Annotated in this window: 45 protein-coding genes (2 of these 45 running past the window's edge); 10 read left to right on the forward strand and 35 right to left on the reverse strand. The window is 50.2% G+C overall.

The genetic code is table 11. The features are described from left to right. The 5 genes from KXJ70_RS05015 to KXJ70_RS05035 form a co-directional block, all read right to left on the reverse strand. A protein-coding gene (locus tag KXJ70_RS05015; protein WP_219042344.1) for a glutathione S-transferase family protein crosses the window boundary here: on the reverse strand, nucleotides 1–621 show its 5' portion. The gene continues 303 nt to the left of window position 1, outside the view; the window shows 621 of its 924 coding nt (coding positions 1–621); it begins with the start codon at nucleotides 619–621; its stop codon lies beyond the left edge, outside the window. A gap of 608 nt (nucleotides 622–1,229) precedes the next feature. Further along, nucleotides 1,230–2,501 (reverse strand): serine hydrolase domain-containing protein, encoded by a 1,272-nt coding sequence (locus tag KXJ70_RS05020; protein WP_219042345.1) that lies wholly within the window; start codon nucleotides 2,499–2,501, stop codon nucleotides 1,230–1,232. A gap of 8 nt (nucleotides 2,502–2,509) precedes the next feature. After that, nucleotides 2,510–4,078, reverse strand: coding sequence for a carboxylesterase family protein (locus tag KXJ70_RS05025; RefSeq protein ID WP_219042346.1), 1,569 nt, complete (start codon nucleotides 4,076–4,078; stop codon nucleotides 2,510–2,512). 1 nt (nucleotide 4,079) lies between these two features. Further along, entirely contained in the window at nucleotides 4,080–6,419 is a 2,340-nt protein-coding gene (locus tag KXJ70_RS05030) for a TonB-dependent receptor (RefSeq protein WP_219042347.1), read from the reverse strand. Nucleotides 6,420–6,458: 39 nt separating this feature from the next. Beyond that, nucleotides 6,459–7,232 carry a TetR/AcrR family transcriptional regulator gene (locus tag KXJ70_RS05035; RefSeq protein WP_219042348.1) on the reverse strand — a complete coding sequence of 258 codons (774 nt, stop codon included), beginning with the start codon at nucleotides 7,230–7,232 and terminating at the stop codon, nucleotides 6,459–6,461. Nucleotides 7,233–7,869: 637 nt separating this feature from the next. On the opposite strand from KXJ70_RS05035, the gene ybiA reads away from it, so the two are divergent. The 3 genes from ybiA (at nucleotide 7,870) to KXJ70_RS05050 (ending at nucleotide 9,358) form a co-directional block, all read left to right on the forward strand. Then, the gene (ybiA, locus tag KXJ70_RS05040) at nucleotides 7,870–8,337 is read left to right on the forward strand and encodes a riboflavin biosynthesis intermediates N-glycosidase (protein WP_219042349.1); all 468 of its coding nucleotides are present in this window, start codon (nucleotides 7,870–7,872) and stop codon (nucleotides 8,335–8,337) included. Nucleotides 8,338–8,414: 77 nt separating this feature from the next. Next, a complete protein-coding gene (locus KXJ70_RS05045; RefSeq protein WP_219042350.1) occupies nucleotides 8,415–8,846 on the forward strand; it encodes a PACE efflux transporter in 432 nt (143 codons plus the stop codon). Further along, on the forward strand, nucleotides 8,843–9,358 hold the full coding sequence (locus tag KXJ70_RS05050) for a M48 metallopeptidase family protein (protein WP_219042351.1): 516 nt from the start codon (nucleotides 8,843–8,845) through the stop codon (nucleotides 9,356–9,358). The genes KXJ70_RS05045 and KXJ70_RS05050 overlap by 4 nt, the downstream gene beginning before the upstream one ends. Before the next feature lie 20 nt (nucleotides 9,359–9,378). Here the strand turns inward: KXJ70_RS05050 and KXJ70_RS05055 are convergent, their stop codons facing one another. From KXJ70_RS05055 to KXJ70_RS05120, 14 genes are all read right to left on the reverse strand, one after another. Further along, the gene (locus KXJ70_RS05055; protein WP_219042352.1) at nucleotides 9,379–10,581 is read right to left on the reverse strand and encodes an acetyl-CoA C-acyltransferase; all 1,203 of its coding nucleotides are present in this window, start codon (nucleotides 10,579–10,581) and stop codon (nucleotides 9,379–9,381) included. 143 nt (nucleotides 10,582–10,724) lie between these two features. Next, a complete protein-coding gene (locus KXJ70_RS05060) occupies nucleotides 10,725–11,513 on the reverse strand; it encodes an SDR family oxidoreductase (RefSeq protein ID WP_219042353.1) in 789 nt (262 codons plus the stop codon). A gap of 226 nt (nucleotides 11,514–11,739) precedes the next feature. After that, a complete protein-coding gene (locus KXJ70_RS05065; RefSeq protein ID WP_219042354.1) occupies nucleotides 11,740–12,930 on the reverse strand; it encodes an acyl-CoA dehydrogenase family protein in 1,191 nt (396 codons plus the stop codon). A gap of 161 nt (nucleotides 12,931–13,091) precedes the next feature. Then, nucleotides 13,092–14,246: an acyl-CoA dehydrogenase family protein gene (locus KXJ70_RS05070; RefSeq protein ID WP_219042355.1), complete on the reverse strand. Its 1,155-nt coding sequence runs from the start codon at nucleotides 14,244–14,246 to the stop codon at nucleotides 13,092–13,094. 77 nt (nucleotides 14,247–14,323) lie between these two features. Further along, complete coding sequence (locus KXJ70_RS05075; RefSeq protein ID WP_219042356.1) at nucleotides 14,324–14,866, reverse strand: YfaZ family outer membrane protein; 543 nt, start codon at nucleotides 14,864–14,866, stop codon at nucleotides 14,324–14,326. A gap of 38 nt (nucleotides 14,867–14,904) precedes the next feature. Continuing rightward, the gene (locus KXJ70_RS05080; RefSeq protein ID WP_219042357.1) at nucleotides 14,905–15,789 is read right to left on the reverse strand and encodes an SDR family oxidoreductase; all 885 of its coding nucleotides are present in this window, start codon (nucleotides 15,787–15,789) and stop codon (nucleotides 14,905–14,907) included. Between the two features lie 207 nt (nucleotides 15,790–15,996). Continuing rightward, nucleotides 15,997–17,145, reverse strand: coding sequence for an acetyl-CoA C-acetyltransferase (locus tag KXJ70_RS05085; RefSeq protein ID WP_219042358.1), 1,149 nt, complete (start codon nucleotides 17,143–17,145; stop codon nucleotides 15,997–15,999). Between the two features lie 183 nt (nucleotides 17,146–17,328). Further along, on the reverse strand, nucleotides 17,329–18,384 hold the full coding sequence (locus KXJ70_RS05090; RefSeq protein ID WP_219042359.1) for an acyl-CoA dehydrogenase family protein: 1,056 nt from the start codon (nucleotides 18,382–18,384) through the stop codon (nucleotides 17,329–17,331). 302 nt (nucleotides 18,385–18,686) lie between these two features. Further along, nucleotides 18,687–19,859, reverse strand: a complete 1,173-nt coding sequence (locus KXJ70_RS05095; protein WP_219042360.1) for an acyl-CoA dehydrogenase — start codon at nucleotides 19,857–19,859, stop codon at nucleotides 18,687–18,689. Nucleotides 19,860–19,958: 99 nt separating this feature from the next. Further along, nucleotides 19,959–20,711 carry an enoyl-CoA hydratase family protein gene (locus KXJ70_RS05100; RefSeq protein ID WP_219042361.1) on the reverse strand — a complete coding sequence of 251 codons (753 nt, stop codon included), beginning with the start codon at nucleotides 20,709–20,711 and terminating at the stop codon, nucleotides 19,959–19,961. A gap of 2 nt (nucleotides 20,712–20,713) precedes the next feature. After that, entirely contained in the window at nucleotides 20,714–21,841 is a 1,128-nt protein-coding gene (locus KXJ70_RS05105; protein WP_369409760.1) for an NAD(P)H-dependent flavin oxidoreductase, read from the reverse strand. Between the two features lie 40 nt (nucleotides 21,842–21,881). Continuing rightward, entirely contained in the window at nucleotides 21,882–22,685 is an 804-nt protein-coding gene (locus tag KXJ70_RS05110) for a CoA-transferase subunit beta (RefSeq protein ID WP_219042363.1), read from the reverse strand. A gap of 29 nt (nucleotides 22,686–22,714) precedes the next feature. Next, nucleotides 22,715–23,590 carry a CoA transferase subunit A gene (locus KXJ70_RS05115; protein WP_369409748.1) on the reverse strand — a complete coding sequence of 292 codons (876 nt, stop codon included), beginning with the start codon at nucleotides 23,588–23,590 and terminating at the stop codon, nucleotides 22,715–22,717. Nucleotides 23,591–24,597: 1,007 nt separating this feature from the next. Further along, entirely contained in the window at nucleotides 24,598–25,113 is a 516-nt protein-coding gene (locus KXJ70_RS05120) for an RDD family protein (protein WP_219042364.1), read from the reverse strand. Nucleotides 25,114–25,252: 139 nt separating this feature from the next. Here KXJ70_RS05120 and KXJ70_RS05125 point away from each other — a divergent pair, with 139 nt between their 5' ends. Continuing rightward, entirely contained in the window at nucleotides 25,253–26,464 is a 1,212-nt protein-coding gene (locus KXJ70_RS05125; RefSeq protein ID WP_219042365.1) for a hypothetical protein, read from the forward strand. Nucleotides 26,465–26,682: 218 nt separating this feature from the next. Then, nucleotides 26,683–27,636 (forward strand): DUF7064 domain-containing protein, encoded by a 954-nt coding sequence (locus tag KXJ70_RS05130; protein WP_219042366.1) that lies wholly within the window; start codon nucleotides 26,683–26,685, stop codon nucleotides 27,634–27,636. Between the two features lie 137 nt (nucleotides 27,637–27,773). On the opposite strand, the gene KXJ70_RS05135 is transcribed toward KXJ70_RS05130, so the two are convergent. The 9 genes from KXJ70_RS05135 to KXJ70_RS05175 all read right to left on the reverse strand — a co-directional run bounded on the left by KXJ70_RS05135 (nucleotide 27,774) and on the right by KXJ70_RS05175 (nucleotide 38,155). Then, nucleotides 27,774–29,609 carry a hypothetical protein gene (locus tag KXJ70_RS05135; protein ID WP_219042367.1) on the reverse strand — a complete coding sequence of 612 codons (1,836 nt, stop codon included), beginning with the start codon at nucleotides 29,607–29,609 and terminating at the stop codon, nucleotides 27,774–27,776. 156 nt (nucleotides 29,610–29,765) lie between these two features. After that, entirely contained in the window at nucleotides 29,766–29,948 is a 183-nt protein-coding gene (locus KXJ70_RS05140; protein ID WP_219042368.1) for a hypothetical protein, read from the reverse strand. A 128-nt stretch (nucleotides 29,949–30,076) separates the two neighbouring features. Beyond that, on the reverse strand, nucleotides 30,077–31,075 hold the full coding sequence (locus KXJ70_RS05145) for a hypothetical protein (RefSeq protein ID WP_219042369.1): 999 nt from the start codon (nucleotides 31,073–31,075) through the stop codon (nucleotides 30,077–30,079). A gap of 326 nt (nucleotides 31,076–31,401) precedes the next feature. Beyond that, a complete protein-coding gene (locus KXJ70_RS05150; RefSeq protein ID WP_219042370.1) occupies nucleotides 31,402–32,901 on the reverse strand; it encodes a hypothetical protein in 1,500 nt (499 codons plus the stop codon). A 17-nt stretch (nucleotides 32,902–32,918) separates the two neighbouring features. Then, nucleotides 32,919–34,505 carry an LVIVD repeat-containing protein gene (locus KXJ70_RS05155; RefSeq protein WP_219042371.1) on the reverse strand — a complete coding sequence of 529 codons (1,587 nt, stop codon included), beginning with the start codon at nucleotides 34,503–34,505 and terminating at the stop codon, nucleotides 32,919–32,921. Between the two features lie 49 nt (nucleotides 34,506–34,554). Beyond that, nucleotides 34,555–35,025, reverse strand: a complete 471-nt coding sequence (locus KXJ70_RS05160) for an Lrp/AsnC family transcriptional regulator (protein ID WP_219042372.1) — start codon at nucleotides 35,023–35,025, stop codon at nucleotides 34,555–34,557. Nucleotides 35,026–35,051: 26 nt separating this feature from the next. Continuing rightward, complete coding sequence (locus KXJ70_RS05165; protein ID WP_219042373.1) at nucleotides 35,052–35,555, reverse strand: Lrp/AsnC family transcriptional regulator; 504 nt, start codon at nucleotides 35,553–35,555, stop codon at nucleotides 35,052–35,054. A gap of 25 nt (nucleotides 35,556–35,580) precedes the next feature. Continuing rightward, on the reverse strand, nucleotides 35,581–37,185 hold the full coding sequence (locus KXJ70_RS05170) for a FadD3 family acyl-CoA ligase (protein WP_219042374.1): 1,605 nt from the start codon (nucleotides 37,183–37,185) through the stop codon (nucleotides 35,581–35,583). A 124-nt stretch (nucleotides 37,186–37,309) separates the two neighbouring features. Next, nucleotides 37,310–38,155 carry a bifunctional transcriptional activator/DNA repair enzyme AdaA gene (locus KXJ70_RS05175; RefSeq protein ID WP_219042375.1) on the reverse strand — a complete coding sequence of 282 codons (846 nt, stop codon included), beginning with the start codon at nucleotides 38,153–38,155 and terminating at the stop codon, nucleotides 37,310–37,312. 218 nt (nucleotides 38,156–38,373) lie between these two features. On the opposite strand from KXJ70_RS05175, the gene KXJ70_RS05180 reads away from it, so the two are divergent. Further along, nucleotides 38,374–40,755 (forward strand): AsmA family protein, encoded by a 2,382-nt coding sequence (locus KXJ70_RS05180; protein WP_219042376.1) that lies wholly within the window; start codon nucleotides 38,374–38,376, stop codon nucleotides 40,753–40,755. Between the two features lie 715 nt (nucleotides 40,756–41,470). Here KXJ70_RS05180 and ald read toward each other — a convergent pair. Together ald and KXJ70_RS05190 are read right to left on the reverse strand one after the other, a co-directional pair. Beyond that, nucleotides 41,471–42,586, reverse strand: a complete 1,116-nt coding sequence (gene ald / locus KXJ70_RS05185; RefSeq protein WP_219042377.1) for an alanine dehydrogenase — start codon at nucleotides 42,584–42,586, stop codon at nucleotides 41,471–41,473. A gap of 67 nt (nucleotides 42,587–42,653) precedes the next feature. Then, the gene (locus KXJ70_RS05190; RefSeq protein WP_219042378.1) at nucleotides 42,654–43,490 is read right to left on the reverse strand and encodes an MBL fold metallo-hydrolase; all 837 of its coding nucleotides are present in this window, start codon (nucleotides 43,488–43,490) and stop codon (nucleotides 42,654–42,656) included. Nucleotides 43,491–43,696: 206 nt separating this feature from the next. On the opposite strand from KXJ70_RS05190, the gene KXJ70_RS05195 reads away from it, so the two are divergent. Next, nucleotides 43,697–45,040 carry a sterol desaturase family protein gene (locus tag KXJ70_RS05195; RefSeq protein ID WP_219042379.1) on the forward strand — a complete coding sequence of 448 codons (1,344 nt, stop codon included), beginning with the start codon at nucleotides 43,697–43,699 and terminating at the stop codon, nucleotides 45,038–45,040. Here KXJ70_RS05195 and KXJ70_RS05200 read toward each other — a convergent pair. After that, nucleotides 44,976–46,325: an MATE family efflux transporter gene (locus KXJ70_RS05200; protein WP_219042380.1), complete on the reverse strand. Its 1,350-nt coding sequence runs from the start codon at nucleotides 46,323–46,325 to the stop codon at nucleotides 44,976–44,978. The two genes, KXJ70_RS05195 and KXJ70_RS05200, sit on opposite strands and share 65 nt — an antisense overlap. Before the next feature lie 124 nt (nucleotides 46,326–46,449). Then, entirely contained in the window at nucleotides 46,450–47,640 is a 1,191-nt protein-coding gene (gene fabV / locus KXJ70_RS05205; RefSeq protein ID WP_219042381.1) for an enoyl-ACP reductase FabV, read from the reverse strand. Nucleotides 47,641–47,954: 314 nt separating this feature from the next. Between fabV and KXJ70_RS05210 the strand changes: the two genes are divergently transcribed. Then, nucleotides 47,955–49,442 (forward strand): FAD-dependent oxidoreductase, encoded by a 1,488-nt coding sequence (locus KXJ70_RS05210; protein ID WP_219042382.1) that lies wholly within the window; start codon nucleotides 47,955–47,957, stop codon nucleotides 49,440–49,442. A 92-nt stretch (nucleotides 49,443–49,534) separates the two neighbouring features. Here the strand turns inward: KXJ70_RS05210 and KXJ70_RS05215 are convergent, their stop codons facing one another. Then, nucleotides 49,535–52,024: an esterase-like activity of phytase family protein gene (locus KXJ70_RS05215; RefSeq protein WP_219042383.1), complete on the reverse strand. Its 2,490-nt coding sequence runs from the start codon at nucleotides 52,022–52,024 to the stop codon at nucleotides 49,535–49,537. Between the two features lie 198 nt (nucleotides 52,025–52,222). Next, nucleotides 52,223–53,935, reverse strand: coding sequence for an FAD-binding protein (locus KXJ70_RS05220; RefSeq protein WP_219042384.1), 1,713 nt, complete (start codon nucleotides 53,933–53,935; stop codon nucleotides 52,223–52,225). Between the two features lie 215 nt (nucleotides 53,936–54,150). Here KXJ70_RS05220 and KXJ70_RS05225 point away from each other — a divergent pair, with 215 nt between their 5' ends. Both KXJ70_RS05225 and KXJ70_RS05230 read left to right on the forward strand, forming a co-directional pair. Further along, nucleotides 54,151–54,861 (forward strand): DNA-3-methyladenine glycosylase I, encoded by a 711-nt coding sequence (locus KXJ70_RS05225; RefSeq protein ID WP_219042385.1) that lies wholly within the window; start codon nucleotides 54,151–54,153, stop codon nucleotides 54,859–54,861. 91 nt (nucleotides 54,862–54,952) lie between these two features. Then, nucleotides 54,953–56,701, forward strand: a complete 1,749-nt coding sequence (locus KXJ70_RS05230) for a bifunctional diguanylate cyclase/phosphodiesterase (protein WP_219042386.1) — start codon at nucleotides 54,953–54,955, stop codon at nucleotides 56,699–56,701. A 15-nt stretch (nucleotides 56,702–56,716) separates the two neighbouring features. Here KXJ70_RS05230 and KXJ70_RS05235 read toward each other — a convergent pair whose 3' ends face one another. Further along, nucleotides 56,717–57,671: the 3' portion of a DmsC/YnfH family molybdoenzyme membrane anchor subunit gene (locus KXJ70_RS05235; protein ID WP_219042387.1), read on the reverse strand. 893 nt of this gene lie beyond the right edge of the window; the window shows 955 of its 1,848 coding nt (coding positions 894–1,848); its start codon lies beyond the right edge, outside the window; the stop codon is at nucleotides 56,717–56,719.

The following is a 57,671-nucleotide window of genomic DNA, read 5'->3' on the forward strand; positions in this document are numbered from 1 at the left end:
AATTCTTGGGCTGGCGACAAGCGGCTTACGATTACAATTTACATGCAACCACAGCGGGTGAAACACCGCCAAATCTGCCACGGATGGATTATCGCCTCCTACCCACGCGAATCCATCCAGGCGTGCATCCAGGGCGTAAAACAGTGACGCCATTACCACCTTCGCCTTATCACCCTTAGGGGGCCTGCTTGCTCCGCCCTTCAACAGGGAAATCCTGTCCTTTATAAAACGATACGTGCCTATCGGACCAAATCCTTGCAGCATAGTCGTGATAAGACGAAGCGGTGGCACAGTGGCAATAGCGGCAAAAAAGACCTGTCCCTCAGCCTGCTTCATCAGCTCAAGCGCATCGCCATCAACGGCAGTAGGATCAAGCGCAGTACTCGCACTGAGTCTCGCCACTTCCTGCGCAATTAAGGTCGAGTCGCAGAAAATGTCTGCACCAATCTGTGCGACCGGAATTCGTCGATAGCCGCCGGTCAATGGATCGAGATTGGGCCGCGGTGGCCATGCTGGCGAAAGCAGCGATGACCAGGGCATATTGCTCAAGCCAAACATCAGGCGAATTTTTTCGGCATAGGGCGAATTGTCGTAGTGGTGAAGAATAATTGATTCCGTCATTTCTTATGTCTCATTAGTAACAATAGCGAAAGATCTATCTAAAGGGTGTCTTGCTAAGATTAGACTACACCGCCAAGCAGTAAAGAAGGCTTTATTCTTATTAGGTGCCGGTCACCTGGTAAGAGCAGCCATAGGAAAAATGTCAATTTCCCCTCTGAACTTCAGCCGACACTAACGGAACATCCATATAACGCTTGATTATTGTCTACGGTGATGAATTAGCACAGTTAGACACGGATATTTATTTTCAATGCAGGAAAACGCCTTGTCTTAATATTGGCCGTCGAAATCCTAAGTATACAAGTTAGTTTTTGCAGGCAAAGTAGATGGGCAGGGCTATCCAGCGTAGATATGAGAATTGATTTAGACACGCTGGCGATTATTGTTCGTGAGGCAAAAGGATAATAAATAAGGTGTAAGGACTTTAGCGGCGCCTTTTGTGCCTGCACTTAATCGACAGATTGAATTGGCTAGGGCCTGTCTTACCTAGCGGCAGTGCTGCCGTCTAGAATGGCCGCTCCGACGCCCTGTTTGGCGCGCGTCCGTTCTACAGCCATAGTGGGGAGATCTCCCCACGGTAGCAAAAAAATTACGAATGGAGCTCGGCGTTAAAAGGCGGATGCCAGTGGTCGCAAATATTTATACCCCTGTGGGTTGTTTGCTGTCGAAAACATTGCAATAACCACGTCTCGTGAGGGCGAAACATATAGAGCCTGTCCCTGAAAGCCGGACTTAAAGAGGCCACCATCAGCGAATAGCGCCCCCCACTGAGAAGGCGCGCTAACTGGCGGCTCTCCGTGAATACTTGCGTCTATTGCCCGCGCTGTTGGTGCATGGCGGTAATAATCAGTTCGCGCAACGTCACCAATGCGAGCCAACAATTTTTTATTTGCCACCTTTGAGTCGTAGCCACTTGGCGTAAACAACATACCGAAACGAGCTAGGTCTCTGAGGCGCGACGAAAACATTCCGTGAGCAATGGCGCGGCCGTCTGGTGTTAACCCCAACAGGGCATCCCCCTCCGCGCCAATCTGTGACCAGATTCTCTGCTGTATAACATCGCCATAGCGCTGCCCGGTAATATGCTCAATGAGTAAGCCCAGCATATTCGTATTCGCTGAGGAGTATTGATATTTCTTGCCCGGCGGGTTCAAACGCGTCATTTCACGTAAAACCTGATTATGCGTTCCTGTTGCTAATCCTGGGGCTTTAAGCACTCCCTGGGCAAACATTAGCTTACCGATACCAGAATGTGGATCGCCATACGCTTCAGTTGAGTCTACGGCATCGATGCCACTGGCTTGATGAAGAATGTGCGCAACTTTAACACCTTCCCAGACCGTTCCCTTAAATTCCTTGAGGTAGGTGTCGATGGTGGTATTGGGGTCAATCTGCCCCTCCTCAATCAGCATTTCTGTCAGCAGCCCAGCAATGACTTTCGCTACAGACCACCAAAGATGAGAGTCGGTCGGCTGCATACCTGGATACTTCTCGTAGACAACTTTTCCTTTGTGGATGACGACGATGCCCTGAAGCCTACTAAGCGGCGAACTCACAAATTCATCTAGGCTCAAATCGCCAAGAGATGTTTTTACTTTAATACCACCGATGCGCCCATTGGGTTTTTCACGAAGACTTTTTATTTGACCATCTCTGTCAAGCAGCTGGTGAGGATAAAACTCAGCCATATTGAGATAGGTGTAAAGCGCGGCGTTGCCTGCTAGTCCCAATGCAGCACTTTTATAACTTGCCTTCAGATCAGTCGCTTCGTCAGCAGAGAAGCCATTCTTCGCCTCGGAAACTGGCCACACATTCTCACCACCGTAGGTAGACGCTGAACTGAGCAGCACAGATATGGCCAATAGAGTAATATTAATCATGCTCTTATTCATTGTGTTGCCCCATAGTACTGCACGTAGTTTGACGTCGTGCGAGATTTCCAGCTATCTCCCAGTGGCGCAGCGTATTTGGCATCGTCTCCATGTATAAAGTTCTTGATACTGGCTGCTATGACCGCGTGAATATCTTCCCGCTCTTTACGATTTTCCTTTGTCCAAGCAAATCTCATGTAAGAAGGTCGGTCTTCAATATAGTTTCCAAAAAGAATAGGTACATCTAGACCGTGGAATGATCCAAAATCTAGCAGCCATGGATCGGGGAAGTTGTCCCATACAAATTCGTACTGATACAACGCAGGAAGTGATTCAGAATATGTCGCTATACAGCGTTGTAATTTCTTACTGTATTTTCGTTCAAGGTACTGAATAAGAATATTCCGGACCATACCTTTGATTAATCCAAGTTCTTGGCTAACCGTTTTTGTCCTTTCTTCGCCATTAAACAGCGGCCAAAGTTTATTGAACTCTAGGTCATACATCCGAGTTGTGACCAGCGTACTCAGCTCATCACGGGTATTGCCGATCATTAGCGGAACTTTATTGATAAGTTCGCAAGTGACCTCTCGCGAACTTTCTGGCTTGCTTACAACTGTGCCGTCGGCAATAACTTTAGGTAATACCCCTTTTTCAGATGCCTCAGCGAGCTCTGTTTCAGTTTTGCCGCGAAGATAATTACCTAGTTCAGTATCGCTCATCTTGCTGATGATGCTTTCAGCATCGGCCGATGACTCAGCCTTTCCATCCTTGATTAATAGCTGCGCAATAAATTTATCTCCCTGCTCCTTACCTTCTTCGTAAGATGCAGAAAACGGAATACCAGAAAAGCTGATTGCCCGCTGAAACTTACCTTTTGCCGCTGGCGAACGCATTAGGGCGAGAACAAAAACCGCCCCTGCTGACTGCCCAGAAATAGTGATATTGTCAGGATCACAGGATAGCGCCGCGCAATTTTCACGCGCCCAGTCCAGCACCTTAATCATATCGAGGAGTAAGAAATTTCCGGAGTCCTCCTCAGGGTTGCCAGTCTTCAACGCCGGGGATTGAAATGAACCCCAAATACCCAGCCGATAGTTGGCGGTTATCACCACCGCATCTGTCTCCGCCGCTAGCCTAGCGCCGTTGTAGATTTCATGATAAGACCGGCCAAAAATACCAGAACCACCGTGAAAAAATATCAACAGTGGGCGCTTTTTCTTTTCGCTATTGGGTACCCAAACATTCAGAAAAAGACAGTCTTCTGAACCATAGGGCTTGTTGAAACTTTTTTCATCATCGGTGGTAAAAAAATTACCAATTTGAGAGCAGGCACTTCCTGGGGAGCGTGCATCACGCACGCCCTGCCAGGCTTCCATTTCCTGTGGCGCTTTCCAGCGCAGTTGATTAACCGGAGGGGCTGCATAGGGTATGCCCAAGTATTGATAGGTATTGCCTGATTTTTCACCGCGAACATCACCACTTTTGAGTGATACGATTTCACCGGCCAAACTTACTGAAGTCGTGAGCCAAAGCAAGCTGAACAGAAATACTAAAGCTGCTCCGCGAATCTTTACCTTTTGCATTCTAGAACTCCAGGCTGAGTCGGGCGGAAACAGCACGAGGAGCGTTTAAAATAAAAATATTATCTCCATTAATAGCCGGCTTAACAATGCCAACGGGGGTGGTTTCGTTGGTGATATTTAAAACATTGACTCCGAGACTGGGGCGGCCTGTAAACTGGGTTAGTCGCAATTGCACTCCCGCACTATAGGTACCGTAATCATTAACAGTGTCTTCGTCCACTAAGTCATTGTAGGATTTGCCGACATAAGAGTAAGTCACGTGACCAGAAACATTTAACCAACTTTGAGGAGAGTTACTAAATGCCAGTGAGGCCGCGTACTGGTATTCTGCTGAGCCCGGTAGTGGTGTACCAGCCGGAACAAAATCATTTCCAGCGATAAAATCCTCCAAAGTGTGGGCATCTACTGTTCCGCCACTTAAAGAAAACAGAAATCCAGGCACTGGCAGTTGCCAACGCAGATTCACCTCTATGCCGTCGCTCTCTGCACTACCAACATTGTCGTAATAGTTGATCGCAAGCGCATTTTTGAGAACCACTAACGGGTTGTCGAAGTCGATATGAAAGGCGGTTAGATCAAACTCAAGAGTATTATCAAGCCAGCGAGTCCGCATCCCAATTTCATAGTTCATAATAGTGTCTGATTTATAGGTGCCCGGCACATTCTGAAGCTCATCTTCAGGAACGGTCTGGATGCCACCAAACCGGAAGCCCTTATTGACGAGTGCGTACACGGAATGCTCGTCGGTGAATCGATAGGTAACTGAGACTTTTGGGTTCATACCCTCTTCACTGATTTCAGCGGTGTTGTCCAAGGTGTACTCGCCGGTTGCAACTAGATTTAGAAGACTAACGCCCTGCGCTACTATGCCTTCACCAGTGTAACCGCCATCAACACCTGTTTGGTAATATCGGCCTCCGAGCGATAACTCCAAGCTGGCGGTGGGGTACCAGGTGGTATCGAAGAACACTGCCTTTTCTTGTGCATTTGCATTGGTTTGTGCGCAAAGCAGAGACAAGCTGCAGTCGACTCCGTTTGAGTTTCGATCTCGTAAACCAAGTGAATCTAGCAGTGGAATCTGATCTGTCGCCTGCAAAGTCAAAGAAAGAAAATAATCAATGGGAGAGTCAAGATAATATACCCCCACCAACCATTCAAACTTATCGTCTGCCTGAGACTGCAAACGTAACTCCTGCTGAAAGGAACTGGACTTTTGGTTAGTCAAAAATGGTATAGCTAAGCCATCCGGGGCGGCGTTTGAGGGTGTGCCAAATAGGCTAAAATAGCCATCGATAATATTCTTGCGCTCCTTCTCTGTTCGAGATGACGAAGAAACTAATCTTACGCTTTCCCATTCATGTTGAACTTCAAGATTATAAAGTGCGATTCGATGTTCATTTGGCCATTTAATAAATGAGCTTCTAGTTTCCCTAGGTCCAACCGTGTTGTCGGCAATAAAAATATCATTGTCCGCCTGATAATCTTGCGCCAGATAAGTTAATTTAACCGAGGTATTATCCCCCGGCGTCCATGTTGCGCCAAGACGATACTGCTTTCCTTTCGATCCATTTACATCGTTAGCCTCTTGACCCCGGCGGACATCGTCAGTAAATCCCGGATATTCTCGGTCGATATAAGTAAGCCTAAGCCCCAGATTGCCATCGGGGCCAAACACCGGAATATTAAGCATAAAGCCCTGGGTTAGACCACTATCTCCCTCTTCTAGTGAAATGTTCTGGGCAAAGTACGACGCCTGCCATTCATGGGGTACGGCTTCGTTCAAGCGATACCGTAGCACACCGGACAGAGCCGCGCCGCCAAAGAGAGTGCCCTGCGGCCCCTTGAGCACTTCTACCGCTGCCAAGTCAAAAGCGGAAAGGTCGGGTGTGATACTTGCTGCATAAGGTTCGTTGAGGGCCGTATCACCTATAAAAATTCCGACTGGCTGTGGTACAACGCTAGTCGGCGCCGCGCTTGTTGAGATTCCGCGCATTACAATTCGCTGATCACCAGGCCTTGCTGAATTTGCAGTTACGCCGGGTGTCTGTTCAAGTACATCATTGATACTCAGTATGCCTTGCTGCTCAAGGCTATCACCGGAAAACGCAGAAATAGAAGCGGGAATGTCTCGAAGTGACTTCTCTCGCTTGGTAGCCGTAACGATGACCTCTTCTAGAAAATTACGTCGTGTGGCGTAATTGCTATCTTGTTGCTCTTCAACGGACATACTCTTCTTAACACCGGATATTTCCGGCTCTGAAGCCGAAGAATAGCTGGTGCAGAAAGCAGCACTCAACAGAGAGATATGGGACAGAGTTTTGAAATTTCGATTTTCAATCATGATAAATCACTCATAGTTCTTTGTTATTTTCTGTTTGGTTTAATCTTGCTTAGAGCCATTTTTCTGCGCGGCGTAGCTAGGAAAGCCGTTGGCTTGGTTGCTCAAATATTTACTCTCCAATTCTTCCAAAGCGCTTTCATCAATAGCTGCCATCTCTGGCATCAGTCGATCAATAAGGTGATTCAATCGGTGTGAGAACGATACAACTTCTTTACCAAGCCCCATCTTTGACTCAATTTGTCGGAAGAACGTCGCAAACTGCTCACGAGGTAAGGCGGCGATGGCCTCAATATCTGACATGATGGGCGCGTCATTTCCCGTACTTCTTGTGCGTTCCGCCTGTAAACAAACAACACCCAGAATCGCGTTATAACCGACCACCGCAAGTTGCACCTGGCTATCGTCCGTGCAAATGGAATCTAAAACTTGCAAAAGCAAATGCATTTGCATTTGCCATTTTTTTGACCCAGAAGGCGAGTGACAGAATTTTGGGTAGCGCAATTGAATCTCTCGAATACAGAGGAAATGCTCAATCAGCTGTATTCTAAGGGGGGTGGCACAGGATCTATTTGGGATCGGTATTTTTGCAACTAGATGCTGTAAGGCCTCTTGCTCCAGTTGCCCTATGTCATCAATGTAGTTGTAGAGAGTGGCGTGGTTGACACCCATTTCCTTTGCGATAGCGCGAATATTAAGTGATGAGTAACCATCATTTTCAAGCACAGAAAGGGCGCTGGAAATGATTTTTTCCCTAGTTATTTTTCTGGGTCGACCTACTTGACGCGCTTTCACCGTAGAAATACCTCTACTCATTATCAATATGTAACCACCGGTTATATATTAATAATAACCATCGGTTATATATTAGTCAAGAGCGCCCTCAAAGAAGCAAACCTCCTCTATATAAGGACTGAGCTATCGCCCAAGATACGTCAGATAAATGAATAGACACCTCTAAATTGCAGATGCATTGTATGATGCATGCCGCATCACTATGCGCAGCGCTTTATGACGGGCTTGTTAAAGCTCGTAGTGCGCATAAGCTTTTCAGACTCCTCCCTAATTCTTACCGCCAGCCACAACGGCGCCCTTACTAAGTCAGCGTTTTGGCTGTCCAACAACCGCAGGAAGCATGATGCCGCCCCATATTATAAGTTGCGACAATTTACACTGCTTGCCGACTCTGCACGCAAAGATCAGGTCTGCCGAATTAGAAACGCCACGAAGAGCTAAAGAAAGTCCTTAAGACTGCCGCAATATCAGCGCGTGCAGACTATTTTCCAGCAGCAAAAGCCTTCTTTTCCTCTCATCGTCTTAAAGCTACTAATTGAATCCGTTGAGCTGCGCCGAAACGCTTGTTGGGTCTTGAAAACACGCTCATTGAATACTGACTACTGGAACAAGCGCTCCATAACATTTAATCTGACGCCAGCTCACTGGGAAGTACATTATGTTTTTTGACAAAAAAGAGACCAAACTCCTTACACTCTCACGGGATGACGCTAATCATCCGCTCGCGTCACACTCTAAACATGCCTTTGAGTTAGATGGTTTTGAGTGGCCGTCAGTCGAGCACTACTATCAGGCGATGAAATTTGATGACGCCGAATACCGCGAGCAGATCCGCAATGCGACACACCCGGCTGAAGCGGCAAAGCTGGGTAAGAGCAAAAAACACACGCGGCGCAAGGATTGGAAGAAAAACAGCGTCACCTATATGACCCGCGCCACTTACATTAAATGCCGTACCCATAGCGATGTAGCACAAGTGCTTTTGGACTCGGGTGAAGATGAAATTAAAAATGTTAGCCAATACGACTATTTTTGGGGAAGCGGTCGAGATATGCGCGGTGATAACCACTTTGGTAAAATGTTGAAGGGTGTTCGCAAAAAGCTGCGGGAAGAACTGGGCAAGTAATACACTTGCTCAAATCGCTTTTAATCGCCGCCAAGAAACGTCATACACACCACCACCCATTTATTTGAAGTAATTTCATGAGCCCTAACAGCCGCCGCGTCTGCCAAGCCCTTCTCTACGAGATAGGTGCTGTTGCCTTGGTCACGCCCATTCTCACCTTTGCCTTTGACGCAGAGGTATCGTCGACCTTGCCCCTATCGGTGCTTATGGCAACCATCGCGCTGATTTGGAACTACACATTCAACGCCCTATTCGAGCGCTGGGAAAAGAAACAAGTCACCAAGGGGCGGTCACTTCAACGGCGCTTAGTTCACGGCGCCGGTTTTGAGGGCGGCTTGGTTATTGTACTGGTGCCGCTCACCGCATACTGGCTAGATATCAGTTTGTGGCAAGCTTTGCTGGCCGAGATTGGCTTGCTAATCACCTTTTTCTTCTACGCCATTGTCTTTACCTGGGCCTTCGACAAAGTCTTTGGCCTACCGGCCTCCGCGCAGGAGGCAAAGGAATGAAGCCCGCGTCTAGCAACCGCATTTTGAAGTATTTGCAGGGCTATCCTGAGCACTTACAAAGCCAGGTTCGCACACTTATCGACGAACAGCGCTTGGCGGAGTATTTGGCAAATCGCTATGGCGGTCAGCACAGTATTCAAAGTGACAAGGCGCTGTATAGCTACGTAAATAGCTTGAAGCAAGAAAACCTGCGCAGTGCGCCGCAAGTAGATAAAGTGCTTTTTGATAATCGGCTCGATCTCACCCACCGCGCACTGGGTTTGCACACGGCGGTGTCGCGGGTGCAAGGTGGCAAGCTAAAAGCGAAAAAAGAAATTCGCATCGCCTCCCTATTTAAAGACGCGGCGCCAGAATTTTTAGAAATGATTGTGGTACATGAACTCGCGCACTTAAAAGAGCACGATCACAACAAGGCGTTTTATAAACTGTGTACCTATATGCTGCCCGACTACCATCAGCGGGAATTTGATTTGCGGGTGTATTTAACCGCAAAAGAGGTAGGGCAGATATAACCCCGCCCTACCTAAATCAATTATGCTATTTCAAATAAAGCCGCAGCACCCATACCACCGCCAATACACATAGTAACTACCGCGTATTTAACACCACGGCGCTTACCTTCGATTAGGGCGTGACCGACCATACGCGCACCACTCATACCAAAGGGATGACCAATCGCGATGGCACCGCCATTCACGTTGAGTTTGTCATTGTCTATACCGAGTTGATCGCGGCAGTAAATAACCTGACAAGCAAAGGCTTCGTTCAATTCCCACAAGCCGATATCATCCACTTTTAAACCAGCACGTTTTAGCAATTTAGGAATAGCAAACACCGGGCCAATACCCATCTCGTCAGCTTTGCAGCCAGCGACGGCCATGCCGCGATAAATGCCCAGTGGCGCCAACCCTTTTTGCTCGGCCAATTTCCTGTCCATAACCACACAAGCCGACGCACCATCTGACAGCTGCGAGGCATTACCGGCGGTAATAAAACGACCCTGCTTCACCCACTGACCATCTTTGAATACCGGCTCCAGCGACGAGAGGCTTTCCAGTGTGGTTGACGGACGATTGCACTCATCGGTTTCTAAAATAATATCTTTAAACGTGGTTTCTTTAGTCTCTTTATTAAACACCGACATGCTGGTGGCAAAGGGGACAATCTCCGCCTTAAACAAACCCGCTTGCTGGGCCGCCGCAACCCGCTGCTGACTTTGCAATGAATAGATGTCCTGCGCTTCGCGGCTAACACCGTAGCGATCAGACACTATTTCGGCAGTCTCAATCATCGGAATGTAAGCAGTTGGATCAATATCCAGAACCGTTTGCGACACATTGCGGTAGCTATTTTTGTGTTTGGTCTGTACCAGCGAAATAGACTCTAAACCACCGGCAACGGCGATATCAATTTCGTTGCACATAATCGATTTTGCCGCCCAGGCAATCGACATCAAGCCGGAGGAACACTGACGTTCAATCGCCATACCCGGCACGCTGTCAGGCAAGCCCCCAGCCACTGCGCACAAACGACCAAGGTTATAAGCCTGCGTTCCCTGCTGCGCTGCGGCGCCAAAAATCACATCGTCGACAGACGCAGGATCAATGCCCGCGCGCTCAACCGCTGCGCGCACAACGTGGCCACCCATCGCTGGAGCTTCAGTATTGTTTAATGCGCCGCGAAAAGATTTACCCATTCCGGTACGTGCGGTTGAAACGATAACGGCTTCTTTCATGGTCTTTGTGTCCTTTTTGAAATTTGATTTTGCGTTTTGATACTCAGTACTTATGCAAAGGCAGTGACGCTAAATGGGAGACGGGAGACGCCAATAAAAATTCGCCCAGCGTTCTCCGTCTCCCTTCTAGCATCTCCCGTTCATTAGGCTCGCTGCGATGAACAGCTGACGATTTCACCCGTCATATAGCTAGAATAATCCGAGGCGAGGAACATCATGATATTCGCTACTTCCCACACTTCGGCGCCGCGACCATAGGCCTCGCGGCTTTCGAGTTCAGCGAGCAATGCTTCTGGCGCAGATTTTTTCAGCATAGCGTGTACCGCCAAAGACGGCGCTACCGCATTGATGCGCACACCAAAATCTGCGGCCTCTAACGCGGCGCAACGCGTCAGCGCCATAACGCCTGCTTTTGCAGCGGCATAATGGGCCTGCTCTTTTTGTGCGCGCCAGCCAAGTACAGAGGCGTTATTCACAATCACGCCGTGTCCGCGCTCTTTCATGACTTTCATCATGTAGCGAGTCATACGCATAGTGCCGTTTAAGGTCACATCGATAACCTTATTCCACTCCGGGTCTTCCATCTCGATGAGCAATTTAGTGGTGCCCAAACCGGCGTTGTTAATTAATACATCAACGCCGCCAAGCAATTCTTCAGCGGTATTAATCAAAGCCTGCACATCTTCCTCTACAGCAACATTGCCGACCTTGCCATAGACCTGCTCACATCCCGTTTCAGCTTTGAGTTTTTCGACTGACGCGCTTAAACGACCTTCATGAATATCGCTAATCACGATCCCACGACAGCCTTCTTCAATCGCTCGCTGCGCCGCCGAAAAACCAATACCGGCACCCGCCGCAGCGGTGATAAGAACTGATTTACCTTTTAAAAGGCCGTGGCCTTGAACGTATTCTGGGACTTTGATGTTCATTGTTTTCTCCGTTTAATGCTTGGCTGTATGCTTGACGGGAGACGGGAAACGCTGAGCTGGATCGCAGTATTTCTCGACACTGGTATTATCTTGAAAAATTATTCACACTTTTAAATTTGTTAAAGCTACCTACGCTGGACGGGAGAAGATAAACGTAAAGAAAAGGTCGATAGGCGTGCTTTTGAATTAGCATCTACCGTCTCCCGTCAAGCATCTCCCGCAACACCTACGGCCTCAACTCCTTCGGCATTCCCAAACCGCGCTCGGCAATAATATTGCGCTGTATCTGATTGGTACCGCCGTAAATCGTGTCTGAGCGGGTAAACAAGAACAGTGACTGCAGGCGATTTAATTCGTACGGTGCGTCTAGCAAAATATCTGCCTCGGCGCCTAAAATATCCATGGCCAACTCGCCAAGATCACGGTGCCACGTGGCCCAGTACAATTTATAAATCAGCGCTTCTTTTTGCAGACTGCCATCACCGCTATTACCTGACAGCATACGCATGCTGTTGTAGCGCATAATTTTCAAGCCAATATGGGCGTCGGCGATACGCTGACGAATGACAGGATCTTTAGCGGCGCCATTTCTCTTTGCCAATGCCACCACTTCATTCAATTCATTTTGAAAAGCCATTTGCTGACCGAGGGTGGACACGCCGCGTTCATAACCCAGCAAGCCCATAGCCACTTTCCAGCCTTCTCCGGGCTCACCCACAATGTCGTTGGCATCGCATTGTGCATCGTCAAAAAATACCTCGTTAAACTCCGAGGTACCGGTGATTTGCTCTATCGGCCTAACCGTGACGCCAGGCTGATCCATTTTTATCAGGAAAAAACCTAAACCTTTATGCGCCTTCGACTCAGGGTCGGTGCGGGCAATCACAAAGCAATATTCAGATTCGTGAGCTAATGATGTCCAGACTTTTTGACCATTGATAATCCACTTGCCACTGGCTTCATCAAGGCGCGCCTTAGTCTTTACATTTGCCAAATCCGAACCGGCACCCGGCTCTGAATAGCCCTGGCACCAGAACTCGGTGCCCGACAAAATACCCGGCAGGTATTTTCTCTTTTGCTCGTCACTGCCAAAGGCGATTAAGGTTGGCCCCGCCAAGCCGTCGCCAATATGCCCCATACGCCCAGGTGCGCCGGCCCGCGCATATTCTTCAAAGAAAATAACTTGCTGTTCAATCGACAGACCACGACCGCCGTGCTCCTTCGGCCACCCCACACAAGTCCAGCCGCCTTCCGCTAATTTGCGCTCCCACTTCTTGCGCTCTTCCGGAAACATATGCTCATCGCCGGGACCACCGCGAAATTTTAACTGCGCGAATTCGCCCACCAAATTGTCGGCGAGCCACGCGGCAATTTCGGCGCGGAATTGTTCATCTGCAGGGCTAAATTGTAGTTTCATGATGTAATGCTCGCTTTATGCTGGACGGGAGATGGGAGGCGCAAAAAATGGCTTCCCCTGTGTCTACCGTCTCTCATATTAAATCGCCGGTCGGATGTCTGACGTCGGAGGTAAAGGCTATGTTCAGAGCCATCGTCCGACTTCCGACCTCTGACGTCCGACTAATCAAGTAAAACCCCCGCTACTCGCTCGCGGTGATAAACGCTATTACCCAAAAAATGTTCACTGGCTTTTGCGCGTTTAAAATATAAATGCACATCGTATTCCCAGGTAAACCCGACCCCGCCATGCATCTGCAAGGCTTCGCCTGCGTTTTTAAAATAGGCTTCTGAACAATAGGATTTCGCGATGCTCGCGGCCTCAGCCAGTTCATCGGCTAAGGGCCCTGCGCTAAGTGCATCATCCGCAATACAGGCGGCGTAGTAGACCGCTGAGCGCGCGACTTCATTGCGCAGCATCATGTCGGCAGCCTTGTGTTTTATGGCTTGGAAACCAGCGATTGAGCGGCCAAATTGATTGCGGCTCTTGGTGTAATCCACCGTGATATCTAAAATTTGCTGCATACCGCCAGCTTGCTCAGCCGCTAAGGCAATAGTGGCAAGATCTAGTATTTTCGATAGGGCTTTTGCGGCTGTACCGAAGTCACCCATGACACTCTCAGCGGGCAAGCGTAGATCAGTTAGTTCAATCGCCGCTTGGCGCCGGCTTTGATCCATGGTCGGCAATAGACTGCGCTGAATGCCATCGGTATCTGCCGTACAGACAAACAGGCTAATACCTTCCGCGCCAACGCTGCCCTCTTCACGGGCTGCAATAATTAAATAATCGGCACTGTGACCATCGAGTACATAACGATACTGGCCGTTGAGAATGGCGGTGTCGCCGTCACGTTTATAGCTTGCGGTCACCGCATCCGCACTCCAAAGATTGCTGCCGCCGTTAAATGCGAGGGTAGCGGTTTTACCTTCAATAAGCTGGGGAAGAATCTCAGTTTTTTGATCGTCAGTACCGGCGATCAATAAGGCGTTGGTAGCCATTGCCACGGTGGCAAGGTAGGGAGAGCACAGCAGATAGCGGCCCATTTGCTCCAGCACTGCGACCAGCTCGACATAGCCTAAGCCCATGCCGCCGTATTCTTCTGGAATATGCAAAGCCTGCCAATACATATCAGTGCAGATGCGCTGCCAAAGATCGGGGGAGTAACCCAGATCACTTGCCATAGCACTGCGAATAGCTGCGCTGGTGGAAGCGTCTTTAAGAAAAGACGCCGCCGTGTCGCGGATCATTTCTTGTTCTTGCGTAAATGCGAATTCCATACTGTCTCCGAAACCGGACAGCGACCTTTACATTTACGCAAGCTGCGACGTGTATAACGCCGCAGCTTAACAACTGTTTATAGACGCAGTTGCAAACGTATGAAGGCACCGTCTTCAAATTCAAATTTGCCGCCAGTGTCAGCGTCAAATTCCATATCACCGTAACCAACTTGAATGGCGGAATTTTGGAAAATAGTAAACTCCGCACTCACCGACCACTCTTTATAGCCGTCAATATCACCAAAGCCAGTTGCATCGGGGGCGTAGTACAAACCGCCGCGCAGACTGACGATTTCATTTAAAGGCAAGCGCAAATCGCCACCAAAGGCGACCGCACCGCCATCCAGATCAGTTGTGTCATCACCGTCTAAGCCAATGGCTTTTGCGCCAACCCGTCCGCTCAGTGCGCCGCGCTGACCATTTGCAAACAAACCCAAAGCCACTAAATTTGCACCGTCTTCATGGTGCAGCACATCGAGCTGAGCACTGCTTTCCGGGCTCATGTCACCAGCAACAGAAACACCGAAACTGTCGTCACCAAAACGAAAGGCGACACCGCCGGCAAAGGCCGAACTGCTTGCAATGGCTAACACGGCGGCTGCGATTAAAGGGGCTTTCATGGTCGTGATTCTCCTGATGTAAACGTCAAAGGATAAAATCAGCTACCATACACTTTTTGCGCCGGTACTGCCTCCGCCATGAGCGTTTTTACCGCTTCGCCGACCTCGGCAGGCTCCCAGCGCGCGCCCTTATCGACCTCAGGGCCCTTGCGCCAACCGTCAGCGAGGGAAATTTTTCCGCCCTCTGCCTCAAACACACAACCATTTACATGCGCTGATTCACTGCTGCCTAACCACACCAGTAGTGAAGACACGTTCTCAGGCGCAAAAAAATCAAAACTGCCATCATCCGGCTTCGCCATACGGGTGGCCATGGCCTCAACCGCCGTGGTCATATTAGTGCGGGCTGCCGGTGCGACCGCATTCGCGGTAATACCGTAGCGAGCAAGCTCAGCGCCTTGGTTCAAAGTAAGCGCGGCAATCCCCGCTTTAGCGGCAGCATAATTTGATTGACCAATTGAGCCCTGCAAACCAGCACCCGAGGTTGTATTTATAATGCGCGCATCGACAGGCTTACCCTCTTTGGATTTACCACGCCAGTAATGAACGGCGTGTGAAGTGATGCAAAAATGGCCTTTTAGATGCACAGCCATGATGGTGTCCCATTCTGCCTCGGTCATCGACGCGAACATACGGTCGCGGTTAACACCGGCATTATTCAACACAATATGGAGATCGCCAAAGGTATCGATGGCCTGCTTCACCGCATTCAAGCTATCGTCGTAATTGGTAATATCAGAGGTATTCACCACAGCCTTACCACCGGCGGCAGTAATCTCATCCACCACTTTTTGCGCAGCCGCTTCGTTAATATCGTTGACTACAACCGAGGCGCCCTCAGCAGCAAATACTTTTGCATGTGCCGCACCAAGGCCGCCACCTGCACCGGTGATAATCACCACTCTGTCATTACAAATTGCCATTACTGTTATTCCTCGTTTAAGTGATTGGTCAGACGTCTGATGTCTGACGAAAGGTCAAAAGCAAGCTTGACAGTGCCTGGGAGTTGAATTTCCATTTTCCGACTTCCGACTTCCGACTTCCGACTTCCGACTTCCGACTTCCGACTTCCGACTTCCGACTTCCGACTTCCGACTTCCGACGTCCGACGTCCGACGTCCGACGTCCGACTAAAGTCTTTCAATTATCGTTACATTCGCCTGACCACCGCCTTCGCACATGGTCTGCAAACCATAGCGACCACCGGTGCGCTCAAGCTCATGAAGCAAAGTCGTCATTAATTTTGTGCCTGTTGCGCCCAGTGGATGACCTAAGGCAATCGCACCACCATTCACATTGGTTTTAGCATGGTCATAACCGGTTTCTTTCAACCACGCCATGACCACCGAGGCAAAGGCTTCGTTGATTTCGACAAGGTCAATATCCTGTAGAGACATGCCCGATTTTTTCAGTGCATATTCGGTGGCAGAAATCGGCGCCGTCAGCATCCAAATTGGGTCGTCTGCACGCACGCTCATATGATGAATACGGGCGCGGGGCGTTAAGTTATAGCGTTTAAGTGCCGCTTCACTAACAACAAGAACGGCACTAGACGCATCGCAGGTTTGGCTAGACACAGCCGCAGTCACTTTGTCGCAGCCAAACAAAAAATCTAATTCCGCCATTTTTTCTAAGCTGGAATTACGCGGCGTTTCATCCATTTTCACGTCGCCAAAGGGAATAATTTCCTTATCGAAATGACCCGCGGCAATTGCCTTTAATGCGCGCTGATGCGACTCATAAGAAAACAGTTCTAAATCTTTGCGCGATAAATTCCATTTATCGGCAATCATCTGTGCAGATTTAAACTGCGTTGGTGGCTCGGCACCGTAGCGCTCCACCCAACCAGTCGATCCAGAGAAGGGGTCGCTAAAACCCAAGGGCGCAGCCAAAGTCATCGCAGATGAAATGGGAATTTGCGTCATGGTCTGCACACCGCCCGCCACAATCACGTCCATACAACCAGACATAATTGCCTGCGCCGCAAAATGCACCGACTGCTGCGATGAGCCGCACTGACGATCAATCGTCGTGCCCGGTACTTCTTGTGAAAGACCCGCCGCCAACCATGCGCTGCGTGCGATGTCGCCCGCGAGCGGGCCAACGGTATCTACACAACCAAAGATGACATCGTCGTATTCATTATCAGGAATGCCGTTGCGCTCAACGATGGCCTTCAACACGTGTGCACCCAAGTCTGCGCCGTGCACATGAGCAAGACCGCCTTTACGGCGCCCTGTTGGGCTGCGAACTGCGTCTACGATGTATGCTTCTGCCATGTTAAATCCTCTGCCTTTATCTGCGTTATGCTGGACGGGAGACGGAAAACGCTAACCCCTCATCCCCGATGTACTATTTATTCTAAAGGTTAACTTTTTCTACTTGTGTTTAAGTTGCTATAAAACAACAGAAGCAAACGCTGCTTTTGCATCTCCCATCTCCCGTCAAGCTTCTCCCTTTAGCTAAGCCGCAAACGTATTCCCAGCGCCTAACTTCGCTTCATCACTAAACACAAACTCCGCAATGCGCTGCTTATGAAAACCGGCTGTGCCATAGCTGCTGTTTAGCGCCCATGCACGTTTCATGAAAATATGCAAATCCACTTCCCAGGTGTAACCCATGGCGCCATGGACTTGAATGCTATTTTTAGCCGCTAAATCGGCTACTTCGCAGGCCACTACTTTGGCGTGGCTAACATTGTGCGAAGCACTGGATAATTTATTTGCCAGCGCGTAAGCGGCGCGATAAACCGGTGTTTTGGCGTACTCCAATTTGTAAGCGATATTTGCCATATGATGCTTAACCGCTTGGAAGCTACCGATAGCGACACCAAACTGTTTGCGATCCGTGGTGTATTGCACAGAGATATCGATCATGCGCTGGGCAACGCCAAGCGCCTGTGCTGCCGCTGCTAAAGCACCGCGATTAAGAGCAAACACAACTAAATCTTTTGCCTTTTGGCCGTCTGCTAATTTATGAGCCGCAGCGACATCAAATTCGACGGCAAACAATTTGCGCCCCAAATCAATGGACTCGTTGTAGCGAAGCTCAACTGCGCCCGCTTCCACCGCATACAACGCACCTTCTTTTTCGAGAATCAACAGATCAGCGATATGCGCATCTTCAACGAGATTATTCACTTCCAGACCAACCACGACCTTGGCTTCGCCACTGGCAATTTTAGGAAGCCACTGCTCAGCAAAGGCAGAATCGCCAACCTCCATAATGGTTGGCACTGCAACCAGCGCGCTGTGAACCAGTGGCTCAGCCAAAGCAACATAGCCCGCCTCCTGCGCTAGCAGAACAAAATCCAACTCGTTCATACCCAAGCCACCATGAGCCTCGGGAACAGTAATGCCAGTAAGACCCATCTCAACAAACTGCTGCCACAAAGCATCACTGCGACCAGACTCAGTTTGCCATGCCGCACGAATTGATTCCGGCGTGACCTCGTTAACCAGAAAATCCCTTACCGACTCCTGAAACAACAACTGGTCTTCGCTAAATGTAAAATCCATTAGTTCACCTTTTGGGCCTGCATTTATTGGCCGCTAAATTTGTCTGCTTACTTCTTTTCAATCTCAATTCTTATGCGGGACAAACAAACCAGCCGCATATGTATTCCCGCGCTCCCCACACCCGTCATACCCGACTCGATCGGGTATCCAGAGTGAGCGGAGCGAATGCCCTTCTTTTCTGGAATATGTCATAGCACGCAATCTGCGGCCTATGGATCCCCGTTTTCACGGGGATGACGTCTAAAAGTCGGCGTCGTTTGACCGACTGAGCACGATTTCAACGCCGCTATGCGGTGAAAAGATCATTTCCTCGGCATACCGAGTAGACGTTCGGCGATTATGTTTCGTTGTATCTCATTCGTTCCCGCATAAATCGGCCCCGACTGCGAGAACAACCAGCCATCTAACCAGCTACCTACTTCACCGGCGTCGGGTGCGTGGGGTACAAGCTCTGCCCGCGCGCCTAAAATTTTCAAGCCTAGGCCGTGCATTTGCTGATCAAGCTCTGACCAAAATATTTTATTGGTTGAGGCTTCTGCGCCAATCTTGCCGCCCTGCATTAAACGGCAGGCAGTTTGATAGGTGGTTAGTGCGTAGGCTTCGGCATCCATGTAGGCACGTAACACCGCATCGCGCACGGCGGGGTCTTGGTCTGCGCTTTCTTGATTGGCTTTGTATAAATTTACGAGGCGCTTTGCGGTTTCTTGAAAACGCGCAGGTGAACGGAGCATGAGGCCGCGCTCAAATCCGGCGGTGGCCATGGCCACACTCCAACCTTCGCCTTCACCACCTAAGCGGCAATCGACAGGTACTTTGACGTTGTCGAAAAATATTTCCGCAAAACCGGGCAAGCCATCGAGCTGGGGAATTGGACGAACGGTAATGCCCTCTGATTCCAGCGGCACCAAAATAAAGGTGAGTCCTTTGTGGCGCTCGGATGCCGGATCGGTTCTGAACATACCGAAACACCAGTCCGCCCACACGGCACGGGTAGACCATGTTTTTTGGCCGTTAATGATGTAATGACTACCGTCTTCGCTCAGCGTTGCAGTGGAGCGAATCGCCGCCATATCTGAACCGGCGTTTGGCTCAGACCAGCCCTGACACCAGATATCTTTACCTGTTGCCATGCCGTTTAAAAAGCGTTTTTTCTGCTCGTCGGTGCCGTATTCCATTAGGGTCGGACCGAGCAGGAAAATCCCATTTTGATTTACCCGCAGCGGTGCGCGTGCCGCGTAATACTCTTCTTCAAAAATAAGCCATTGCAGAAGATCGGCACCACGGCCGCCCATTTCCTCTGGCCAGGTAATCATGCCCCAGCGGCCTTCGTAGAGTTTTGCTTCCCATTCGCGGTGCTGCTGAAAACCTTCTTCGGTATCGAAGGATTTTAGTGGTTCAGCCGGCACATTAGCCGCAAGCCAAGCGCGAACTTCGGCGCGGAATGCGGTTTGTTCGGGGGTGTATTCGAGCTTCATATTTTCTTCCGTTATTCGCAGTACGCTAGATGGAAGACGGAGAACGCAGAACCGCGTTCTTTTGCATCTCCCGTCTCCCGTCACGCATCTCCCGCTGTCCTAGAACTTGGCATCACGTTTTTCAACAAACGCGTCTTTAGCTTCCTGCGAATCAGGATCGGCATAAGCCTCCTGCGTGAAGCCCTGCTCCCAGCGGTATTTATCTTCTAAATTACCGTCTTCAATACCGTTTAATGCTTCTTTGGCGAGCTGCACCATGCGCGGTGACTTAGCCGCCATTTTGCGGGCGATGTCGCGGGCGGTATCGAGTAACTGATCACGGGGCACAACCTTTTCTACAGCACCTAAACGATAGGCTTCCTGCGCATCGATTGGCTCGCCGGTAAAATACATGTAACGCACTTTTTGCACGGGGAACATACGCTGTAAATGCGCGCCGCCTCCCATGGCACCGCGGTCTACTTCTGGCACGGCAAAGGTGGCGCACTCGGAGGCAACTAACACATCGGCTGCGCCGCTAATGCCAATCCCGCCGCCCAGTACAAAACCGTGCACGGCAACAATCACCGGCTTGGGGTTGCGGTGAATCGCTTTAAAGGTGTCGTAATTGCCTTTGTTTACTTTGGTAATCATGGCGCTATTGGCGGCAAGTTCTTTGATATCGACACCGGCACAAAAGCCACGACCTTCTGCCGCAATAATAATGGCCCGCACATCAGGGTTTTCACCCAGTGCATTTAGCTCTGCCGCAATCGCCAACCAGCCAGCGCTATTGAAGGCATTCACCGGTGGGTGATTAAAAATTACTTCGGCAATACCGCTGTCGATACGAGTAGAAAATGGCTGAGACATGATTATTTCCCCTGCGCCTGTAAACGCTGTAATTGGGCTTCGGCCTCGGCAACCAGACCGCTAATTAATTCTTCACAACTTAATAATTTATCGATCACGCCAGCGACTTGACCAGAGGGCAATACGCCGTCGTCGGGACGACCATCGACCATGGCTTTCTGAATAATCATGGGCGCGTTGGCCGACATAATGGCTTGCGCTGGCGTTAGGTCACCGTCTTTGCTCATGGCGATAGCCGACTTCAGCAAACCGAAAATGCTGGCACCGGTAAACTTGCGAAACGCCAAACCGTTACGCAGTGCAATCACTAATTTTTTAAGATTTCCCGCGCGCTCTAACTCCGCTAAAAAGCGATTTAGAATCATGCGCTGCTGAATACCATCAAGGGCTTGCGAGACAATAATGTCAGCGGGATTTTTACAATCTAAATAGCGTTGCTTAGTCGCCTCTGGAACGGGACTTTCCTTGGTCAATAAAAAGCGCGTTCCCATCGCGATGCCATCGGCACCAAAGGCCATCGCCGCAATTAAGCCGCGCCCATCTTTGAAACCACCGGCACCCAACACGGGAACCTGTGCGCCAACCGCGTCTACCACTTGTGGCAATAGCAATGTCGTTGGCACCGAGCCAGTGTGTCCACCGCCCTCGCCGCCCTGAACCGTAACCGCATCGGCACCCATTTCAACCGCTTTAACAGCGTGCTTGGGCAAGCCGATGGTGGGCATACAGACCACGCCGGCATCTTTAAGCTTGGCGACCATGTCCTTGCCCGGTGAGCGCGAGTAACTGACTGCCTTCACCTTGTGCTTAATGACCAGATCGACAATCTCGGCAGCATTGGGCTGATACATGTGAAAATTGACGCCGAAATTTGCCTCGGTTAATGACTTCACTTTGAGAATATCAGCTTCCATTTGCGCAGGCGGAATCGTTGCCCCCGCTAAAAAGCCAAAGCCACCGGCATTGCCTGTGCCCGCAACCAACTGCGGATCGGCAACCCAGCCCATCGCAGTCTGGATGACAGGATAGCGGCAGCCGAGAAGTTCGGTAATTCGAGTATTAAGTAGCTTCGACATAGTCTTTACCTTGATTGCTTTATGCTGGACGGGAGACGGGAAACGCAGAAGCAGGCCTTAGCATCTCCCGTCTCCCGTCCAGCATATTGCAGTATCAAGCCCGCACTCCCGCTGGGTTATCCTTCAACTGCTTGCTGCGCAGATTGTGCGGATCGATTTGGCGAATAACCGCTAATTGCTCTTCGGTGGGCGCCGCTGTCGTCGCTATCGTATCTGGCACATGCACCTCGAATCCGGTGTTAGCAACCACCTCGTCCACTGTGACACCAGGGTGCAAACTCACAATCTGCATTTGGTGATTCGGGCCGTTAAAATCGAACACACCTAAGTTGGTGTACACGCAGCGCAAATCAATTTCGTCAAAGCTGTAACCCTTGGGCAAACGATCTGGATTAAAACCAATGGTGCACACGACATCGCATTCGCCTTCAATAAATACGCGGGGGCCATGGGCGGGCACCATGTAACTATTGGCGTGGCAAATAGAGTTACCGGGAAAACCACGCACACCTAACATTTGCACTTTAGGCTTTTGGTAATCGCCACCCATGGCAGAAATATTGGCCTGACCAAAACGGTCAATTTGCGTTGGGCCACCAGTAAGATGACGACGGCCACTCCAGACGTTGTCGAAAATCCGACTAAAACCCATCCAGTTTTCATTCATTTGCACAAAGTCATCGGGACGTTTACCGACTGGGTTCGGCGTCGACAAAATCCACGCCTCAGAATCGGTCATCATAATGCCGGGGTTGGTGGTTAGCATGGCAAGGCTGGCAGCAATACGCTGCAATACGCCAATACCGGTCACCAGCACTTCGCCGTCGCGCTCGTAAGCCGCCGCGTTAGCGCAAATCATTAGCTCTGCCAAACTGTAATCGCTTGCAGGTGTGCTCATAATCAAATCTCCTAATACCTGTTAGCTGATTAATAAACGGGTTGTGGCAATTTACGAATGGCATCTAGGCCGCCAACTTTGGCCTGATACTCATCCTCGCTGCTGCCTTTGATGTACTTATCAAAGTAAGCGGCAAAACCACCCTCTTTGGCAGAGGCGTTATATTCCTGAAAATGCGGTATATCAAAACCGTAATCTGGGCTGCATGACGAGGGATGCGCGCCACCCGGCACTAATGCAACACCTGTGGTGTAGTTGCGCTCCCAAAACACCAAGCGCGCCTGTGCCGGATCGGCAAAGGCCTCAGCTTCAACAATTTCTTCACTAGTCACGAAGGTCTTGTCAGCTGCGCGCACAAACCAGTCATCCATGTGATGATCTGGCGCCGTGATTTGACACACACCGCGCACATCAGCGCGATTGACATGTACCAAGGCCACGTCTAATTTCAGCGCCGGCATCGCGACCCACTCTTTGTCATCGTAGGGGCTGTCGATCACTTTAATATCAGGGTTGAACTTGATTACGTCAGTGCCCAAACCCACCTTGGTCGGAATGAAGGGGCAACCCCAGGCCGCTGCGCGCAAACCCAGCAACATCATGCCCTCATCAATTTCCATTACTTCTAAGTTGCCACTCTGGCGGGCCGCACGGAAATAAGGCTCCAGAGGAATAAAATCCAAAGACACGAAGGCAAACACCAACTTGCGTACCTTGCCGGCTGCGCACAGCATGCCAACGTCAGCACCGCCGTAGGCGACGATGGTTAAATCCTTGAGGTCAGAATTCAGAATCGCACGAATCAAGGCCATGGGCTTACGACGCGGCCCCCATCCACCTATACCAATGGTCATGCCGTCACGTAACTGACCAACAATCTCCTGCAAACTCATTTGCTTGTTCACGAGCGCTCCTTGGGTTTTCAAAACAGCCTTATGTGTAATCACCCTAAAAAGCGGTAATCAGCACACGGGAATTACGATATACGTAAATATAACACCAAATTATTATGCAAAACATCATTTGTGCTTAATTTTACTAATGTCTTAAGCCATTTGGGGTAGGCAAGCAGTATAGCCAATGATTTTTGGCTTTCACGTCGTCCAAATGGCAAGGGGCGGGAGGCGCGAGACTGGGGGCTAGGGCAGCATTGGATGGCGGAGGCTGGAGGCTGGAGGCTGGAAGTCAGAAGTCAGAAGTCGGAAGTCGGAAGTTAAAACACTAGCCCACATCGACAAAGCGCCCACAACACTCCGTCATACTCAGCTAAAACCGACGCACCCCACAACACCCCGTCATCCCCGACCCCGATCGGGGATCCAGAGTGAGCGACAGCGAATGCCTTTAGTTTCAGCGAAGTATGGTAGTGCCCAGAGTCCGAGGTTTATGGATCCTCAATCGAGTTGAGGATGACGGCTAGGGAGTTGACGATGACGGCGAGCGCCGGAAGCTGGAAGTCGGAAGTCGGAAGTCGGAAGTCGGAAGCCGGAAGTCGGAAGTCGGAAGTCGGAGGCTAAAACATTAGCCCACATCGACAAAACACCCCACCACACCCCGTCATACTTAGCCAAAGCCGAGGCACCCCACCACACCCCGTCATCCCCGACCCCGATCGGGGATCCAGAGTGAGCGACAGCGAATGCCTTTGGTTTCAGCGAAGTATGGTAGTGCCCAGAGTCAGAGGTTTATGGATCCTCAATCGAGTTGAGGATGACGGCTAGGGAGTTGACGATGACGGCGAGCGCCGGAAGCTGGGAGTCGGAAGTCGGGGGCTAAAACATTAGCCCACATCGACAAAGCACCCCGCCTCACCTCGTCATCCCCGACCCCGATCGGGGATCCAGAGTGAGCGACAGCGAATGCCGTTAACGTCAGACATCCGTCCCCAGACGTCCGACAAAACCTACACACCTCAATGATCAAACTGCACCGGCTCTTTGTTTTTATTACTAATCACCACCGTACGCGCAATTTTGTCGTGCCAGCCCTGTTTGCGCCTATCTAGTCCAACCCAGATAAAGCCGAGCATCAACACCATGGCCGACAGGTAGTAGCACACATAACGCACCAGCCACTGCTTCAGCGTTGGCTTTCCGCCTGTTTTTGCGTCAACAATGGCCAACTTCAAAATCATCTTACCCGGCGTCGCGGATTTATAGATCCAGAACACCAGCACCACAATCGCAGGCAAAATATAGTTCACCACTACATTCACATTGCCTGGTACCTGCAGGGTCTCGAAGGACATGGTAGACATATGCATGCCCTCGCCCTCTACACTGGACCACTGCGCATCGCCAAAGCTAAGAGCAATAATTGGCAATATCAGCAGCCCAAAAAGAAAGGTGTCGATCACCGATGCCAACACGCGCACCCAAAATCCGGCATACTCAAGTTGCTGTTCCGACGCTTGCGGGGTGTTTTCCATAGTCACTCCAAACTGGTTTTGTATTAAAGTCGACAATACACTGTATTCATTATGGCAGCGCTGATAAATCAGAGTTGCTTTAGATTGATGCACGCTAAGCAAAAAAGAACAACAGTGCAAATTTAAGGGAAGCCCCACAATGCCACTATCTTCAGTACAAACCTACGACATTGAAAAGGCGCTCATAGGCAACCGAAAAATTGACGCCATCAAAATGTATCGCGAAGCGACGGGCTGCTCCTTAGTAGAGGCTAAGGACGAAATAGAAGCAATGCTCACCAGTTTAAAAACGCGAAAGCCTCGGCATTTTAAAGACATTGGCGTACAGGCGGAGCCAGAACAAGCAAAACCCACGAGCAAGAAAAAAGCCTTTTTGATGACCTTCTTCTTAGTGGATACCCTGATATTCACCGGCCTTGTGTACTATTTTGTATTTCGTGATGACAGCAGCAACACAGTGGCAAACATCGCCAATCAAGCAGCCCAAGTCACCCACCAAAAAATTAAGCAGACCGAAACCCAAACCCAAGGCCGACCGAAGTCCATATCATTACCCAATTCAGTAGATGTCGATTCCTACACCGAGGCACTCGGTCCCGACGACAATTTCGACTCGCTCTACCTCAGCAAAATAAACAGCAGCAGCTACATCAACAGAAAAAGCTCAGGCAATAGCAGCAGCTTTGACAGCAGCGAGATCGAGCGCAAAATTAAAACCGCCCGCAGCCAACTTGCTCAACTACGCGTGCCGCCAACAAATAGCTCGCTGACCCTAATTGAAATGAGCGCGGCACCGGTAAGCTTAGACGGCATCATCACCAGTGGAGAATGGCAAGACGCCACCGCGATTGTCCTTGATGAAGAAAACCAAACCACCCTGTATTTCAAAACCGATGGCGAATGGCTGTTTATCGCCTGCGACGCGCCGAGCGAAAAAAGTCAGGGCGGCTACGATCAGTTACGGGTGTATTTCCACGCCGGACTCAACCCGAATTTAGTCAATGAGCGCATCCATATCGGCAAGGGTGCAGGTGTTACCAGCATTAGACAAACCACTTTCCGCTGGCAGGGCGACCCGCCAAAAAACGACAACGAGCGCTGGAAGAAATACGCGATTAACGACTGGGGACTTTACAACTACGCCTACGGCAGCTCATCAATGAGCAGCGGTCACCGCCAATACGAGGCGGCCATTCATATAGGTGAGGCAGGCCTACACAGCAAAGTACCCTTCACGGTATATGCAGAAGTTGAAACCGATCCCTTAAAGGATGAAAAGGGGAAGTTTGTCGAACGGCAGTATTTAGGTGAACTCGGCAATGAGCGGAACCCGGTTTGGATGGTGTTTTAGTAGTTGGGGGCGAGGCGCTAATTCAACTACAAGATACCCAACGTTGTTGGTTTATAGTTTTGCGATTTTGGAATTAGCAAGCGAGAACTTATATTGGCAATAAGCGGATGTAAAAATATCGAATTAAATTTGGTAATTTTTCTGCAGCCTTAACGCCAAAAGAAGCGGCGGCGAAGCCGCCCCAGGAATGCTTTGTACAATATTGAAAGGTAAGATTTATGAGCGCAGCTAATCCGGATTTACTTGTAGAATCGCCGAGCGATCATTCACACTGGATCGACAGTGCCTGCTTTTATCTATCCGTCCCTGAATTGCGGCTACACGGGATTATTTTTTACTTTTTCCGGCCGAACCTGAACCTATTGACAGGTGGGCCGATAATCTGGGATCCATCCGGGCAAACAGCACTCGATTGCCTGCATTACAACTTCAGTCAATATCAGCCCATACCGAAACCTGCGCAGAAGTTCAACTTCGAAGCCGCCAACTCGTTGCAAGTGACCACACTCGAACCGCAGACCCGCTACGCACTGACCTATGCGTTTGGCGGCCTGGAATTTGAACTCGAATGGCAAGCCACCGCCCCGCTACACGCAGCGCCCACCAGCACCTCGAAACAAGACGATCCGCCAAGTTTTCATGCAGAACAAGCTGGCCACATGACGGGCTGGCTCAAAATTGAAGGGCAGCGCATTCCCGTCGATTGTACCAGTCTTCGCGATGTCTCCTACGGCGTTCGCGATTACGCCAAAATATATCCCGGCGCATATTGCTGGGGCTCAAGCGGGCCCGACGTTTTTCAAACACTCAGCATGGGTAGGGAAAAGGAGCAAAAAATTCTGTCCGGCTTTCTTCAACAAGACGGTGAAACCGCCAGACTCGTCGAAGGTGTGCGTCGCATTGATAGCTACAGCCAATACGGAGCCAAACGCGTGACCATCGACGCTATTGATGCATTGGGGCGAAGGCTTCACGCTGAAGGTCAACTCGATGATGGCTTACTCTTCAGCGGGAATACCACCCATACCGTCGTTTGGTCTTTCACCGAGTGGGACTGGAACGAACGCCAATGCTGGGGCGATAATCAAGAGTTCTACCCAGCGCCAACTTTTCGCAGAATGGCCCGCGGCGAAATTTCTCCAGCGGAACTCTCAACGATAAAGCAGGCTTGAAGCTCCTTATTCACACCAACACAAGGGGTCAGGTCTTTGATTTATGGTTCTTTGGTAGGCTTATGAGCTATCGTTACGTGGTATAAGCCCGCAAATTCAAGTCTCAATAGCCTACAATTTACTTTAAGGGCAGCCAACTAAGGCTCGGCACTCTCTGTTATCAACCAGCTGCCGGCAGTCAACTCATCACGTGAGAATGGCCGCAGTTGCAAGAAATTCGAGGATATTCTAGGTAACCAACCCACATAACTTTCGCTATCGTGGTGAAAAACTAGTAGCTGTTGTGTTCCGCTTGACACATTAGTAATCAGTGAGGAGTTAGAACGGAGCGTTAGATCCATGTTAACGGCGAAACTGTATAGGTCACTTACAGCACGATTGGAATCCCACAGAATATAAAACGTGTCGGCATAGGTTATCGCCCGGAGCTTATACTTTTCATAGCGAATCCCCTTTTCACTTTTAGGCCCCAGTATCTTTGTGGGTACCGACTGCAAGGACTCCCCCAGCAAGCTGTACTGACGCCCCAATATCTGATCATCATATTTTCCCGAGCCGTCTATTGCTGTTCTTCGCTCCACCCAAAATACAGTCACAGTGGATCCAATAATGGCCACAGCGGGATCGCGTAGCCCAGCATCCGAACTACTCTGCACAACGATAGGAGCGCTGGCGAATTGCTGGCCGTCTGTATTCAGCAAACTCAATTGCGTTTTCGAGGAGCTTGGGTCACCCGCCTTTGGAAAATTCCACACAAGTGCAATTGTGTCACCTGAGTGGGCTATCTCCAGACGTTGTGATTCCTGATCGTCGGTAACCACCAAGTCCGTTGCATAGGACTGAAGGTCGGAAGTATTGTAGTTGTTGTCTAACAGTAATCCTTCTAGTGAGTGCGCCTCGCCATTACTTGCCTTATGCCGAAGCCACGTTAGAAAATAGCGCTCCCCCGTATAGACCGCTTTCAAATTACTCAACGTGCTGGTGTCCTCGAATACATTCACCGCGTCCAGACTCTTTCCTTGGTCAACAGCCTCTCCCTGACTGTTAAGAAAACGCGCATAAAGCGTGTCTCCACTACCCGACCTTGTGGCATACGCTAGCAAATAACCCGCCCCATCATAGGTCAATGAAGTAGTTGAACACGCTGATGTTCCTGAAGGAAAGGTATCTAATGTTACAGGCGGGGTGATAATGCGTCCTGGCACCAACCCAACCGTTTTAAGAGACAAAGTGTTACCAGATTCTAACTCGCAGTATGCAAACAGTGTCTGGTTACCGCTGCTGGCGGTAGCAACATGACCAGAAATCTGACTACTCTGAAGAGGTAAAAGAAGACCAAAACGCATAGTTTCGGCGAGAGAGTAAGCAACGGTTTCATAGCGCGGAAAGTAGTTGGCGTCGGCAGCATAGAGAAGCGTGTAAAATTTCTGCCCTACCTCAACGGTAGTGTGCAAGAATCGAAACGTATCTGGTATCCACATCGAACCATCAAGTTCACTATCATCTTCAACATCAATGATACTTACTCTCTTATATATATCTTGGTGAGGATTTCCTTCATACACATATTGGTGGGCTGGATAACCATCAATGACAATGTCATGACTAGAGAGCAGGTTTACGTTGCGAATTTCCCGGATAAAGGATTCGTCGTTAGACTCGGTTCCGATGACGAGGAACAGAGCTCGCCATTTACCTTTAGATATATTAAGGGGTTCTATCTCAGGTTCCAAGACGGGATAGCCCGCGGACCCCGATTGAGGAGACTCCCAATACGGTAGGGCTACATTCACTGAACCCTGAACGAGGCTGTGCCTTACATACTGCAGAGTATCTGGATTCACTGGCGTTGCAGCCGCGGAATCACTTTTTAGAGTGGCATCATTATTTCCACCGCCACCGCCACAACTAGAGAGAAGTAAACAGAATAAGATTATCTGAAAAAAATGCCGGACTGAGACTTTTAATAACATAATTGAATTCCATTTCTTTTACAGCATTTATTCACGTCTTATAATTTTTATCAACAAAATAATTTAATGTAGTTGAAGTTAATTTAACCGCCCCTCGACACCATAGACACCATAGACACCGCCTTATAGTATGACTATAGCGGTTACTTGTATTATCTATTCATACACCGGTCGACCACCGTCGTCGTTTTGGTAGTGCACGTCAAATGCAGACAGGTCTATGCGTTTATCAATCAGATGATGTATGGCGTGTTCGAAGGTACCTGACTGGAGCTGGTCTTCGTAATTGATCACAATCATCGCGCTTTGATTGCAGTCGTAGGGTTTGAACTTGGGCATTCGCATCACTCCTTAATGCTTTGGCCAATTTTATCAAAACTTTTATCAAAATAGGGGTTTTTATACAGCCTCAACGCCAGCAGCAGGGGCGCGACGTCAGGAGCGTCCCTTGCCTGCATTTGTTAGATTCAATCATTCGTGACCTTTCTGGCGAATTTGCGAATAAGGTGCTTATCGTTAACATCAGCAAATAACCGTTTTATTGCCTCATCATCAGGTTCTGAAAATTTCATAAATTTCTTACCGTAAACGCCATACTCACAATCCTTTTGTTTATTCTCAAGATCTCGTAGTATTAAACGCACTTTCTCGCACGCCTCTACATATCTGAGTGCAATCCTAGGCAAGTCGCGGGTCTTTATGTTAGATATTATATACCTGTGTATCACGCGATTTCTTAACTTATACAACGAATTCAGCTCTTTGTGGTCATTGTCTTTAATGACATTATATTTAAGAGCATCATCGTATATTTTTCGCTCCATCAAGCCTCGCTCATCCTCTGCTTGAAAAAGATATTTTATTGGGACTTCGTCCGTCTCATTCTTCAGCTGGATGGCGATGACAATACTCAATCTTAGAAATGCATCAATCTGATTGGCAGAAACGGCAATAACTTCCACGAATGAATCTGATTCTAACGCGTTGTCCAAAAGGTCATACGATGCAGCCAACGCCCCTTGGAATCGATCAAACTTTTCCATATCGGAGGCGAGCTTTCGGTCTCCAGGAGGGATAATGACCACAGATTTTAAAATTTTATCAACTAAGCGGAGTTCTTCATTTATTTGTTCATCGTTATCAAGACTTGCATCATGAATATATTTACCGATTAAAGCCTGATCTGCTGAAGCCCCATAGAACATATGAAGACAGAACTCTGAATCATCCATCCTGGAAGGTCGCCACCTAAGCTCTGGCACACCATTCGAATACTCATCTGCAAGCTTAGGTGCTATTTCCTCTAGTGGATAACAGCTAATCTGAAAACACCCCTTAGCGTTTTCATAGGGCTGAAAGCTGTATGGAGACTTTTCCTCTTCGCCTTCCACAACAGGGTTGAGGTATAGCCACTCTGTTGGAATTTGAATCAGGAATATCCCGTTGGGCTCTGTCCAATGCTTCATTCAGCATTCCTACGAAAATCTAACAGTTTTGTTATGACGACTCAGGCCATATATCATTTTGGCCCCTTATCACGGAACTGGCTTTTACGTTGATTGAAAAAATTTAGGGGATTCAATAAGATATCGACCTCGCTATTAGCGAGCGCCCGACAAACGAAGACTAGTTCCCTTTATTTCTGCCAAACATTCCTTTCCCCTGATCATATCCTGTTTTTTATGTTTTTCAATAAGTTAAGTCATTCTAAAATGTGTTAATGAGAATGGCTCTACTGTTCACAAGGGTTTAATCGTCGGGAACCGCTAATCTCAACAAAGACACAAACCCACTACAATCGCGTCGCAGTCACAGGCTGCGCCAATATCCACAAACCAAAGCAGGTAAAAATAATCATCAAGACCAGCATGGGCAATTGACTCAGCGTTGCCTGCCGACGCTGCGGAAATAGCTGCACTGCTTCTTTATGCGCTAAGTACACGCTGAGTACGTGACCAAAAAGAATTAGCCCTACCTGCGTATGCCAGACCCAATCCATATTCGGGATAACTGATTCGGGTCGCCAATGGGCGCTGCCGAATAAATTCCAAGACCAGCCGAAGGGATCTGATATCAGTCGCCATATCATTACGCCTTGGGTGCTAATCAGAGTGTAGTAATGGGTGATGTGGTAGACCAAGGCGATAGGCAATAGCGAGTAGGTGAAATGTAAGGCGAGCGAGGATAGCGATGCTTGATACTTTGTTAGCCGACGTACGATTGCCAGAAAGAAATACAGTACGCCAAGGTAAAACAGCGGCGACAACACCAGCACGGTGGTTTCGAAAACGCCATGCGCCGCTTTTAATACCGGATAGGCCTGCACAATATTTTGGCTTTTGTATTCTCTGTATATTCCGGCGATGTCTTGCCAAAAGAACGTTGCCCAGATATTGGTGCTGTGCAAACCGTCGAATGCGGTTGACGATAATAGGAATAAGACAAACAGCAGCTCACTCATTGAGGATGCTTTGCCAATTTGGAGACCAGAGAACGGCATGCGTAATAGCACTGCTGGGCGTGAGCGCGATTCATCTCTTGCTTGAATAGAGATTGGCGCCATTTTGGAGATCAGCGCAAACAGAACCGCAAAGAACTCGCCATACTTAAACCAGCGCTCGCTACCAAGCAACCACGCTGCTACAAGGTTTAGTACGCTGTAAGCCAGCAAGACACTCGCTAGCCCTCGCGGGCCGCTTTCGCCAAATAGCTCAAACCAAATAAATCCGATGTAGAGCAACAAGGCCGGCCAATATTCTAGTTTTTCACCCCAGCGAATACGCCCTGAAAAATCAATTTTAAACACCGCCGCCAAACAAAGCACCATGGTTTGCCAGGGGTTTACCAGCGGATAAAGATCACCCACCAAGGCACTAAAATACGCGAAGCCTAAAACAAATATGATCCAGAAAAAGGTCATATTAAAATTTAAAAAGGCATTCGCCGTGCCCCACAAACCGGTGGCGATGCACAGCAGTAAAGCGAATAAACTCACTATGCGTAAAACGAGAATCGCGATGGGAGATATGACAAACAGGTTTTTTTCGCGCAGAGGCTGGGGCGAGTCTTGCGCGGTGCGCTGATCACTGGCGAACCACGCCACCAATAAAAACGACAGCAGCAAGGCCGCCGCACTGCCCCAAGCGTATAACCAAAACGGCACAGGTAAGGTGTATAGCGTACCAAAGGAATGTGACCACGCTGGCGCTGCAAATGCGGCTAGGCTAATGGCCAGCAGCCAATACAGACTCCGTGTACTGACGGTCTTTTGGCCGCTGCGCTTAAACATCATAGCGGCAACTATCCGACTTAAAGTCCTGTCGGTTTAGGCGCAGTGGGCCCTGCACTGGGGGTGAATTCCAATATTTGAAAACCCGCACTGTAGCCTGCTATCCAGATATGGCCGGTTTCAGGCCGGTAGCGAATATAGGTGGCGACGGCGTCCCAGCGATCGGCTGAACTACCGAAGCCTTCCGACAATAACACTGTTGGGGTATTTGGGTTTGGTGCCGGATGCCAATAGGCAATCTCAAAGGGGTTGGCAGGATCGTGAATGTCCCACACCCGCAGACCGCCGGTGTAGTAACTCATAAACAGTGTGGTGGCGTTGTTTACATCATCAAAGCCAACGTAGTGGGCCGAGTAATTGGCGACGTCTATTTCAGTCTGTGGGCAGTTCTCTAATTTATTCACATCGAGAATAATATCCGACACCCTGACCGGATTAGCTTCGTCGGTGATATCAATAATACGGCTGTGTGCCCAAGGACAAACTCCCGCGGTTGGCCATTCATCGCTGGAGTAAACATAGGTACGGCCGCCATTTTTGAACCAGCGCGCGGTGTGCGAACCCGCCGTTGGCGCCTCGCCATCCAGCAAATTACTCCAGCCCACAAAGCCAATCTCCGGCGGTTGTGTGCCAAACAGAAATGGTGATGGCGGCGTGGTACGATCCTGGAAGCCACTCACATCTAAAATTAGAAGGCCGTTTTGTCCCACTGCCGGCCCATTGGGTAAACCCAAACCCAAAGACACAAAACCAAAATTGGCCTGATAAAGACGTGTGCCCTCTGGATTTAAACCGCAGTCGTGCGAGGCGGGAGAATAGAGCTGAATCAACTTCGGCTCTTCTAAATCGGTCAAATCGATAACTGCATTGCTCTGCGCCGAACTGGTGGCATAGGCCGTAAAGCCATCGTCGGTAATACACATGGCGTGGCCCATAAATGCCAGACCTTGGTCGATACTGCCAATACCACCGGGTAAATCCGGCAGTGGCGGGAGGGTGATACCCAAGCCGATATTGACTGAGGCTTTTAGTACAGGCTTGCGGCAATCAATCGCCTCGTAAACGTCAAATGCCGTGCCGCCACCCCGTGTGGCAACGATAATACGCCGTGCCTGATTTGCCTGAATAGATTCATGCGGGGCAATCATGGCGGGGCTTTGCAATATATCAACTAGCTCTGGATTTTCTGGGTCTGAGGCATCAATGACTGCCATGCCGTTTAGGGCGCTGAACTGCGGGTCGATATAGGGAGACGACGCCGGCCCAAATATTTGCCCCGGTGAGGTGGTGGTGATGTAGGCGCAGTCATCCAGCCAGGCCATAGAGAAGTTGGCGCCGCGATCTAGAATCGTATTCTCGCCTACCAAGCGCAATCCTTTGCGATAGCCCTGCGCTGCGCGGCCACTTAATTGGTCAGCAATTGGCACTTGGCCCTGTAAACCGGTTTCGAGCAGGTCGTCATTTTCAATTTCTGAACCGCCACCGGAGTTAGAACCAGAACCGGATCTTGGCCCACTACTGCTACTTCCGCCACATGCGGATACGCAGACAAGGCCTATGGCCAAAATAAGGGTCGTGGCGAGTCGACGGATTTGTCTTGGGTTCATATGAATTCACTGCCTGTTCTAATTATTATGCTTGCGCAAAAGATAGCAGTTACGCGTCGACAATACGACTCATGCGATAGTCGTGCTTCACAAAATTAACACCCAGCGAGCACTCGGTTCGACGCACCCCCGCAAGGCCGGTAATTTTACTGTGCAGAAAGCGTGCGAGTTCAGCATTGTCTTGCACCAGTGTGATAGCGAGAATATCGAAACGGCCCAGCATTTTGCCGACAAAACCGATCTCGGGCACTTCGGCGAGTTTTCGCGCTACGTCGTCGCACTGGGCGCTGCGCTCCACCTCGACCCAAATATAAGCGAGGGTTGGATTGCGCAAGCGGGCGATGTTGGTCATGGCGGTAATGCGCACCTGACCTTCGTTTTCCATGCGTTTGATGCGACTGCGCACGGTGCCTTCGGTAATGCCTAAGTCCGCTGCAATTTTGCGATTACTAATGCGCGCGTCTTTGGCGAGGCCATCGAGTATTTTACGGTCTTGGTCGTCTAATTGCTTTTTTGCCACGGTACTAATTCCTTTACCCGTTTTCCCTAAACACCGTACCCAAAGGGTACCCAGTTAGACTGATTTTTTAGCACATCAAGGGCGATAGACGGCTCTAGCTTGCGCACCCCCGGCACACTTCCCAAGCGCACCAGCAGTTCTGACAGATGTTCTTGATCACGGGCAACGGCAAGGGTTTCTATATCCAAGGTGCCCACCACCTGACACACCGAAAACACTTCGTCGAACTTGGCTAAATCTTCTGCCACCACATCGGCTGGGCGGCCTTCGACCTGAATGCCCACCGCCAGCATCATGGTGTAGCCAACAGCTTCGTAATCGGTGACGGCGACCACCCGTAAACTGTCGCCCTCTTCCAGGCGCTTCACTCTGGCACGCACGGTGGCTTCGGTCAGGCCTAATTCATTTGACAGGGTTTTGTAGGGCATACGACCGTCGCGACGCAGATGCGCCACAATGCGGTGATCGATCTCGTCCATATGTTGGGATGACGCCGGTCGCAGGTGTTCGCCGTCGCTATACTCTGTCATATCACACTCCGAATTGGCGCAGGCATCAGGCTAGCTTTTGCGCTGCCAATGCTTTCAGCTCAGGTTTAACGACTTTGCCAGAGGCGTTCAGCGGCAGCGCGTCGATAAATTCCACATAAAAAGGCACTTTGTAAGACGCCAACTGCGCGGCGCAAAACTCACGCACGGCGGTGGCATCGATATCGCTACCTGCCTTGCGCACCACAAAGGCCATACCCACTTCGCCTTGGGGCGCTTTGGGCACACCAATAACCGCCACCCCCGCTACGCCGCTCATGGCGTAGAGCGCTTTTTCAATTTCAGCGGGATAGACGTTTTCGCCGTTCATGATGTACATGTCTTTCAAACGGTCGGTGATTTTGAGGTAACCCGCTGCGTCCATCACGCCAATATCACCGGTTTTTAACCAGCCATCGGCGGTGATCGTCTCGGCAGTAGCCTCCGGCATATCGAAGTAGCCTTGCATGACGTTGTAACCCCGGAACCACACCTCGCCTTCGCTACCCCGCGCCACTTCGACGCCGGTCTGTGGGTCTGCGCATTTCAGCTCTACGCCGTCGATGGCGCGACCAGAGGTGGAGGCAATAACTTCCGCTTCGTCGTCTGGGCGGCAGATTGTGACGACACCACAGGACTCGGTAAGCCCATAGGCAGTGACTACGGTTTCAAAGCCCAGCTTGTCGCGCATATCGCGGACCAACTGCACCGGCACCGACGCCGCACCAGTCACACCCAAACGCAGACTGGAGAGATCGTAGTTATGGCGAGTGTCATCTGCTAACAGCATTTCATACAAAGACGGCGCGCCCGGCAACATGGTGACTTTTTCGCGCTGGATGACTTCCATCACTGATTGCTTGTCGAATTTCGCCATTGGCAAAATAGTCGCGCCGCAAATGATCGCTGCCAGCCAACCGGCTTTGTAGCCAAAGGAATGGAAGAAGGGATTAATAATTAAATAATTGTCGTCGCTGCGCAGGCCAACCGTGACGCTCCAGGTTTGGAATACGCGAATATTTTGCTCGTGACTGCACAACACGCCTTTGGCTTTTCCGGTCGTGCCAGAGGTAAACAGCATATCGGCGCTGTCATGGGGATTAACCGCCCGCTCTACGGCAATAAACTTTGCGTCATCGACTTGCTCACCTAGAGTGAGAAAATGCGCCCAGCTGCGCGGGTCGTCGGTTGGCGCCACGCCCGCCACTGGCAACATAATCCGATGGCTTAAATTGGCTAAGTCTTTATCGACTAAAGGCGCGAGAGCTTCAAACTCTGATGTGGTCAGCAGCGCTTTAACACCGGCTCGGCGCAAAATGTCCGCCGCTTCGTTTTCTTGTAAACGGGTATTTAAGGGCACCAAAATTGCGCCCACCGACTGCAATCCCGCCGCCGCGACAATCCACTCCGCCATATTGGGCGCCCAGATCGCAACGCGGTCGCCATGATTTACGCCAATCGCACAAAATGACTTTGCGGCCTGCCGGCGCAAATCGTTCAATTGGCGATAAGACATCTCTGCACCCAACTCACGAATGGCCGCCTTGTCGCCAAATTGCTGGGCAGCCCAGCCGATGAGGCGCGGTAAGGTCAAGGGCATATCGGGAAATGAAGCAGAGGGTTCCAATAACATAGCGCAGGTAGTCCTGGTGGGATCAACAATTAACAGCGCTAAGTTTAGAAGCTAACAAGCCGCACAACAAGAAAAATGCGTAATTTATGCGCACAAAAATTACGCGTTACGCAAATATTGCGCCTCAGGTACCAAGACTATGCTCCCGCAGCAACATGGCTTGCTTGCGCTCGCCACCCCAACGGTATTGGCTAAATTCACCACTGCCGCGAATGACTCGGTGGCAGGGAATTAAGTAGGCGATATTATTGCGCGCAATCGCCGAGGCCACGGCTCGCGTCGATGACGGCAAGCCCATGGACTCAGCCAGCTGCTGATAAGAACAAACTTCGCCAAGGGGAATGGCGAGCAAGGCCTCCCAGACCTTCATCTGAAACTCAGTGCCTTTTAGCAATACCGTCAGCGGTTTGCCTGCCGATTTTGCGGCAAACATCGACTGATAGATCGCAGCTACCTGACGGTCATCACGCTGCAGCTCCGCCGCCGCCCATTCGTCTTGCAACTCGGCAAGCAAGGCAGCCTCGCCGACAGGACTATCAAAGAAGGCCAATTTACACACGCCGCGATGATTAGCAGCGATAAAACAATAGCCAAAGGGCGATGGACAGCTGCCGTAAAAAATCTGCAAACCTTGCCCTCTGCTGCGATATTCGCCGGGGGTAACCCGCTCGGCTTTGATCATTAAATCGTGGAGGCGGCCGCTGCCGCTCAAGCCACAGGCTAATGCCGCATCTAGAACTGAGCTTTCTCGCAATAGGCGCTTGGCATTTTCTTTGGTAAGAAACTGCAAAAACTGTTTGGGAGACACCCCCGCCCATTCGCTAAAAATACGCTGCAAATGGAATTCGCTGACACCAATATACGACGCTAGCTCCGACAGACTTGGCTGCGCCTGCTGATGCTCGTTTAAATAGTGAATAGCGCGGGCGACCCGCTGATAGTTTTCTTGTTGCTCTAGCGCCGTATTCATATTGTTTTAAACCAGACCGTTCAATGGTCGAGATTGTGCCCCGCGTTTCCCGCCGTTACCACCCGATTCTTGCTAAGCCTAAATAGTCAGGCTTAGCTTTGAAATAAACCCGAACTATGTGCGGTATTCCTGTCAAACTACTATGCTAGCAATACCGTAAACTCTGCAAACGCGTCATCTTGCCAATGGAATGCAAATCCAATTCCTAGGAGAAAATAATGGGCCGTGCCATAAAGTATCTCGCCATCACCCTTGTCAGCCTCGTCCTTTTGGTCGCTCTCGCGGCGGCCTCACTGGCTTTCTGGATCGATCCGAATATATTTAAAGACGATATTGAGAAACTGGCCGCCGAGCAGGGCCTTATTCTTCACTTAGATGGCGACTTGTCTTGGCAGGTCTTCCCCAATATTCAAATCGTTATCAATGGGGCCAGCCTCGCTACATCGGACAAGGTCAAGTTAATGAGTTTCGACACCGCGCAGCTGTCCGTCGCGCTCATGCCACTGCTGAACAAAGACATTGTTGTGCAGGGTATAGGACTCGACGGCGTTAAGGCCAATTTGGTCGTTGACGAACAAGGCGTGGGCAACTGGACTAAAATCGGCAAAGCATCTGACGACAAAGCGCAAAAGCCCGACGCAAAAGACGAGGGCGGTAACAAAGCCCTAGAGCTAGCCATTGCCAAGCTGAGTTTAAGCGATAGCCACGTAATCTATAACAATAAGCAAACCGGCCAATACGTCGAATTGTCTGGGCTTTCGCTAAATGGCGAAAACATCCAACTGAAGAACACTGCATTTCCCTTGAGTTTAGAGAGCGATGTGAAGTTTGAAGACGAAACCCAAACACTGAACGCAAAACTCAAGCTCACCTCTCACATCACCGTTAATCAGGACATCAACCATTTCATTATTAAAGACGGCGATTTAGCACTTAGCCTTGATCACAAAAACGAACTAGGCACTGCGTCGGCGAGTACAGAATTACGCCTTGATGCCGACGTTAATATCGCCGACGACTTGGTTTGGTCGCTACCGACGCTAGACATATCTGATACAAGCCTGAGTTACGCCGCCACGGACGGCAGCACTATTGAGATTAGCGCGCTTAACTTTAAAGGCAGCGTTATTCCCGGCGGTGAAGCCAGTGAGTTGGCGATTAACGGCAAACTGCGTTACGGCAACGCCAGCCAAAAGCCAATTGAAACCGATCTGAGCCTGTCGACCCTGCTCAGCATCGACGCCAAGCTGAACGCGATAAAAGCGCAAAAACTCGCTTTAAGAACCAGTATTGGCAGTGAAACCATTGACCTCAGCGGCGATGTAAAAGCAACCATCAGCCCGCTGGACTACCAAGCCAAACTCACCCTCGCCAATACCAATGTTAAAAAAATCGCCAACAGCTTGGGCATTGAATTGCCGGTCATGGCAGAGCCACGTGCGCTCAACAAAGTCGGCACAACAATTTCACTGAACGGCAACGATAAACGTATCGTGATATCTGAGCTGCAAGCCACCCTTGATGAGAGCACGATTAAAGGCAATGCGAGTGTCGATCTCGATAAAAATCAGGCAGTGAAACTGGCGGTCAACATCGACAAAATCAATGTCGACAACTACCTGCCGCCGGCACCGCCAGAAGAGGCAAAAGCAGAAAAACCGGCGGCAGCTAGCGGCCCGACAGCAGACACCGAAATTCCCTTACCAAGAGAGATGCTCAATAAACTCAATGTTGATGCGAAATTACAGATAGCCGAACTGACGGCAAACAACCTGCCATTCAAGAATATTCTTTTACACGTCATCGCCAAAGACGGCGTTAGCGCCGTTAGCCCTCTTAGCGGACTGGTGTATGACAGCCCCTTTAAACTGGATGCCCAGCTCGATACCCGCCCCACGGCGGCCAGAATGTTGATACGTGGCAACAGCACGCAATTACCTCTGGGTAAAGTACTGAAGGACGCCGCCGCGATTGAGGAGCTGTCTGGTGTCAGCGATGTGACCTTTAACTTGACGACCAGTGGCACCACTGTTGCGAGTTTAAAGAAACACCTAGACGGCAATATCGAGCTCAGTGCGCAGAAATTGCGCCTCAGCAATATGAATATCGAAAAGGCATTTTGTCAGCTGGTCGCCAAATTCCAACAGGAAACCTTCGACCCCACAAATTGGCCTTTATACAGCGACCTCAACGATACCGTTACAAAAATTGTGATTAAAGACGGCATCGCCAGAATCGAAAAATTAAATTCCGGCGTGACAAAATTGGCCCTGAGCGGCAACGGTAAGATTGATTTAAACGAAAACACCTTCGACGTTGTTATTAACACTCGCCTAGCGCAAGCAGACCAAAATGCCATGGCCTGCAAAATTAATAATGACAAATTGCTAAACCGCGACATCCCTATTCGCTGCAGGGCAGCCTTCGATAAAGTCGGCGCCACCAGCTGCCTGCCAGACTTTAGGGTGATAGAAGATATGGCCAAAGAAAAAGCCAAAGATAAAATTGATGAGAAAGCCAAAGAACTCATAGAGAAAAAAATGGGTGGCGAAAAAGGCGAAGCTGCCAAGCAAATATTTAATCAATTTTTTAAGAAATAATTTTTAGGACAGCACAAAAGCTCTCGATGTATAGCTCTAGCCCGAGCGAACTGGATGAGACTATACATTTATTCAGATGACCAAAGAGCGATGTAAGGCAAAGCGTAAAAGACATGGATCCTCAATCAAGTTGAGGATGACACCATACTACGTCATCCCCGACCTTTTACTACCACGTCATCCCCGACCCCGATCGGGGATCCAGTGTGAGCGACAGCGAATGCCGTTGCGTCGGACGTCCGGCGTCTGACGATTGAAGTACGTACCGCCCAGTTCTGCGTATTACGAATCCCAAAGCGACTGAATCCTCAATCAAGTTGAGGATGAAAACACCATACTACGTCATCCCCGACCCCGATCGGGGATCCAAATGAGCGACAGCGAATGCCGTTGCGTCGGACGTCCGGCGCCTGACGCTTGACGTATGTGCCGCACAGTTCGGCGTATTACGAATCCCAAAGCGACTGAATCCTCAATCAAGTTGAGGATGACAACACCATACTACGTCATCCCCGACCCCGATCGGGGATCCAGATGAGCGACAGCGAATGCCGTTGCGTCAGACGTCCGGCGTCTGACGCTTGACGTACGTACCGCCCAGTTCGGCGTATTACGAATTCCAAGGCGACGGGGTCCTCAATGGAGTTGAGGATGACGACGGTCGGCGTTCTTGAGCGACGCTGTCAGCGGCTAGAATAAAATCGTGTAAAGGTCTCTAAATTATTTTCAGCCAATCACTGGCATCTCGCCCCTGCGCACCGGCAACCGCCGCGCAGGTCAGCCTGCCCTTTGCGATACTTAGCCCCGCCGCCAAACCGGCATTATCGAGAAACGCTTGTTTAATGTTTTGCTCAGCTAATAAATGCACAAAGGGCAACGTCGACTGGCTCAAGGCTTGGCTAGCCGTTCTGGCAACCGCACTGGGAATATTGGCGACACAGTAGTGAACAATCCCGTCCAGCAAAAATGTGGGCTCTAGATGCGTTGTCGGTTTGGTGGTTTCAAAACAGCCACCCTGATCTACCGATACGTCTACTAGCACGGAGCCAGCCGCCAAGGCAGATAAATCCGCTCTGCTTAATAACTTGGGTGCCGCCGCGCCAGGCACTAAGGCCGCGCCGACGACCATATCGACGTCGTTTAATAAAGAGCGCAAATCTAAGTTTGCCGAGTCGCACACCGAAAAACGCGGGTGTTTGAATTGCGCATCCAAGCTTGTTCGGCGCGCCGCAAAGGGTTCTATCAATGTGACTTTGGCACCCATGCCCAGCGCCACATCAGCGGCGTTACTCCCCACGACGCCACCGCCGAAGATCAAAACATGGCCCGGCTCCAATCCCGACACGCCGCCGAGTAATACCCCGGAACCACCCTGCGCTTTTTCTAAGCAGTGGGCGCCAGCTTGCACACTCAAACGGCCTGCAATTTCGCTCATTGGCTTTAATAGAGGTAGACGCCCCTGTTCATCGGTAATGGTTTCATAGGCAACACAGAGCGCGCCGCTGGCCATTAAACTTGTGGTTAAGTCCGGCGTCGGCGCGAGATGCAGATAGCAAAACAGACGATGGTCGGCCTTCAACAAAGCTACCTCAGGCGCCTGCGGCTCTTTGACCTTGACGATGAGTTGGGCGTCTTGATATAGCGACGCCATTGACGCCGAGAGTTGCGCGCCAGCGGCAAGGTAGTCATCGTCGCTAAAACCAGAACCACAACCAGCGCCAGTTTCTAAAAATAGGTTATGCCCCGCGAGCACTAAATCCGTGACCGCAGCGGGCGTGAGTCCAACCCGATATTCCTGCGCTTTGATTTCTTTGGGGATACCGATACGCATTTTAATCTTCCGTTGGACTGAGGAGTTTGCGTTTCTAAAAACAGAAAACGCGGTATTTATTTCGTGCTTAGGCCACCAACTCCCACTGCCCATCAGTCTGTCGCGCGCGCGACTCTTTCTCTAATTTAAGCAGATGCGCCCACAGAGACAACTTTGCAATAGGGTGTATCGACGCGTCGACATCTTGATAGGCAACGATCACCAAGTCGTCGAGATCACCTTTTTTAACTTGCTGCAAAGCGGCCCAAATCTTGTTTTCACGAGACTGGCGATGGGCTATTAAGTGCTCTATCTCTGCTGTCGGTGTGGCGATTAAGGTGCCATGCCCCGGTGCGAGATATTGCAAGGGGTAATCAAGTAGCAATCGCAGCGAGGCAATGTAATCCGCCATATCACCGGCCGGAGGAATAATGACCACCGTAGAGCCCTGCATAATATGGTCGCCGGTGAATACTGTGCCGGTGGCTTCGTGCAGAAAACAAAAGTGGTTGCCAACATGGCCCGGCGTGTATATCGCTCTCAGCACACTGCCGTCGACATCAAAGCATTCATCGTGACTGACTGAACTGGTGGGCGCAAAACTGAGATCTTGATGGCCGTCGTCAGCAATCTCCGCACCAATCACTGGCACCGAATAACGCGCCTGTAAAGCCGCGGCACCGGGCGAATGATCCGGGTGAGTGTGAGTGGTCACTATACGTTCTAGCTTGCCACCAAGCTGGGTAATGCCCGCTTCGATCGCCGCAATATGCTCTGGTATATCGGGGCCAGGGTCTAACACCGTAATGCGTTTATCGCCCAGCAAATAGGTATTGGTGCCCGGCCCAGTCAAAACGCTCGGATTAGGGGCAACAAGGCGATGCACACCAGGCAGTAACGTTTCTAAAACACCCGCTTCTAACATAGCTATCTCTCTTCAACTGATTATTTGCAGAGTAAGAGCGCAGCACGGCAGAAACAAGCCCCGACTCAAAACTTTGCCGCGTCGGCGTTAGTTTGCGGCAGTTCGCAAAACGGGCAACAAGACTCCACTAATGCTCACTTTTAATGTAATGTGTCATTTAACACTGCGGCCGTGGTGTCGAGTATGCCCTCTCGCGGACAAAGGCGATGAATAAGTTTTTACATTTTATCTTCGAGTCTGAAGTGCCCGACATTGGTGAGCGCTACCGTAAACTTGCGAGTGGCCTAGTTATATTGTTCATTGTCGGCTATAGCATTGGCTTTTTGCAGCTAATGCATCTGGGCCCCTATCTTGGCCCTGGGCTTGGCGACGACGTGAGCTTTCAACCGCTGCTGAATAGCCTGTCTGAATTGCACTCGCAAGCGCCAGCTATGTGGTATGCATTACTCTCTTTACTGAGCTTTACCGTGCTATTCAGAGTCGTCGCCATGCTCGGCGGCTACTTCTTATTCGAGCGTGAAGAAGGCCAGCCCTATCCCATTAAATGGATCGTGGTATTTTTTCTAAGCAATACACTTAGCGCCCTCGCGATTCCCCTTGTACTACTCGCCCTAGGCACACTGTTTTTACTGTCTGGCTTAAGCTTTGATATTGGCTGGCACTGGGTTGAGCACAATGTAAACGTCGCCAACCAGTTCGTTATGACGCATGTGCCCACACTGGTCGATGCCCCGGCGCCGGTGGCGGTATTTTCCATTGCGGTCATCAGCGGCTTTTTTCATTACTGGTTTCACCGCCTGGGCCACACCCAACGTTTCTTGTGGCTGCTATTTCACCGCCCCCATCACATGACACCAGCGCTGATTCAGCCTACTACTATGGCGGTATTTACCGCGCTGCCCTTGTTTATCTTTTTAATACTGCCCTACAACCTGTTATTTGGCGCCTGTACCAAACTGTTTAGCAGCGAACCGCTGTACACCGAGGTCATTATTTTTAATTGTCTTATTTTAATTCCGGAAATATTTGGCCACCAAACTGCGCTCTACCAGATTGGCCGCCGCAGTCGGCTTATTCGCTGGGCGAGCTTTTTCTCTAGCAACGGTGTTTACCACTATATGCACCACTCATCTGAGCCCGAGCACTGTGGTCAAAATGGCACGGTGAATTTGGTGAATATCGGCGGCGGGCCACTCTTTATTTGGGATATTATTTTTGGTACTTACTGCCCGCTGAGCACCAAAACACCCCGCGCTGGTTTAAGCGGCCAGCCCGAGCTACATTTGAACCCCTTGCGACTTACCCTTGCGGGCGTGGCACAGATTGGCAGTGAATTACTGCGTAACCCAAGCTGGCGAGAAAAGTGGCGAATCCTTGTTAGCTCGTCTGCGTACTCACCACCGGTGAGCACCGACTTCGCCGTTAAACACGAAGGCCGTAAGCATACTCAACCGACACCTACGGTAATTAGTTATCGCTACTCATTTAATGCAGGGGCTGCCCCAAGCGCCAACGTAAACGCAGAGCTAATAACAGAGCAGCAGAGCTAAGCCCGGCAAACAAACCAAGCCAAAAACCACTGGGCCCCATGGCTGGCACCATAAGATCGGTGGTTGCCAGCACATAGCCTATCGGCAAACCCACCCCCCAGTAGGCAAATAGCGTTAGCAGCATGGGAATAGTGGTGTCTTCAAAGCCACGTAACACTCCATTGGTTGTCACTTGCACGGCGTCAGACACTTGGTATAGCGCTGCGAAAAGCAACAAATAGCTCGCAAGTGCGATGACTTGGGCATTATCGGTATAAATTAAGGGAATCCAATTACGGAAGGCGACGAGCAAAGTCACCATGAGCACGCCGATGACGACAGTAATTTTAAACGCCACCAAAATAGCGATGCGTAAACCAGGCTCATCCTGGCGTCCACGGGCATGACCCACACGGGTCGTTGCTGCCAATGCAAAACTCAGCGGCAACATAAAGACCAGCGACGTAAAATTAAGTGCGAGCTGGTGACCGGCAACAATCACCGCGCCGGATTGGCTAATTAGCAGAGCGATGATACAAAATACGCTCACTTCGAAGAAAATGGTCAAACCCACCGGCAGCCCCAACTTTACTAAATAGAACGCCGTTTTAGGCTCCCAGTGCCAGGGAAGGAATGTTAACCGCGCGCTGCGATAAGCCCGATGCCGATGCACATATATCACCATCAATATCGCCATAATCCACATCACGATGGCCGTGGCCCAACCGCAACCAACACCGCCCATGGCGGGAATTCCGAGTTTGCCGTAGATCAGCACGTAGTTGATGGGAATATTGGCCAATAAGCCAATCACACTGATGAGTAAGACAGGCCGAGTGTGGCTCATGGCCTCGGTGTAGCTGCGCAGCCCAAGCACTATTGCGATGGCTGGCATTCCCCAGCTCAAGCCAAATAAGTAATCGACCACCATGGGGCGAATCGCGGGGTCGACATCCATCCACCGCAACAAGGGCTCGGTATTGCAGAGTACCAACACCGACAACAGGCCAATTGTCAGCGCAACGGCTAGCACTTGATGAACGAGAGGGTTGATACGTTCGAGCTGATTGGCGCCAACATGGCGCGCCAAGACCGAGGTCGCGCTCATTAGCATGCCGGTCATAAACAGAAACACCGGCACCCAGATACTGGCGCCCACCGCCACTGCAGCAAGATCTAGTGCCGACACCCGACCCGACATGACGGTATCGACAAAACCGTTTGCAGATTGCGCCAGCTGGCCACCAAAAATCGGCAGCGCCAATTTAAGCTGAGTTCGCAATTCCTGACGATTTGTAACAGACATGGGTTTACCGGCGCAAAAAACCGCCACACTCTAGCTCAGCTGGGACTGTCTCGCAAATGATTCAGGCATTAAAAAAGGAAGCCGAAGCTTCCTTTTTTGCTACACAGTGACGAACAAAACCGCGTTACGCCATATTATTAATTTCTACGACAGGATCGACATCGGCGTCGTAATCCACACCGTCAATCTCAAACCCAAATAAACGCAGGAATTCACGCTTGTAGCCCGCAAAATCCGTGGTGGCCAGCAGGTTCTCGGTGGTTACGTCATCCCACATTTGCGCAACAGCGGCTTGAATTTCAGGGCGCATTTCTAAACCATCAGCGCGCAAGCGGCCTTCTTCGTCTTTAATCGGCGCGTCACCGTAGAGGCTATTTTTGAATAGGCCGTAAACCTGTTCAATACAGCCTTCGTGGCTGCCGTCTGCCTTCATCGCTTTGAACAACAAGGCCAAATAAAGCGGCATAACCGGAATCGCCGAGCTGGCCTGTGTTACCACTGCTTTTAAAACTGAAACGCGAGCATCACCACCGGTGCGGGCCAGCTTTTCACGGATATTAATTACGCGTTTATCCAAATCCTTTTTAGCCGCGCCAATCGTACCGTGCCAGTAGATATCCCAGGTTAGCTTGTCACCAAGGTAGGTGTAGGCCGTGGTTTTAGCGCCATCAGCCAGCACGCCAGCCTCGTCTAGGGCATCTATCCACATCTGCCAGTCTTCGCCACCCATGACCGCCACGGTGTTGTTAATCTCGTCTTCATTCGCAGCGACGAGAGTGAAATTTTCGATGGTTTCTTTGTCGGTATTCACGCCGCGCTGAGTAACATCTTTACCGATAGGCTTAAGGGTCGAATTAAACACCTCGCCGGTTTTCGGGTGCTGACGACGTGGCGACGCCAAGCTGTATACCACTAAATCCACCTGCCCTAAATCGGCTTTAATCTCGGCAATGGTTTTTTCTTTGATTGCATCAGAAAACGCATCACCGTTAATGCTTTTGGCGTAAATGCCTTCGGCTTCAGCAAATTTATGGAATGCCGCAGAGTTATACCAGCCCGCTGTTCCGGGTTTCTTTTCGGTACCTTCCTTCTCAAAGAAAATACCCAAGGTTGAGGCGCCAGCACCAAAGGCCGCACTGATACGCGAAGCCAAACCGTAACCGGTGGACGCACCGATCACTAGCACCCGCTTGGGGCCATTTGGAATAGGGCCCTGGGCTTTAACGTAGTCAATTTGTTGACCGACATTGGCCTCACAACCCACTGGATGGGTTGTGACACACATAAATCCGCGCACACGAGGCTTGATGATCATAGGGAATCCCTGCTCCGATTAAATTACGAGTATTTTAAAGACAGGCATTATAACCACCCTAGCCTGTTGGCACTAATACTCAGCGTCAACATTCCTTTCGACTAATATAGGTATCTCGCTACAGCGCCGAATACAACATAATCCATTTAACGGATGCTATGCCGCTGTGTATTAAAATAAGATTAACCACAATACGGTCTATAACCATAAATATAACCGCAAACTAGCAATAGCCCTCCCGTTAACGCTGCCTGCAATGCAACACACAGGCTTTGTGCTAATGCTGAAATACTGTCTATTTACTAAGGTTCACCATGAGTCAAACCAATAAAACCATCGCGACCGCACCGCGTAACAGCAAATCCATCAGCCACTGGGACATCGACACCGATGTGGCCATCATCGGATTTGGTGGCGCCGGCGCCTCTGCCGCCATTGAAGCCGCAGATGCGGGCAGCAAGGTTTGTATTTTTGAACTGGCCAGCGCCAGCGGTGGCTCTACCGCGCTTTCAAGTGCAGAGATCTATATGGGCGGCAATGGCGGCACGCCTGTGCAAAAAGCCTGCGGCTACCACGACGACACCGAGAACATGGTGAATTACCTGAAAGCCTGTTTTGGCAATCAGGCCGATGACGAAAAAATTCGCCACTACTGCGAAAACAGCATCGGTCACTATAATTGGCTGACGGGACATGGCGTGCCCTTCAAATTAAGCGAGCTAAAAGAGCGCGCGATCATGGCACTCACCGACGACTGCTTACTGTTCACTGGCAATGAAAAGGCCTACCCCTTTACCGAACATGCCACCCCGGTTCCCCGTGGTCACAATTTAGAGGTAGAGGGCGACAACGGCGGCCCGCTACTTATGAAAATTCTGACCGAGGCAGTCACTGCCCGCGCGGTCGACGTGCACTACGACAGCCGCGCACTCACACTTATCGTCAATGACGACGGCGACGTTGAAGGTGTAGTTGTCAGAATTGATCAACAGGAAAAAACGGTTCGCGCGCGCAAAGGCGTTATTTTATGCGCTGGCGGTTTCTGCATGAATGAAGACATGGTTAAGAAATACGCGCCGACTTTTGACTGCGGACTGATACCCATTGGTAATCCAGGCGACACTGGCAGCGGCATTCTCATGGGCTTGGGTGTTGGTGCGGGCACCAGCAATATGCATGAATGCTTTGTCAGCCTGCCGTATTATCCACCGGCCTCGCTGACCTACGGCATTCTGGTAAACGACAAAGCCCAGCGCTTCATCAACGAAGATTGCTACCACGGCCGAGTTGGCTACAACGCCCTTATTGCCCAGCGCAATTCGTCGCGGATTTACTTTATTACCGACGTAGAAGGCTATGGCGACTACGAAAAAATGAGCTACCTGGGCGCCACCGTTGCCGGCACCGGTGACAGTATTGCCGAGTTAGAACAAGAATTAGATTTACCTGAAGCTAGCTTGCAACACACCGTCAACACTTATAACAAGCACGCTGAAACTGGCACGGACCCCTACTTTCATAAACACGAAGCCTGGCTTAGACCCATCAAGCCACCCTATGTCGCACTGGACTGCACACTAGGTCGCGGGCCATTTTACCCCTTCTTTACCCTGGGCGGATTAGACACACTTCCCACTGGAGAAGTGCTTACCCCTGAGCGCAATGTGATAAAAGGCCTATTTGCTGCCGGCCGCACGACCGCCGGGATTCCGCGCACAGCTGCGGGCTACGCCAGTGGTATGTCCGTTGGGGATGTAACCTACTTTGGGCGCATGGCCGGCAAAGCCGCTGCGCTTTCCTGAGAGAACACTATTCGCTATTTTTAAAAATTATTATTTTTATTATAAAAAAGCCCGCGCTTGCGCACGGGCTTTTTATGCAAGCACAATAACGATTACAGAATGTCACCCAAGTTTAACAATTGAGTTTCACCATTGCTGTCGTCAACGCCGTCATTGTCGTTGACCATCAGCACATCGCCATTTTTCAGCAAGGCAATACCTTCAATTTTCTCCGTAACCAGTCCACCTGTTGCCAACATATCTGGCAGCACGTCGCGCACCAAGGTTTTCGTCACGGTCGCACCATCGACCAAGCCAGTCGTATCAAACTTATACAAACGTTTGATTGCTGCATCTGGGCCGCCTTGATTATCACGCTCAATAACCAAAAACTCGCCGTTGCCAATTGAGGTAATTTCAGACAATCCTACCCAACCACCGTTTTGCGATTCTGGCGCATCTAGCACGTAAAACAGGAATGACCACGTTGCGTTTGCAATATCGTAAACGCCGACTCGAACATTGGCTTCACCCTGCCAAGCGCGCTGGAAGGCAACATAGAGTTTACCCTGGTATTCAGCAACACCCTCAAAACCGTTATTGCGCTGAATGGCGTTTACCGCGTCAGGTAATGTTACAGCTTGGGTAACAACACCGTTTGCGTCGGTCTTCACAAGTAGATTCATGCTGTCGACAGGACCATCAACCGCGTGACCAGAGCCTTCAGAGGCAATCCAGAAGCTGCCATCGGCAAGCTTAGCAATACCTTCAGGATCTATATTCACGGTATTGTCGGCATTGACTGCATCTGCGTCTAACACACCCGCTGGTAGCGCCGCGAGGATACCATTGCCATCAGTGATGCGTGTTTCTTTGGTGACAATCGCTGGCTTCTCACTTACGTCCAAGGTGAAGATACGATTCTTTTTATAGTAGCTATCGTCAACCGCGTAAATAAGATTGCTATTGCTTGGGTCAGCGGATAAACCTGATAAGGCGCTCCACGGAATTGGCGAACCGTCTAAACGATCATTTGAAATCACCGTTGGGTATGCTGCCGACGCGAAGCCATACTGATAGATATTCAATGACGAACGCATAACATCGTCACGACTATCTTCTTCGCTCGCCACCACCAATAAATTGCGTGACGGAATCGCCAAGGCACCTTCCGGTCCGACGGCGGCAGGCAGTAACTGCTTAAACACTGGCTTAGTAAAATCCGCCACATCGTAAACAAACACCACGCTCGAGCGCTCAGAGTTTACAAATAAATAGCGCTCACTACCGAACACAGCAAACTCCGCGTTTTCTGGCTCGTTACCTTTGTTTTCTGAACGAGATTCAGGATAGTGGCCATAGCGCACGGTTAGTTGATCAAGGGTGTTGCCGGCGTCATAAATGACATCTCCGGCGGTATTAAACACGGTAAAACCACGGCTACCACCGTCTAAGTCACCTTCATTGGCAGTCACAAAGTACTCAGTCGACAACCAGCTAAGTCCGTCTGGTTCGCGCAACACACCATCCAGCGATTCGCTTTGATCGATCAGGTCATCTTCGTTTGCATCAATACCAATTAGATCAACAGTGCCGGCGCTGAAGTGATTTACGATGCTACCGTCAGCCAAATTCACGAGCACAATATGATTATTTTCTTGCAGCGAAACCGCCGCGATATTGTCTGAATTGATATCGACAAATTCAGGCTCTGGATCCGTTGGGTATAGGTCAGCCAAACCGGTCAATGCAACGGTCTGCGTGGTCCATGCCGCAGGTTCACCGGTCAAATTAACTATCACGATATAACCTGCAGGCAGCTGCGGTGGTACGCCGTCGCCGAGATCTTCGTCACGCTCATTTTCAATAACGACAACCGCATAGTTCCCGTCTGGGCTGACCGCGACTGAGTCTGGCTGACCGCCAACATCGATACTGCGAATAGTGCTGCGGCTTGCAATATCAACCACGTCTAAGCTGCCAGACACATTGATAAAGTCTTGTGCGGTATTGACACCAACCAAGGCATAACCGTCTTTTACAGCAACCGATGTAGGCTCGCCGGCAAGGCCCAAAACGCCAAGCACAGAAGGTTTAGATGGGTCCGCAATATCGACAAAGCCAATACGCTCTGCTGGGCTATCGGTGTAGATTAAAGTCATGCCATCAGCACTGGCTGCCACAATTTCAGCTGCAGTGGTGTCGTCAGAGTCGCAGCTAGTATCGTCTTGCAAGCACACCGGGATGGCCGCAATACGATTAAAGTTTTTAGCCTCATTCAATACTGTTGGTGCGCAAATATACGAGGTGTCGGTCACTTCGCTGTCAGACAGACTATCGTCCGCATTGCTATCGCGGCCTGACTCAATCATCACGCCGCCACTGAAGCAGTGCTCATTGCCGACGTGTAAATTAGTTTGCCGAATCAAACTGTTTAAGCCATTGCTGCCATCCGCCCCACTACTGCCGGGACTGCCATTATTTCCCGCAACACCATCCTGACCGTTAACACCATCACGTCCATCATCGCCCCCACAGGCAACGAGAAACAAAGGGGTGGCGAGAGCAATGCCCCACGCCAAAGCTGTCTTTTTAAATTGCATCTTTCCTCCAAGAATGACATGCGAAATATTAATTGCACGAGATTACCGAGGGATTGCGACAAAACGCTGACACTTATATGACAGAAAAGTGGAGTTTATATGACAACAAATTTTAGGTGGGATGAATTAAGAGAAAATAAAATAGATCGCGTGAAAAGCGCAAACTCTGGCGCAATAGCGCGCCAGAGTCGTGAGGTTTTAGTCTTGGTAAGCACTAATATGTTTAGCCGCTTGATAGGCAAAGGTCATTGCCGGTCCCAAGGTAGCGCCGGGGCCAGGATAAGTCGGTAAAACCGCTGCACTGCAATTACCCACCGCATACAAACCGGCAATCGGATTGCCATCTTCTTTTAACACCTGTGCGTTGGCATTCGTCGCTAAACCACCTTGGGTGCCAAAGTCCCCCGCCTCTAAACGCATTGCATAAAAGGGGGCTTCATCAATTGCACCAAGGCACGGGTTGGGTTCGAAACGCGGATCACCATAGTAGCGATCATAAGCAGAATCACCGCGTTGAAAATCTTCGTCCTTGCCGGTTTTTGCGTAGGCGTTCATTTTGCTTACGGTGCGCTCTAAATTATCTGCATCTATTCCTAGCTGCTCGGCCAACTCACGAATGGTTGCCGCCTTACCTACTAGCTTTGTCTCAAACCACTCTTTTGGAATTGTCCAATCCGGCTTCAAGGACGCCGTCATCAATGGCCCCACGATATAGTCTCGACGAAAACGCGCATCGAAAACTTGATACATGGGGGAGCAAGGCGATGCCTCACTGTGCTGCTTATAAAGATCTTTTTGAAATGCCATATAGTTTTGCGATTCATTGGCGAAACGCTCGCCACGCAAGTTGACAATACAAGACCCCGGATACGATTTTTCCATCACACTTAAGCGCGGTGCTGGCTCACCCGGTACTGACACCGTTGTACACCACCACGCTCCGTCCATAAGCCGTGTTGCAGCGCCCAGCGCAATTCCTTGCTGTATCGCGTCGCCAGTATTACCTTCGACTCCGCCGCTCCAATCGGTGCTGGTGGGAGCCGGTAAATACTGCTCACGCATTTGCTGATTGCGCTCAAAGCCACCGGCCGCCAGCACAACACCTTTGCGCGCCTGCACGCGAAGGGGCTTACCATTGCGGATGACAACAGCTCCAACTACTTTGCCGTCCTCGGTAATTAGCTCCTGCATCGGCGAACTCGCCCATATCGGCACATTGCGTTTTTTTAGCGAATACCAAAGCCGCGCCACACCCGCCGCGCCAGTACAGATTTGGCGGCTAAGGCCGTTGCCGCGAAACCACCATCCCAGATCAAAGGCCCAGCGAGCAATGAGTTGCATGGTCAATTTGATCCAGCCAGGGCCTTGAAGCACTAAAAGTGCGGCTTCTACCTGGGTGAAATAAATTTTGCTAAACATCCGCATCATATGGTGGCTTGGACGCAGGCGTTTAACATCGTCACCCAATAGCGACGAATCAAAACGCTCGGGTTCCATTGAGCGGTGGCCAGTGCGCGAGCCGTCTACATTGGTGTAATAATCTGGGTAATGCTCCAGAGTTTCATACCGCACATCGCTGCGCTCATGCAGAAAATTAATCATTTTGGGGCCATTGATTAAATACGCATCCACCATTTCTTCTGGCACCGCGCCAGCCGGGGTTGTGCTGAGCAAATACTGTTTGGCGTCTGCTACGCTATCCTGTGCACCCGCCGCCTTCGCATAACGGTTATTCGGGATCCAAACTCCGCCCCCAGAAGTGGCACTGGTACCACCGATTTTGTCGGATTTTTCCACCACAAGAACGTCGGTTACGCCCATTTCGTAACAGCTTAGTGCGGCGGTCAATGCGCCATTGCCGCTGCCGACCACGAGTACGTCTACGCTTTGATCCCACTTTACTTCAGTCATTATTTTTGTTCCCACAAACTTGATTGGCCTTGATAGGCTCGAACCGCGGCAAAAACCAACAGCCGTAATCTCTCGTAATATACGCTTCAAAGATAGATCATGATAAACCGCTTGCTATATAAGCCCTATCATCCGTCTGTATTAGCTCTATACAATGAAATATATTCACCACTTACCGATTCGAACACGTCACCAATACAATATGGCCAGTAACTATGACCCGCTCTAAAGCCAAATCCGCCCTTGCACCGTCACTTTATCAACGCTACTTAGAGCGCGCGATTATTCAGCACGGCTCCATCGCTGCTGTGGAAGAAAGGCTTCCCCAAGCTCTGAGCCACAAAGCGCTAACCGCTATTAAAGACGACCGCTACTTGGCTGAAATGACCGCCTGCGTGTTTCGAGCCGGTTTTGTGTGGCGGATAATCCAGCTCAAATGGGACGGCTTTGAAACCGTATTCAATCATTTCCTGCCCATTTGGGTCGCCTCGCGCTCGCCTGAAGAGATTGAAGACATGGCGAGTGACACTCGCATTGTGCGCAATCTGACCAAGGTGAAATCAGTGCAGGAAAACGCCCTGTTCATCCTGGATATTCAGCGGGAGTTTGGCTCTTTCGGGCGTTTTATCGCCGATTGGCCAGAGGACAACATTGTCGGCTTGTGGGCTTACCTTAAAAAGCACGGCAATCGCCTCGGCGGCAATTCAGGACAGTATTTTTTACGGTTTATGGGCAAGGACACCTTTGTTCTCAGCAGAGATGTTTGCACCGCATTATGCGCTGAAGGTATTGTCGACAAAACCCAGATTAGCAGTCAGCGCGACCTAGCCGCAGTGCAAAAGGCGTTTAATGAAATGCGTGCTGAAAGCGGCCGCTCTCTGTGCGAACTGAGCATGATATTAGCGCTATCGATTGGGCCGGCCTAAGCTTGCCGCCGTTGGTTTTTTCATTCTACTGTCATATTTCGCTGGCATTATGACACTACAACTAAGCCGCAACTGACGAGCCAGCCACGTGATGCACGCTCTTAGCGCTGACAACAGCCTGAATATCCAAAGTATTATTTATCGACGTGACATCGTTAGCGTATACCAAGCCATTGTCGATACCACTGACATGAGCATCCTCGCCTATGAGGCATTGTGTCGCGGACCTGCAGGGCCAATGCAAAGCCCTCTCCAGCTGTTTGAGCATGCCCAGCACTGCGAAATGATGACAGACCTTGAATTTCTGTGCTGGAACATTGCCTGCAGCGCATTTGATGCTGGAGCAGAGCAACGCCTATTTCTCAATATTCATCCCTCGACATTGCTAGACCCACGTTGCCAATCCGAGCTGATGCGCAGCATTCAGGCCAACCCCAAACTAAGCCCAAGCAATATTGTGCTAGAACTGTGCGAACGTCAGGCAATAGCGGATTTCGACGCGTTTCGCGCTGTACTAGCACCCTACCGCGACGCCGGATTTGGCATTGCAATAGACGACTTAGGTGCGGCCTACTGCGGTTTACAGCGCTGGCTCGAACTCAAACCCGATTATATAAAAATTGACCGTCACTTTGCTCAAGACATCCATCGCGATGCTTACAAAGCGCAATTTATGCAGGGCTTGCTAGCACTTGCCGCCACAACAAATGCCAAAATTATTGTTGAGGGTATTGAGCTCCGTGAGGAAGCTGAAGCGCTCCACAATATGGGCATTCGGCTTATGCAGGGATATTACTTTCACCGCCCCGGCACCGCGATTGGCAATACCGTGACACGCAATGGCTTTCACTCTTCAACCAAATCTGAACGAGCAGTCAAACCCGCTACTGGCACTATTTCAACACTCATCAGCCCCAGCCAGGCGTTTGATATCAACACTCGCCTAGATCGCGTCATCGATTTGTTTCATAACAATACCCATCTCAACGCCATACCACTCATAGACGAAAGCGGCAGCGCGATGGGCATGATCACCCGTCATCAGGCGCTTGATGTTTACACTCGGGAGTTTGGTCGGGAATTAAACAGCCGCAAACCGGTAAAGCATTTTATGGACAGTGCGCCACTTATCGTTGACGCCTCCACGAGCCTCGAAGCCGCCAGTTACAAAATAACCAACAGTGACCGCGAGGATCTCATTCAAGAGTTCATTATCAGTGAACAGGGTCGCTATCTCGGCGTAGTCAAAACAGTGGACTTACTACGCAAGATTACCGAGCAACAAATACTTAGCGCCCGCCACGCAAACCCGCTCACGCTGCTGCCTGGCAATGTTCCCATCAACGATACCATCTCTAATTTATTGCAACAGCACGCCGATTTCTGGGTAGCGTATTGCGATATAAACCATTTTAAAGCGTTTAATGATGCCTATGGCTACAGCCAGGGAGACAGCGCTATCAAGGCTCTTGCCACTGTCATACAGTCTCACTGCAATGCCAGCTCAGACTTTGTCGGTCACGTCGGTGGGGATGACTTTATTATCGTATTCCGCTCAGCTGTTGTTGAACCCAAATGCGAAAGGATTTGCGCCGACTTTGAGCAAGCGGTATTAAACCTGTATGACGATGATGCGCTCAGAGAAGGCGGAATAATCAGTCAAGACCGAAAGGGGAACGCCACTTTTTACGCGACCATGACCCTTTCTATTGGGCTGGTTCACCCTGACCCGATGTTAGTGAGCTCCGCACATGCGGTGAGCGCACTGGCCAGTGATGCAAAAAAAGCAGCTAAAAAACTTGCTGGCGGCGGTGTCTATACTTCCCGCCGACAGCATTGATCAGACATTAAACAGTTAATGACCGTGAGCAACCACACCTACCTGCGGCATATTGGCCAGACCAATATCTCTAGCGTGCTCTTCAAAGTCCTTATTTTTCCAGAAGAATGCACCTGGCATAGTCGTCGGAATAACCAGTACATAAAACAGCGCACGACCAATAATTGCTGTCACCACCGCCGCGACACAAACCAGCGATGCAGCAGCCAAGGTCAGCACACTGGGTGCCAAAGTCAGCAGCAGTAACGCCACGCTGACATTCGCCAACAAGACGATATTGCGCAGCACATAGCTTTTACCAAATACGGTGCACTGAATGTAATGGGATACGCTGCCTTCATTATTTGCCGCATCCATCGCGACCGCATGACGCCATAAACCAAAGGCTTCGAGTCCACAACCGATGACAACACCAGCAAGCGCCAAGGAAAAAATCTGGGTGACATTGCCACCGAGCAGAATAAACGTCGGCACGCCAATTAAACCGACAAGCACACTTCCCAACGTTAAGGCTGTGCCAAAAAATGACGTTGCTGTTTGCCAGTGATTCCAAAACGGCCGTGCCGGTATACGATAACAACGATACATATAATATAGCCCCACTCCACCCGCGATGAGCGCCAGGTACCCGCTCACTGTCGCAAACATATCGAAACGTCCCCACTCACCCAGCAGCTCAATAAATACTGTGTTGGCTGGTAGCATCGCCAATAAATGTAGGCCGGCGAAAACCATATAGAGCAACATGCCTAAGCCTTCTCGGCATACCGGCGAGTGACGCAGATTGTTAAAGCCGCGATAGAAGCGCCAAGGCTTCCCTAAATGGGTTGCCGACATGAGCATGCCGAGACCGGCGAGGCCGACCGTGACGGCCACTAGCGGAACGTACACAACAGACTCACGCAGCGCCACTAAGCTATTAATACCAAACTGGGCTCCGAAAAACGCAATCAGGAAAGCACCCAGCGAC

The organism is Zhongshania aquimaris, from assembly GCF_019312595.1.
Classification (GTDB): Bacteria; Pseudomonadota; Gammaproteobacteria; order Pseudomonadales; family Spongiibacteraceae; genus Spongiibacter; species Spongiibacter aquimaris.

Coding starts and splice junctions, on each gene's coding strand:
- KXJ70_RS05220 (WP_219042384.1), bottom strand. CDS start 53,935: ATGACTGAAGTAAAGTGGGATCAAAGCGTAGACGTACTCGTGGTCGGC.
- KXJ70_RS05140 (WP_219042368.1), bottom strand. CDS start 29,948: ATGCCCAAGTTCAAACCCTACGACTGCAATCAAAGCGCGATGATTGTG.
- KXJ70_RS05065 (WP_219042354.1), bottom strand. CDS start 12,930: ATGAAACTACAATTTAGCCCTGCAGATGAACAATTCCGCGCCGAAATT.
- KXJ70_RS05045 (WP_219042350.1), top strand. CDS start 8,415: ATGAGCCCTAACAGCCGCCGCGTCTGCCAAGCCCTTCTCTACGAGATA.
- KXJ70_RS05125 (WP_219042365.1), top strand. CDS start 25,253: ATGCCACTATCTTCAGTACAAACCTACGACATTGAAAAGGCGCTCATA.
- KXJ70_RS05225 (WP_219042385.1), top strand. CDS start 54,151: ATGACCCGCTCTAAAGCCAAATCCGCCCTTGCACCGTCACTTTATCAA.
- KXJ70_RS05095 (WP_219042360.1), bottom strand. CDS start 19,859: ATGAAGCTCGAATACACCCCCGAACAAACCGCATTCCGCGCCGAAGTT.
- KXJ70_RS05070 (WP_219042355.1), bottom strand. CDS start 14,246: ATGGAATTCGCATTTACGCAAGAACAAGAAATGATCCGCGACACGGCG.
- KXJ70_RS05150 (WP_219042370.1), bottom strand. CDS start 32,901: ATGATGTTTAAGCGCAGCGGCCAAAAGACCGTCAGTACACGGAGTCTG.
- KXJ70_RS05230 (WP_219042386.1), top strand. CDS start 54,953: ATGCACGCTCTTAGCGCTGACAACAGCCTGAATATCCAAAGTATTATT.
- ald (WP_219042377.1), bottom strand. CDS start 42,586: ATGCGTATCGGTATCCCCAAAGAAATCAAAGCGCAGGAATATCGGGTT.
- KXJ70_RS05190 (WP_219042378.1), bottom strand. CDS start 43,490: ATGTTAGAAGCGGGTGTTTTAGAAACGTTACTGCCTGGTGTGCATCGC.
- KXJ70_RS05180 (WP_219042376.1), top strand. CDS start 38,374: ATGGGCCGTGCCATAAAGTATCTCGCCATCACCCTTGTCAGCCTCGTC.
- KXJ70_RS05145 (WP_219042369.1), bottom strand. CDS start 31,075: ATGAAGCATTGGACAGAGCCCAACGGGATATTCCTGATTCAAATTCCA.
- ybiA (WP_219042349.1), top strand. CDS start 7,870: ATGTTTTTTGACAAAAAAGAGACCAAACTCCTTACACTCTCACGGGAT.
- KXJ70_RS05155 (WP_219042371.1), bottom strand. CDS start 34,505: ATGAACCCAAGACAAATCCGTCGACTCGCCACGACCCTTATTTTGGCC.
- KXJ70_RS05075 (WP_219042356.1), bottom strand. CDS start 14,866: ATGAAAGCCCCTTTAATCGCAGCCGCCGTGTTAGCCATTGCAAGCAGT.
- KXJ70_RS05110 (WP_219042363.1), bottom strand. CDS start 22,685: ATGAGCACACCTGCAAGCGATTACAGTTTGGCAGAGCTAATGATTTGC.
- KXJ70_RS05170 (WP_219042374.1), bottom strand. CDS start 37,185: ATGTTATTGGAACCCTCTGCTTCATTTCCCGATATGCCCTTGACCTTA.
- KXJ70_RS05085 (WP_219042358.1), bottom strand. CDS start 17,145: ATGGCAGAAGCATACATCGTAGACGCAGTTCGCAGCCCAACAGGGCGC.
- KXJ70_RS05215 (WP_219042383.1), bottom strand. CDS start 52,024: ATGCAATTTAAAAAGACAGCTTTGGCGTGGGGCATTGCTCTCGCCACC.
- fabV (WP_219042381.1), bottom strand. CDS start 47,640: ATGATCATCAAGCCTCGTGTGCGCGGATTTATGTGTGTCACAACCCAT.
- KXJ70_RS05080 (WP_219042357.1), bottom strand. CDS start 15,789: ATGGCAATTTGTAATGACAGAGTGGTGATTATCACCGGTGCAGGTGGC.
- KXJ70_RS05130 (WP_219042366.1), top strand. CDS start 26,683: ATGAGCGCAGCTAATCCGGATTTACTTGTAGAATCGCCGAGCGATCAT.
- KXJ70_RS05175 (WP_219042375.1), bottom strand. CDS start 38,155: ATGAATACGGCGCTAGAGCAACAAGAAAACTATCAGCGGGTCGCCCGC.
- KXJ70_RS05165 (WP_219042373.1), bottom strand. CDS start 35,555: ATGACAGAGTATAGCGACGGCGAACACCTGCGACCGGCGTCATCCCAA.
- KXJ70_RS05120 (WP_219042364.1), bottom strand. CDS start 25,113: ATGGAAAACACCCCGCAAGCGTCGGAACAGCAACTTGAGTATGCCGGA.
- KXJ70_RS05210 (WP_219042382.1), top strand. CDS start 47,955: ATGAGTCAAACCAATAAAACCATCGCGACCGCACCGCGTAACAGCAAA.
- KXJ70_RS05030 (WP_219042347.1), bottom strand. CDS start 6,419: ATGATTGAAAATCGAAATTTCAAAACTCTGTCCCATATCTCTCTGTTG.
- KXJ70_RS05090 (WP_219042359.1), bottom strand. CDS start 18,384: ATGGATTTTACATTTAGCGAAGACCAGTTGTTGTTTCAGGAGTCGGTA.
- KXJ70_RS05055 (WP_219042352.1), bottom strand. CDS start 10,581: ATGAAAGAAGCCGTTATCGTTTCAACCGCACGTACCGGAATGGGTAAA.
- KXJ70_RS05135 (WP_219042367.1), bottom strand. CDS start 29,609: ATGTTATTAAAAGTCTCAGTCCGGCATTTTTTTCAGATAATCTTATTC.
- KXJ70_RS05060 (WP_219042353.1), bottom strand. CDS start 11,513: ATGAACATCAAAGTCCCAGAATACGTTCAAGGCCACGGCCTTTTAAAA.
- KXJ70_RS05050 (WP_219042351.1), top strand. CDS start 8,843: ATGAAGCCCGCGTCTAGCAACCGCATTTTGAAGTATTTGCAGGGCTAT.
- KXJ70_RS05195 (WP_219042379.1), top strand. CDS start 43,697: ATGAATAAGTTTTTACATTTTATCTTCGAGTCTGAAGTGCCCGACATT.
- KXJ70_RS05020 (WP_219042345.1), bottom strand. CDS start 2,501: ATGATTAATATTACTCTATTGGCCATATCTGTGCTGCTCAGTTCAGCG.
- KXJ70_RS05100 (WP_219042361.1), bottom strand. CDS start 20,711: ATGTCTCAGCCATTTTCTACTCGTATCGACAGCGGTATTGCCGAAGTA.
- KXJ70_RS05025 (WP_219042346.1), bottom strand. CDS start 4,078: ATGCAAAAGGTAAAGATTCGCGGAGCAGCTTTAGTATTTCTGTTCAGC.
- KXJ70_RS05035 (WP_219042348.1), bottom strand. CDS start 7,232: ATGAGTAGAGGTATTTCTACGGTGAAAGCGCGTCAAGTAGGTCGACCC.
- KXJ70_RS05200 (WP_219042380.1), bottom strand. CDS start 46,325: ATGTCTGTTACAAATCGTCAGGAATTGCGAACTCAGCTTAAATTGGCG.